This is a genomic window from Pseudomonas sp. ADAK21 (assembly GCF_012935735.1).
In the GTDB taxonomy this organism is placed as follows: domain Bacteria; phylum Pseudomonadota; class Gammaproteobacteria; order Pseudomonadales; family Pseudomonadaceae; genus Aquipseudomonas; species Aquipseudomonas proteolytica.
The window spans coordinates 576,134-632,134 of the sequence record NZ_CP052857.1 but is presented as its reverse complement, the minus strand read 5'-3'; the positions used below and the strand labels follow the sequence as shown (position 1 = coordinate 632,134).

Annotated in this window: 55 protein-coding genes (2 of these 55 only partly in view); 34 read left to right on the top strand and 21 right to left on the bottom strand. The window is 60.6% G+C overall.

Translation table 11 applies throughout. From position 1 onward, the window contains the following. The 15 genes from HKK57_RS02925 to HKK57_RS02855 all read left to right on the top strand — a co-directional run. On the top strand, window positions 1–37 hold the end of the coding sequence (locus HKK57_RS02925) for a fimbrial protein (protein ID WP_169389767.1). 518 nt of this gene lie to the left of the window's left edge; only the last 37 of its 555 coding nucleotides appear in the window; its start codon lies beyond the left edge, outside the window; it ends in the stop codon at window positions 35–37. 44 nt (window positions 38–81) lie between these two features. Further along, window positions 82–2,568, top strand: coding sequence for an outer membrane usher protein (locus HKK57_RS02920; RefSeq protein WP_201975835.1), 2,487 nt, complete (start codon window positions 82–84; stop codon window positions 2,566–2,568). Between the two features lie 22 nt (window positions 2,569–2,590). Next, entirely contained in the window at window positions 2,591–3,346 is a 756-nt protein-coding gene (locus HKK57_RS02915) for a fimbria/pilus periplasmic chaperone (protein ID WP_169389766.1), read from the top strand. 95 nt (window positions 3,347–3,441) lie between these two features. Next, window positions 3,442–3,960, top strand: a complete 519-nt coding sequence (locus HKK57_RS02910) for a fimbrial protein (protein ID WP_169389765.1) — start codon at window positions 3,442–3,444, stop codon at window positions 3,958–3,960. Continuing rightward, window positions 3,953–4,459, top strand: a complete 507-nt coding sequence (locus tag HKK57_RS02905) for a fimbrial protein (protein WP_169389764.1) — start codon at window positions 3,953–3,955, stop codon at window positions 4,457–4,459. The genes HKK57_RS02910 and HKK57_RS02905 overlap by 8 nt, the downstream gene beginning before the upstream one ends. After that, a complete protein-coding gene (locus tag HKK57_RS02900) occupies window positions 4,456–4,953 on the top strand; it encodes a fimbrial protein (RefSeq protein ID WP_050493014.1) in 498 nt (165 codons plus the stop codon). Before HKK57_RS02905 ends, HKK57_RS02900 begins: the two co-directional genes overlap by 4 nt. Before the next feature lie 8 nt (window positions 4,954–4,961). Beyond that, entirely contained in the window at window positions 4,962–5,495 is a 534-nt protein-coding gene (locus HKK57_RS02895; protein WP_169389763.1) for a fimbrial protein, read from the top strand. A 109-nt stretch (window positions 5,496–5,604) separates the two neighbouring features. Next, window positions 5,605–6,402 (top strand): MrpH family fimbial adhesin, encoded by a 798-nt coding sequence (locus HKK57_RS02890; RefSeq protein ID WP_169389762.1) that lies wholly within the window; start codon window positions 5,605–5,607, stop codon window positions 6,400–6,402. 630 nt (window positions 6,403–7,032) lie between these two features. Further along, window positions 7,033–8,286 (top strand): OprD family porin, encoded by a 1,254-nt coding sequence (locus tag HKK57_RS02885; RefSeq protein ID WP_169389761.1) that lies wholly within the window; start codon window positions 7,033–7,035, stop codon window positions 8,284–8,286. A 57-nt stretch (window positions 8,287–8,343) separates the two neighbouring features. Continuing rightward, on the top strand, window positions 8,344–9,708 hold the full coding sequence (locus HKK57_RS02880; protein WP_169389760.1) for a spinster family MFS transporter: 1,365 nt from the start codon (window positions 8,344–8,346) through the stop codon (window positions 9,706–9,708). Between the two features lie 174 nt (window positions 9,709–9,882). Further along, entirely contained in the window at window positions 9,883–11,988 is a 2,106-nt protein-coding gene (locus HKK57_RS02875; RefSeq protein ID WP_169389759.1) for a 3-hydroxyacyl-CoA dehydrogenase NAD-binding domain-containing protein, read from the top strand. Window positions 11,989–12,028: 40 nt separating this feature from the next. Next, a complete protein-coding gene (locus tag HKK57_RS02870; protein WP_169389758.1) occupies window positions 12,029–13,225 on the top strand; it encodes an acyl-CoA dehydrogenase family protein in 1,197 nt (398 codons plus the stop codon). 12 nt (window positions 13,226–13,237) lie between these two features. Continuing rightward, the gene (locus HKK57_RS02865; RefSeq protein WP_169389757.1) at window positions 13,238–14,377 is read left to right on the top strand and encodes an acyl-CoA dehydrogenase family protein; all 1,140 of its coding nucleotides are present in this window, start codon (window positions 13,238–13,240) and stop codon (window positions 14,375–14,377) included. A gap of 31 nt (window positions 14,378–14,408) precedes the next feature. Beyond that, window positions 14,409–15,173, top strand: coding sequence for an electron transfer flavoprotein subunit beta/FixA family protein (locus HKK57_RS02860; protein WP_169389756.1), 765 nt, complete (start codon window positions 14,409–14,411; stop codon window positions 15,171–15,173). A 16-nt stretch (window positions 15,174–15,189) separates the two neighbouring features. Next, window positions 15,190–16,119, top strand: coding sequence for an electron transfer flavoprotein subunit alpha/FixB family protein (locus HKK57_RS02855; RefSeq protein WP_133714165.1), 930 nt, complete (start codon window positions 15,190–15,192; stop codon window positions 16,117–16,119). A 49-nt stretch (window positions 16,120–16,168) separates the two neighbouring features. Here HKK57_RS02855 and HKK57_RS02850 read toward each other — a convergent pair whose 3' ends face one another. The 3 genes from HKK57_RS02850 to HKK57_RS02840 form a co-directional block, all read right to left on the bottom strand. Next, entirely contained in the window at window positions 16,169–16,957 is a 789-nt protein-coding gene (locus HKK57_RS02850) for an IclR family transcriptional regulator (RefSeq protein WP_029299054.1), read from the bottom strand. A gap of 139 nt (window positions 16,958–17,096) precedes the next feature. After that, the gene (locus HKK57_RS02845) at window positions 17,097–18,428 is read right to left on the bottom strand and encodes a hypothetical protein (RefSeq protein ID WP_237150408.1); all 1,332 of its coding nucleotides are present in this window, start codon (window positions 18,426–18,428) and stop codon (window positions 17,097–17,099) included. Further along, window positions 18,425–18,853 (bottom strand): PaaI family thioesterase, encoded by a 429-nt coding sequence (locus tag HKK57_RS02840; protein ID WP_169389755.1) that lies wholly within the window; start codon window positions 18,851–18,853, stop codon window positions 18,425–18,427. Before HKK57_RS02840 ends, HKK57_RS02845 begins: the two co-directional genes overlap by 4 nt. Before the next feature lie 161 nt (window positions 18,854–19,014). Here HKK57_RS02840 and HKK57_RS02835 point away from each other — a divergent pair, with 161 nt between their 5' ends. Together HKK57_RS02835 and HKK57_RS02830 are read left to right on the top strand one after the other, a co-directional pair. Further along, window positions 19,015–20,547 carry a 3-hydroxyacyl-CoA dehydrogenase gene (locus HKK57_RS02835; protein WP_169389754.1) on the top strand — a complete coding sequence of 511 codons (1,533 nt, stop codon included), beginning with the start codon at window positions 19,015–19,017 and terminating at the stop codon, window positions 20,545–20,547. A gap of 2 nt (window positions 20,548–20,549) precedes the next feature. Then, entirely contained in the window at window positions 20,550–21,752 is a 1,203-nt protein-coding gene (locus tag HKK57_RS02830) for a 3-oxoadipyl-CoA thiolase (RefSeq protein WP_154906403.1), read from the top strand. 274 nt (window positions 21,753–22,026) lie between these two features. Here HKK57_RS02830 and HKK57_RS02825 read toward each other — a convergent pair whose 3' ends face one another. The 3 genes from HKK57_RS02825 to HKK57_RS02815 form a co-directional block, all read right to left on the bottom strand. After that, window positions 22,027–23,211, bottom strand: a complete 1,185-nt coding sequence (locus HKK57_RS02825; RefSeq protein WP_169389753.1) for an acetyl-CoA C-acyltransferase — start codon at window positions 23,209–23,211, stop codon at window positions 22,027–22,029. Between the two features lie 3 nt (window positions 23,212–23,214). Continuing rightward, window positions 23,215–24,900 (bottom strand): long-chain-fatty-acid--CoA ligase, encoded by a 1,686-nt coding sequence (locus HKK57_RS02820; RefSeq protein WP_169389752.1) that lies wholly within the window; start codon window positions 24,898–24,900, stop codon window positions 23,215–23,217. 129 nt (window positions 24,901–25,029) lie between these two features. Beyond that, window positions 25,030–25,830 (bottom strand): oxepin-CoA hydrolase, alternative type, encoded by an 801-nt coding sequence (locus tag HKK57_RS02815; RefSeq protein WP_169389751.1) that lies wholly within the window; start codon window positions 25,828–25,830, stop codon window positions 25,030–25,032. 117 nt (window positions 25,831–25,947) lie between these two features. Here HKK57_RS02815 and HKK57_RS02810 point away from each other — a divergent pair, with 117 nt between their 5' ends. Next, window positions 25,948–26,877, top strand: a complete 930-nt coding sequence (locus HKK57_RS02810) for a LysR family transcriptional regulator (RefSeq protein WP_070996410.1) — start codon at window positions 25,948–25,950, stop codon at window positions 26,875–26,877. Next, window positions 26,853–27,383 (top strand): PadR family transcriptional regulator, encoded by a 531-nt coding sequence (locus tag HKK57_RS02805; protein ID WP_029299045.1) that lies wholly within the window; start codon window positions 26,853–26,855, stop codon window positions 27,381–27,383. Before HKK57_RS02810 ends, HKK57_RS02805 begins: the two co-directional genes overlap by 25 nt. A 935-nt stretch (window positions 27,384–28,318) precedes the next feature. On the opposite strand, the gene HKK57_RS02800 is transcribed toward HKK57_RS02805, so the two are convergent. Then, complete coding sequence (locus HKK57_RS02800; RefSeq protein WP_092234328.1) at window positions 28,319–29,293, bottom strand: NAD(P)H-dependent flavin oxidoreductase; 975 nt, start codon at window positions 29,291–29,293, stop codon at window positions 28,319–28,321. Between the two features lie 167 nt (window positions 29,294–29,460). On the opposite strand from HKK57_RS02800, the gene HKK57_RS02795 reads away from it, so the two are divergent. Continuing rightward, window positions 29,461–29,607 (top strand): hypothetical protein, encoded by a 147-nt coding sequence (locus HKK57_RS02795; protein WP_166647833.1) that lies wholly within the window; start codon window positions 29,461–29,463, stop codon window positions 29,605–29,607. Between the two features lie 28 nt (window positions 29,608–29,635). Here HKK57_RS02795 and HKK57_RS02790 read toward each other — a convergent pair whose 3' ends face one another. After that, window positions 29,636–30,028, bottom strand: coding sequence for a VOC family protein (locus HKK57_RS02790; RefSeq protein ID WP_029292314.1), 393 nt, complete (start codon window positions 30,026–30,028; stop codon window positions 29,636–29,638). Between the two features lie 33 nt (window positions 30,029–30,061). Beyond that, complete coding sequence (locus tag HKK57_RS02785) at window positions 30,062–30,253, bottom strand: hypothetical protein (RefSeq protein WP_169389750.1); 192 nt, start codon at window positions 30,251–30,253, stop codon at window positions 30,062–30,064. Window positions 30,254–30,382: 129 nt separating this feature from the next. On the opposite strand from HKK57_RS02785, the gene HKK57_RS02780 reads away from it, so the two are divergent. Continuing rightward, window positions 30,383–31,285, top strand: a complete 903-nt coding sequence (locus HKK57_RS02780; protein ID WP_029292316.1) for a LysR substrate-binding domain-containing protein — start codon at window positions 30,383–30,385, stop codon at window positions 31,283–31,285. 17 nt (window positions 31,286–31,302) lie between these two features. On the opposite strand, the gene HKK57_RS02775 is transcribed toward HKK57_RS02780, so the two are convergent. From HKK57_RS02775 to HKK57_RS02760, 4 genes are all read right to left on the bottom strand, one after another. Next, window positions 31,303–32,259 (bottom strand): LysR family transcriptional regulator, encoded by a 957-nt coding sequence (locus tag HKK57_RS02775; RefSeq protein ID WP_169389749.1) that lies wholly within the window; start codon window positions 32,257–32,259, stop codon window positions 31,303–31,305. 137 nt (window positions 32,260–32,396) lie between these two features. Then, entirely contained in the window at window positions 32,397–33,584 is a 1,188-nt protein-coding gene (locus HKK57_RS02770) for a cyanate transporter (RefSeq protein ID WP_029292318.1), read from the bottom strand. A gap of 851 nt (window positions 33,585–34,435) precedes the next feature. Further along, entirely contained in the window at window positions 34,436–35,050 is a 615-nt protein-coding gene (locus tag HKK57_RS02765) for an NAD(P)-dependent oxidoreductase (protein ID WP_169389748.1), read from the bottom strand. Between the two features lie 34 nt (window positions 35,051–35,084). After that, window positions 35,085–35,951 (bottom strand): MBL fold metallo-hydrolase, encoded by an 867-nt coding sequence (locus HKK57_RS02760; protein WP_029292320.1) that lies wholly within the window; start codon window positions 35,949–35,951, stop codon window positions 35,085–35,087. Between the two features lie 113 nt (window positions 35,952–36,064). Between HKK57_RS02760 and HKK57_RS02755 the strand changes: the two genes are divergently transcribed. Then, window positions 36,065–36,970: a LysR family transcriptional regulator gene (locus tag HKK57_RS02755; protein WP_029292321.1), complete on the top strand. Its 906-nt coding sequence runs from the start codon at window positions 36,065–36,067 to the stop codon at window positions 36,968–36,970. 99 nt (window positions 36,971–37,069) lie between these two features. Further along, window positions 37,070–37,243: a hypothetical protein gene (locus HKK57_RS02750; RefSeq protein WP_169389747.1), complete on the top strand. Its 174-nt coding sequence runs from the start codon at window positions 37,070–37,072 to the stop codon at window positions 37,241–37,243. Here the strand turns inward: HKK57_RS02750 and HKK57_RS02745 are convergent. Continuing rightward, window positions 37,217–38,131: a helix-turn-helix domain-containing protein gene (locus HKK57_RS02745; RefSeq protein WP_070995095.1), complete on the bottom strand. Its 915-nt coding sequence runs from the start codon at window positions 38,129–38,131 to the stop codon at window positions 37,217–37,219. The two genes, HKK57_RS02750 and HKK57_RS02745, sit on opposite strands and share 27 nt — an antisense overlap. Window positions 38,132–38,310: 179 nt before the next feature. Between HKK57_RS02745 and pobA the strand changes: the two genes are divergently transcribed. Continuing rightward, entirely contained in the window at window positions 38,311–39,504 is a 1,194-nt protein-coding gene (pobA, locus tag HKK57_RS02740; RefSeq protein ID WP_169389746.1) for a 4-hydroxybenzoate 3-monooxygenase, read from the top strand. A gap of 53 nt (window positions 39,505–39,557) precedes the next feature. Continuing rightward, a complete protein-coding gene (locus HKK57_RS02735; RefSeq protein WP_029292324.1) occupies window positions 39,558–41,075 on the top strand; it encodes an MDR family MFS transporter in 1,518 nt (505 codons plus the stop codon). Window positions 41,076–41,167: 92 nt separating this feature from the next. Here HKK57_RS02735 and HKK57_RS02730 read toward each other — a convergent pair whose 3' ends face one another. Next, the gene (locus HKK57_RS02730) at window positions 41,168–42,010 is read right to left on the bottom strand and encodes a cache domain-containing protein (RefSeq protein ID WP_029292325.1); all 843 of its coding nucleotides are present in this window, start codon (window positions 42,008–42,010) and stop codon (window positions 41,168–41,170) included. Between the two features lie 417 nt (window positions 42,011–42,427). On the opposite strand from HKK57_RS02730, the gene HKK57_RS02725 reads away from it, so the two are divergent. The 6 genes from HKK57_RS02725 to HKK57_RS02700 all read left to right on the top strand — a co-directional run bounded on the left by HKK57_RS02725 (window position 42,428) and on the right by HKK57_RS02700 (window position 50,683). Then, window positions 42,428–43,801: a glutamine synthetase family protein gene (locus tag HKK57_RS02725; RefSeq protein ID WP_029292326.1), complete on the top strand. Its 1,374-nt coding sequence runs from the start codon at window positions 42,428–42,430 to the stop codon at window positions 43,799–43,801. 90 nt (window positions 43,802–43,891) lie between these two features. Next, complete coding sequence (locus HKK57_RS02720) at window positions 43,892–44,548, top strand: class I SAM-dependent methyltransferase (RefSeq protein WP_029292327.1); 657 nt, start codon at window positions 43,892–43,894, stop codon at window positions 44,546–44,548. 122 nt (window positions 44,549–44,670) lie between these two features. Next, window positions 44,671–45,804, top strand: coding sequence for a ribonuclease D (gene rnd, locus HKK57_RS02715; RefSeq protein ID WP_070995099.1), 1,134 nt, complete (start codon window positions 44,671–44,673; stop codon window positions 45,802–45,804). Next, window positions 45,801–46,094, top strand: a complete 294-nt coding sequence (locus HKK57_RS02710) for a YcgL domain-containing protein (protein ID WP_029292329.1) — start codon at window positions 45,801–45,803, stop codon at window positions 46,092–46,094. Before rnd ends, HKK57_RS02710 begins: the two co-directional genes overlap by 4 nt. Window positions 46,095–46,207: 113 nt before the next feature. Then, window positions 46,208–47,140, top strand: coding sequence for a D-2-hydroxyacid dehydrogenase (locus HKK57_RS02705; RefSeq protein WP_070995100.1), 933 nt, complete (start codon window positions 46,208–46,210; stop codon window positions 47,138–47,140). 135 nt (window positions 47,141–47,275) lie between these two features. Continuing rightward, window positions 47,276–50,683: an OspG family effector kinase gene (locus HKK57_RS02700; RefSeq protein ID WP_169389745.1), complete on the top strand. Its 3,408-nt coding sequence runs from the start codon at window positions 47,276–47,278 to the stop codon at window positions 50,681–50,683. A gap of 45 nt (window positions 50,684–50,728) precedes the next feature. On the opposite strand, the gene HKK57_RS02695 is transcribed toward HKK57_RS02700, so the two are convergent. Beyond that, a complete protein-coding gene (locus HKK57_RS02695; protein ID WP_169389744.1) occupies window positions 50,729–51,322 on the bottom strand; it encodes a nitroreductase family protein in 594 nt (197 codons plus the stop codon). Window positions 51,323–51,475: 153 nt separating this feature from the next. Here HKK57_RS02695 and HKK57_RS02690 point away from each other — a divergent pair, with 153 nt between their 5' ends. Together HKK57_RS02690 and HKK57_RS02685 are read left to right on the top strand one after the other, a co-directional pair. After that, entirely contained in the window at window positions 51,476–51,925 is a 450-nt protein-coding gene (locus tag HKK57_RS02690; RefSeq protein ID WP_029292333.1) for a YcgN family cysteine cluster protein, read from the top strand. A gap of 12 nt (window positions 51,926–51,937) precedes the next feature. Further along, entirely contained in the window at window positions 51,938–53,170 is a 1,233-nt protein-coding gene (locus HKK57_RS02685) for a hypothetical protein (protein WP_169389743.1), read from the top strand. 49 nt (window positions 53,171–53,219) lie between these two features. Here HKK57_RS02685 and HKK57_RS02680 read toward each other — a convergent pair whose 3' ends face one another. The 4 genes from HKK57_RS02680 to HKK57_RS02665 form a co-directional block, all read right to left on the bottom strand. Beyond that, on the bottom strand, window positions 53,220–53,561 hold the full coding sequence (locus HKK57_RS02680) for a YgaP family membrane protein (protein WP_029292335.1): 342 nt from the start codon (window positions 53,559–53,561) through the stop codon (window positions 53,220–53,222). Between the two features lie 69 nt (window positions 53,562–53,630). Continuing rightward, the gene (locus HKK57_RS02675) at window positions 53,631–54,098 is read right to left on the bottom strand and encodes an RNA methyltransferase (protein ID WP_003210674.1); all 468 of its coding nucleotides are present in this window, start codon (window positions 54,096–54,098) and stop codon (window positions 53,631–53,633) included. A gap of 182 nt (window positions 54,099–54,280) precedes the next feature. Beyond that, entirely contained in the window at window positions 54,281–54,655 is a 375-nt protein-coding gene (locus HKK57_RS02670; protein WP_003210675.1) for a YajD family HNH nuclease, read from the bottom strand. Between the two features lie 71 nt (window positions 54,656–54,726). Next, a complete protein-coding gene (locus tag HKK57_RS02665) occupies window positions 54,727–55,413 on the bottom strand; it encodes a spermidine synthase (protein WP_070995103.1) in 687 nt (228 codons plus the stop codon). 81 nt (window positions 55,414–55,494) lie between these two features. Here HKK57_RS02665 and HKK57_RS02660 point away from each other — a divergent pair, with 81 nt between their 5' ends. Further along, a complete protein-coding gene (locus HKK57_RS02660; RefSeq protein WP_029292337.1) occupies window positions 55,495–55,785 on the top strand; it encodes a hypothetical protein in 291 nt (96 codons plus the stop codon). Here HKK57_RS02660 and HKK57_RS02655 read toward each other — a convergent pair. Next, a protein-coding gene (locus HKK57_RS02655) for a S9 family peptidase (RefSeq protein WP_133714182.1) crosses the window boundary here: on the bottom strand, window positions 55,782–56,001 show its end. The gene runs 1,835 nt beyond the window's last position; the window shows 220 of its 2,055 coding nt (coding positions 1,836–2,055); its start codon lies beyond the right edge, outside the window — the gene reads right to left on this strand; the stop codon is at window positions 55,782–55,784. The two genes, HKK57_RS02660 and HKK57_RS02655, sit on opposite strands and share 4 nt — an antisense overlap.

The window sequence follows — 56,001 nt, the reverse complement described above, 5'->3', positions numbered from 1 at the left end:
CCGCTCCACTATTAAGTTAAGTATTCAGCACTTTTGAAGTGTTTGAGTTACTAAAACTTTATCGATCAAGGATTGTATTGCGTGGATCATCGCAAGGTACTGACTGTCGCCGCGTTGTGTTGCATAGCGACGTGGGCCAGTGCAGCCCAAGAGTTTGAATTCAATACCGATGTATTGGACCTTAAAGATCGTCAGAATCTTGATCTTGGGGTGTTTGCTTCGGCGAACTTTATCATGCCCGGAGAATACACACTGATGGTTCATCTCAACCGCGATACGCTCACTGAATTCCCCATAGTTTTTGTTACCTCGGATGAAGATCCGAAGAGCAGCCTTGCCTGTATTTCCCCTGCTCTGGTCAGTGAGTTAGGTTTGAAAGAGCAGACGCTTAAAAACTTGAACTGGTGGCGCGACGGCGCGTGCTTGGAACTCAGTAGTATTCCGGGCATGCAGGCCCGCGGCAACCTCGGTACTTCAGGGCTTTACCTTAGCGTCCCGCAGGACCAGTTAGAATACACCGCGCCGAACTGGGATCCGCCTTCGCGCTGGGACGATGGTATTACCGGCGCGTTGTTTGACTACAACTTCAACGGTCAAACTACCAACCGTAAAGGCAGTCGCAACGACAGCCTCAATGGCAACGGCACGGTGGGTTTCAATCAGGGTGCCTGGCGCTTTCGCGGCGACTGGCAATCGCAAATGCGCCACGGCGCTGATCAGGTGTCGCAGCAAAAATTCGCCTGGAGTCGCTTTTACGCATTGCGCGCACTGCCGTCGTTGCGCTCAAGCTTAATCGTTGGCGAAGACTATCTGGACTCCAACCTGTTCGGCAGCTTTCGCTATACCGGCGCTAATTTGAGCAGCAACGACAGCATGCTGCCGCCCAACCTGCGAGGGTATGCCCCCGAGGTCGCGGGTGTCGCTCGAACCAACGCGCGCGTAGTGATCAGCCAGCAAGGCAGGGTGCTTTACAACACCCAGGTGCCGCCGGGCCCGTTTCGTATCCAGGACCTTAACGATGCGGTCAGTGGGCAGTTGGATGTGCGCGTCGAAGAGCAGGACGGCAGCACCCAGGATTTCAAGATAGATACCGCCAGCATCCCCTACCTGACGCGCCCCGGTTCCGTGCGCTACAAACTGGCAAGCGGAAAACCCTCCGACTGGGAACATCAGATGGATGGTCCCACTTTCGCGACCGGTGAGTTTTCCTGGGGGGTGAGTAACGGTTGGTCGCTGTATGGCGGAGGTCTCGGCGCCCAGGACTACGGTTCTCTGGCAGTGGGCGTGGGCCGTGACTTGATGAGCTTTGGCGCGCTGTCGGTGGATGTCACTCAATCGTATGCCACTGTGCCGGGCAGCAACAGCAACTTGACCGGCAAGTCCTACCGTATCAGCTACTCCAAGCGCTTTGATGAGTACGACAGCCAAGTGACCTTTGCCGGTTATCGCTTCTCCGAAGAAAACTATCTGAGCATGAACGAGTTCATTGAAGCTCGACGTGGCGATCAGCCGCTGAATCGCAGCAAAAACATGTACACCACGACCTTGAGCAAGCAGTTTCGCGATGCCGAACTCAGTGTCTATTTCAACTACAACCACCAGACTTACTGGGACAGCCGAGCGAGCGACCGCTTTAGCCTATCCATGTCGCGCTACTTCGATCTAGGAAGTTTCAGAAACCTCAGTGCGTCTCTGACCGCCTACCAGAACAAGTCCAATTTCACCTCCGATAGCGGTGCGTACCTGTCGGTCAGTATTCCTTGGGGTGGCAAGGGTACGGTGAGCTACAACGCCTCAGTCAGCGGTGGTGACAACACGCACACCATGAGCTACTACGACAGCCTCGACGAGCGAAATCAATACATGCTCACCGCTGGCAAATCATCGAGTGGTGAAACTGCCAGTGGTTACTTCTCCCATGATGGTGATCAGGCCCAAGTGGTTGCCAGCGGAAGCTACCAGACAGACGAATACACCTCGGCTGGTTTGTCTGTGCAGGGCGGCGCCACCATCACTGGCCAAGGTGCAGCCCTCCACCGCAACAGCCTCATGGGGGGTACTCGGCTGCTGGTCGATACCAATGGCGTGGCCGGTGTGCCAGTGCGCGGTAACGGTGGCGTGACCCGCACCAACCGGTTTGGCAAGGCCGTGATTACGAACGTCAACAGCTATTACCGCAACCAGACCAGTATCGATCTGGACAACCTGCCAGAAGATGTTGAAACGACCCAATCCGTGATTCAGGCCACGTTGACCGAAGGCGCCATTGGTTATCGCCGCTTCGATGTGATCGCCGGCAGCAAGGCCATGGTCACCATTTTGATGGCCGGCCGTGACGCCCCGCCATTTGGCGCGACCGCAAAAAACAGCAGTGGCCAGGACACTGGGATCGTCGGTGAGGAAGGATTGACCTACCTGAGCGGCATGCAGCCGGGCGAAACCATGACGCTGAACTGGGGGGGCAGTGACCACTGTAGCTTCACCCTGCCAGACAAAGTCGCGTCACTCAAAACACAACTGGAACTGCTGTGTCAGCCCATTGGCGACGCAGATAACGCCGCCACTTAATTCATTGCTACAGGAACCAACCATGCTCCTCTTCAAACGCTACACCCTTGTGCTCCTCACCCTGGCGGGGATGTGCACCGCCCTGATCAGTCAGGCCGCTGTGTCACTGGACCGCACCCGCGTGATTTTTATCGGAGGTGAAAAGTCCGTGAGCTTGAGCATCAGCAACCAGAACACGCAATTGCCTTACCTGGCGCAGGGCTGGATCGAAAACGAACAGGGCGAGAAAATCACCAGCCCCATGGTGGTACTGCCACCGGTCCAGCGCCTGGAGCCTGGTGCCAGCAGCCAGATAAAGATTCAGGGCCTGCCCGAATTAAGCCTGCTTTCCCAAGACCAGGAGTCACTGTTCTACTTCAATCTGCGCGAGATTCCGCCGCGCAGCGACAAGGCGAACACTTTGCAAATCGCTTTGCAGACCCGGGTGAAGCTGTTTTATCGCCCCGTGGCGATAGCCGCGAAAAAAGGCCTGAGTGAAGCACCCTGGCAGGAGCAGTTGACCCTGACCCGTCTGGGCAACAGCTATCAGATCAACAACCCTACACCTTATTTCATCACCGTGATCGAAGCCGCGCCAGACCTAAAGGCTGGCAGCCCGGCTGAATTCAAGCCCCTGATGATCCCGCCCAAGTCCCAGCAAGACCTAGGTGTTGGCACCAAGGTGCTGGGTGAAAAGCCGGTGCTGACCTATGTCAATGATTACGGCGGCCGCCCGCAATTGCAGTTCAACTGTGTGGTGGGTAGTTGTACTGCCAGTCCTGTCGCCGACAAAAAATGACCTTGAGCCATGTCCTCTTCACGTGAGTCGAAACCATGATCCCTGGACCCTGCGGGTGCCTGGCGGCCTTACTCTGCTGCGCAAGTGTTTCAATCGTGTCCCACGCTGCTGGCAACGATGTGCAGACGGCCGAGTTTCAGGTGATCGGCAGCTTGCTTGAAAGCGCATGTTATCTGGACACCAACTCCAGCCATCAGACATTGGATCTGGGCGAATTAAGTACCGCGAACCTGGCAAAAACAGGTGATCAAGACCGGCCCGTGACCCTGCAACTGAAACTGCTGGGCTGCGTACGCAGCGAAGGAGGGCGGCGTGACGATCGGCTCGGCACACTACTCTGGAGTGCCAGTGAGCCCGTGGCCACGTTGACCTTCAGCGCCGTGTCCGATCCCGATACCCCGGAGCTGATCAAGGTCGTTGGCGCCGGCGGCCTGGGCCTACGTGTGCAGGATGTACAAGGTCGCAATCTATACCTTGGTCAGACCGCCCCCCTGTGGTTTGTCACGCCGGGTGACAGTCAACTGACTTATTACATCCGCCCTGAGCGCACAGCTGCAACGCTGCGCCCGGGAGCCTTTCGCGCCAGTCTTAATGTGAGCCTGGCTTATGACTAAGGACGGCACGATGGTGGGCTTGCGAGCTGCACTAATGGTGATGGCGCTGGGGTGTGTTTCAACAGTGAACGCTGCATCCACAGTCACTGTGAACATCAGTGGGACTGTTCTTGGGAGCCCTCCCTGCGTGATCAACAACGACAGACTTATCAGCATATTTTTTGGTGATGTGCAAACCGCCGATATCGACGGCCGTTACAAAAACATCACCATTCCATACTCCCTTGATTGTTCCCGCGCAGTGACCAACCAAGTTCGTATGCAGGTGAAAGGCAATGGCACTTGGTTTCTACCCGGTTTGTTGGCAGTGCCAGGTAATACAGAGCTAGGTATCAGCATTAAAAAAGACGGCGCTGCGCTTGCCATGAATACCTGGGCCAACTTCGATGGCAGTAAACAACCGGTGCTGCAAGCTGTTTTGATCAAGAGAGCACAGAATAGCGAGATCAAGAATGGCACCTTCTCGGCCAGTGCAACGCTGTTGGTGGAGTATCAATGAACGCCCTACATCGAGTTTTGACAGGTCTCGCGGTGTCGGCATTGTCTCTAGTGTGCGTGGCCGCCGACAACATGCAGTTCACGGGCACTCTGCTGGCACGTCCCCTCTGTACGGTCAGCGACAAGGGTGGGCGTATCGATGTGCGCTTTGGCAACCTCTCCATCAGCCGCATCGATGGCGAGCAATACCGCAAGGCAATCCCCTACCAAATCAGTTGCCCGGGCGCTGACACAACCGTGACCTGGCGCATACGCCTGACACTCAAGGGCAGTCATCCTGAATTCGAGCCTAAGGCGTTGCAGTCCTCCGTGCCGAATCTGGGCATTAAGGTATTGCTCGGGGGGACTGAACTTGTTCCCGATCTGCCTCGCTATGTTCAGATCTTCCCGAGCGCAGTCCCCCTACTGGAGGCCGTACCCGTCAAGCAGATCGGCAGCGATTTGCCGAGCATCGACTTCATGGCTTCGGCGCTGTTGCTGGCCGAATTCTACTAGGAGTATGTATGGGCAAGCGGACCGTCAACCTAAGCCTCTGGATTGCTGCCAGCCTGTGGGTACCTGTGGCTGCAGCAGTTGAAGACAACCTGTACTTCTCTGGCGCCCTGATGAATGAGTCTTGTGTGCTTGCAGCGGAAGATGCAGTCGTCGAACTGGACTTCAAAAGCGTCATCAACAAGGACCTTTACCTTAATGGCCGTACCCGCAGTCGCCCCCTAACGTTGCGTCTGCAAAATTGTCAATTAGTCACCGGTAAAAGCAAGGTCAACATTACCTTCAGTGGTAACGCAAGCATCGACCCGCCGGGGCTGTTGGTGGTGCAAGGTTCCGACGTTCAGGGCCTATTGGTTGGGTTGGAAACCACCAATGGAAAATTCTTGTCATTAAACAAGACTCATGCCATGGGTGAACTTGTGAAAGGCGATAACTTGATAAGTTTCAATGCTTATTTGCAAGGTGAGTCTGCGGCGTTGGAAGGTAGAACTATGGGTGTGGGTATATTTAATGTTTCTCTAGGGTTTGTAATTGGTTATGAGTAGTTTGCGCTAGTTTTTGAGTGAGGATTGCAGTTGGTTGTGGTTTTTTCTTTTGGTGTTTCGCTTTTTTGTTGTGGCGATACTGAAGCAGTCATGTAAAAGGGTTATCTATATGAAACTGTTGTTGGTGCTGTTGTTTTGTATCGCAAGTCAAGCGTACGCGCGTCCTGTTATAGTCATAAAGGAGACCGTGGCGGAGGGTCCTAATTTAAGAGTTTTTTTTTCGGTTACTGGTTGGTCGATTTCAGACGTTGGCGGGACGATATGCAGTTATGAGTCCGGTGCTTGTATAGTGAATGAAATTGTTTGGTATAACCATCATGCAGCATTTAGTCATGGTTCTTGGTGGCGCTTTGATCCTCCTAAACCGCCTTTTGGTTTATCAATGGGGCAGGTTCTTTCGCGACTTAATAGTCAGGGGGTCTATATCCCTTATGATACATCGATTGTAGCTCAAGGTGGATATGATCCTGCAGGTATATGCATAACCTTAGAGATTGTATCTTCAGATACGGGGGAGTCTGCGGATCTCGGGGACTGCGCGCCTATAAAGCTACCCTCGGTGAAATGTGATATCACTGGTAGTACTACGATCGATCACAAAATATTGTCCGATAATGCACTTAATGGTGCGCAGGCTTTTACTCGGCTCAACCTTAAATGTTTGGGGAGTGCCAGCGTTATTGTCAATGCGAGCCGTACTAACTCTTGGGGTGTCAGACTCAGAAGCGATGACAGTCTTTATTCCGAGATAAAAATCAACAATCAAGATGCCACCAGCGGTATCACTGTGCCGGTTACCAACAATGCGAGCACACCACTCACGATAACTTCAACTTTGAAAACCAGAGGATCAGTCGCCCCTGGCCCTTTTAACGGTTCTACCGTGATAACAGTTGCCCCTAATTAAATATTCTTGAACCATTTCATTAAACTTTCCCTAAAAACCGGCCAACACCCCATTAAATTGATGTCGTCACTATGCCCCTGAACTCCCTTAGTGGGCAGTAGTTCAAGGAGTTGTATGGCCGCTTAGCCGTTGCACAGGTGTGGCGAGCAGTTGCTGAGCAATGTGGCTCTCCACGCGTTGCGAAATTAGCGAAGATCGTCGCGGCTTATCCGGCAGAAAAGCATATTTTGGCGTGCCTGGAAGGCCGTTCACCAGAAGCCCAAGCCCCGCAGATTAATTTCTGCGGGGCTTTTTCGTTTCCGTCTCCCTCTCTTCCAACGCCTGCCTCCCCAGTTTTGCCACCCTGTTCTGACGATTTCTCCCCAGCGTTTTGCCTAGCGAAACACTTCCAACAATCGCGCCCCGGTTTTCATTCAGGTAAACCCATAAAAAACAATCACATACACATTTTGTGATTTTGTTTTCCCGTCAGCCCTTTACTTAAAATTGGTGAAATGCTTATATTTTGTTGTTAATTCAAAATACAGTTCCGCACAGCGAAATTGATTGAATTGTCAAAGCTGTAGCGTTCCTTCGCCCTTGGCGAGGGGCGAGGGACTTCACACATAACAACAAAAATAGGGCTGCATCATGGAGCGCCATTCCTGCGTCATTGCTACGTGTCTCCTGGTTTCCATTGTGCCTGCGTCGGCGTATGCGGACTTTTTCGCAGACAGTAAGGCCAGCGTCGAGCTGCGTAATTTTTACATCAATCGCGACTACAGCCAGGCCAGCACCACCCAGTCCAAGCAGGAAGAGTGGGCCCAGGGCTTTTTGCTGCGTTACGCATCTGGGTTTACCGCGGGCCCTGTTGGTTTTGGGCTGGATGCGATCGGTTTGGTTGGCGTGAAGCTCGACTCCAGCCAGGACCGTGCCGGTTCCGGTTTGTTGCCTCGTCAGCGAGATGGCCGGGCGGTGGATGAAAGGGGCTCCCTGGGCCTGACGGCCAAGGTGCGGGCGTCCAAGAGTTTGCTCAGGATCGGGACCTTGCATCCGCGCCTGCCGGTGGTGCAGTTCAACGACACCCGCTTGTTGCCGCAGACGTTCGAAGGCGTGCATCTGAATTCCCAGGAGTTCGCCAACACCACCCTTGATGCGGGGCAGATCCGCCAGGTGACCCAGCGCGATTCCACGAACCGCGAAGACCTGACCCCTTCAGTGGCCAACGCCAAGGGCATTCGTGTCAGCAAAGGCGCCAGCACTGATGAGTTCAACTTCGCAGGCGTCGGTTACAAGTGGAGTAACCAGTTAAGTGGCAGCTACTTCTACGGTGAACTCGACCGTTTTTACCGCCAGCACAATTTCAGCCTGTTGCATGTGCTGCCCCTTGGGGAAGGGCAGTCGCTCAAGAGTGACTTGCGTTATGCCAGGTCCTACAACGAAGGCCAGAGCAATATCGATAACACTGCCGTGTCAGCGATGCTCATCTACAGTCTGGGCGGCCACGCGTTTGGTCTGGCCTATCAGAAGATGAGTGGCGACACTGGCTACGCCTATATCCATGGCGCCGATGCGTTCTTGCCCAACTTTATTTCCAACAACGATTTTGCCAACCGGGATGAGATGTCCTGGCAGGCTCGCTACGACTTCAATTTTGCTGCTGTGGGTATTCCGGGCCTGACCTTCATGACCCGTTACGTCTATGGCAGCGATATTGAGTTGGGCGCTGGCAAGCCGACGGGCTCTGAGTGGGAGCGCGATACGGACATTGCCTACGTGTTCCAGGACGGTTCGTTGAAAAACCTGGGGGTGAAATGGCGTAACTCGTCTTTGCGCATGAATCACTTTGGCAGTGATCTGGACGATAACCGCCTGATCATCAGTTACACCCTGCCACTCCTGTAGTCGAGTCGGTGACAGCCCGCCAGGCGGGTCTATAACAACAATGAGGTCGTAGCGGCTATGAAGAACGCACTTTATCCATCACGTATACGCGCCTGGTTCACCGTCAGCATACTGATGCTGGCCTACGTTTTATCCTTCGTGGACCGGCAGATTCTCAACCTGCTGGTGGGCCCGATCCGTCACGACATGGATATCAGCGACACGCAGATGAGCCTGTTGATGGGGCTGTCGTTTGCGATTTTCTACACCCTCTGTGGCATCCCGCTGGGGCGGATTGCCGACAGCAAGAGCCGGCGTAACCTGCTGATGTGCGGGATCCTGGTGTGGAGCGGCATGACGGCCGCTTGCGGGATGGTCAAAGGTTACTGGCAGTTCCTTTTTTGCCGGATTGGCGTGGCGGCAGGCGAAGCCTCCTTGGCGCCCTGTGCTTACTCGATGATCTCCGACAGTTTCACCCCTGAGCGTCGCGGTACGGCGTTCAGCGTGTATTCGACGGCGATTTACCTAGGTTCGGGCGTTGCCCTGTTGTTGGGCGGGGTGGCGGTGCACTTTGCTACCAGCCAGGGTGATATGACATTGCCGCTGATTGGCACGGTGCGCCCGTGGCAAATGGTGTTCCTGATTCTCGGCGCGGTTGGCGTGGTCTTCTCTCTGTGCCTGCTGCTGTTGCGCGAGCCGGTGCGCCATGGCGTGGGGGCGGGCCTGGAGCTGCCGTTTTCGGAGTTCGTCGATTACCTGCGTAAAAACCGCCGCACCATGCTTTGCCATAACCTGGGCTTTGCTTGCCTGACGTTTACGGCCTACGGCAGCAGTGCCTGGATCCCGACATTTTTTGTGCGCTCGTTCGACATGAGCGTACCTGAGGTCGGGGTGATCTACGGCAGTATGCTGGCGATCTGCGGCTCCCTTGGCTTGTTGGTGGGCGGCCGGTTGTGCGACTGGCTGATCAAGCGCGGTCACCGCGATGCTCCCCTGCGTATCGCAATCCTGGCTGCTGTGCTGACCTTGCCATCGAACCTGGGCTATCTGGTGGATGACAAGAACCTGGCCCTGGTGATGATGGCCCTTCACGTGTTTACCGTGAGCATGCCCTTTGGCGTCGGTCCTTTGGCCGTGCAAGAAGTGGTGCCCAGCCCGATGCGTGGGCAGGCCTCGGCGCTTTATCAGTTTGCCGTGACCCTGATCGGCCTGGGAATTGGCCCGACGGCCGTGGCCTTGGGCACCGATTATGTGTTCGGCAGCGACTCGGCGCTGCGCTACTCGCTCGCAGTGGTGACGGGGGTTTCGCTGGTGCTGGCCGTGGTGATTCTGATGAGCGGCCTGCGGTCGTATCGCGAGAGCCTGGAGCGTCTCAAAAGCTGGGCGCCCAAGGATCCCACGCTGGTGCTCCCTGGGCGGCAGGTGCCAGCGGCTGACGCTTGAGTCAGCAATTTCTCGCGCTCTATCAAGCTGGCACCCCCCGTGGGGTGTCGGCTTTTTTTTCGTCGGAAATCTTTCCAGAAACCGTTTGCCAAAACATGGCTCTTTGATAAAATCGATTCACATGTTCCGCAATGCGGAACATGGTTTCAATAAAAACAAGATATCGAGGTTCAGATGAATTCCAGCGTGAGCTACGAGCGCCAAGGCGAGATTGCACTGATCACCCTGAACAACCCGCCGGTCAACGCCCTCGGTCAAGCCGAGCGTGAAGGTCTGTTGCGCGCCTTGCACCAGGGCCAGATCGACACGCAGGCCAAGGTGTTGGTGTTGCTGTGCGCTGGCCGCACTTTCATTGCCGGGGCTGATATCAAGGAATTCGGCAAGCCACCTCAGGCGCCGAGTCTGCCGGAAGTGGTCAACGCCTATGAACAAAGCGACAAACCCTGTGTCGCGGTGATTCACGGCACGGCCCTGGGCGGAGGCCTGGAAATGGCCCTGGGTTGCCATTATCGAATCGCCCGCCGCGATGCCAAGGTCGGCCTGCCGGAGGTCAAGCTCGGGTTGCTGCCGGGCGCGGGCGGCACCCAGCGCTTGCCCCGTCTGGCCGGTGTGGCCAAGGCCCTGGAGATGATTGTCTCCGGCCAGCCCATCAACGCCACTCACGCCCGGGAACATCACATTGTCGATGAACTGTTCGACGGTGACCCTCGCACCGCCGCCATCGCCTTTGCCCAACGCATGCTGGATAACGGCCTGGGTGTGCGGCGCACCGGTGAACAAACCGCCGCCCTCAAGGGCGCGGACAACGCCGCGTTGATTGCCGCCAAACGCGTGGAGGTCAGCCAGCGTTTACCGGGGTTCTTTTCCCCTCCACGCTGCGTCGCGGCGGTCGAGGCGGCGACCTTGCTGCCACTGGCCGAAGGCTTGCAACGCGAGCGCGCACTGTTCCAGGAGTGCCTGGCCTCTGAGCAGCGTGCGGCGCTGGTACACGCCTTTTTTGCCGAGCGCCAATGTGCCCAGATCGACGACCTGCCCAAGGACACGCCCGTGCGTAACGTTGAACGTGTCGGGGTGATCGGTGGCGGCACCATGGGCGTGGGCATCGCCTTGAGTTTTGTCAGCGCCGGCATTGCCGTGCTGCTCTTGGAAGTCGATGAGCCGGCTCTGCAGCGGGCATTGCAGCGTGCCCGCGAGACCTGCGAAGCCAGTGTCGCCCGTGGCAGCTTGAGCCCTGCCGTGATGGAGCAGCGTTTGGCGCTGCTGCATGGCGGGGTGGACTACAGCGAGCTGGCCACTGCCGACCTGGTCATCGAGGCGGTGTTTGAAAGCCTGGAGGTCAAGCGCCAGGTGTTTGAACGCCTGGATCTGGTCTGCAAACCCGGCGCGATCCTCGCCAGCAATACTTCGTCACTGGACCTGGACGTCATCGCCGGCTTCACTTCGCGGCCTCAGGATGTGGTGGGCCTGCACTTTTTCAGCCCGGCCAACGTCATGCGCCTGCTGGAAGTCGTATGCGGGCGGCACACCGCTTTCGACGTGTTGGCCACCGTTATGCAATTGAGCAAAAAGCTCAACAAGATTGCCGTGGTGGTAGGCGTCTGTGACGGGTTCGTCGGTAACCGCATGATCTTCCAGTATGGCCGCGAGGCCGAGTTCCTGTTGGAGGAGGGCGCCACTCCCGAGCAAGTCGACGGGGCCTTGCGCACCTTCGGCATGGCCATGGGCCCCAATGCCATGCGGGACCTGTCGGGGCTGGATATCGGCTGGAGCATCCGCCAGCGCCAGCGCGCCACGCTGCTCGCGAACTATCCGTTGCCCGGCGTCCTCGACGCGTTGTACGCGGCCGGCATGCTCGGCCAGAAGACCGGCAAGGGCTTCTACTGTTACGCCCCCGGCTCCCGCCGTCCCGAGCCCAACCCTGACCTGTTGCCGTTGCTGCAAGCCGTCTCCCGCGACAAAGGCATCGAGCGCCGCGCCCTGAGTGATGAATACATCGTCGAGCGCTGCCTGTTCGCCTTGATCAACGAGGGCGCAAAAATCCTTCAGGAAGGCATCGCCCGACGTAGCAGCGACATCGATGTCATCTACCTCAATGGCTATGGTTTTGCCGCCTGGCGAGGCGGCCCGATGTTCTATGCCGACAGCCTTGGCCTGGACAAGGTACTGGCCCGTATTCGCGAGTTCCACCAACGCTTCGGCGCCTGGTGGGAACCCGCGCCGCTGCTGGAAAAACTGGCGGCAGAAGGGCGGCGCTTTGCTGACTGGAAACTGGATTCATAACGGCCTGCTTCACGGTCTATCAATGGCTTGGAGAAACAACATGGATATTCATTTTACCGCTGAAGAACTGGCGTTTCGTGATGAAGTCAGGGCCTTCTTGAAAAACAAACTGCCCCAGGACCTGGCCGACAAGGTGCGCCTGGGCAAGCCCTTGTCCAAGGATGACCACCTGCGCTGGCAGGCAATCCAGAACACGCAGGGATGGTACGCCACCCATTGGCCAGTGGCCTTTGGCGGCACCGGCTGGGGTGCTGTGCAAAAGCATATCTTTGATGAGGAATGCGCGCTGGTGGGCGCTCCGCGCAGCATTCCGTTCGGGGTCAACATGGTGGCGCCGGTGCTGATCAAGTTCGGCACGCCGCAGCAACAAGACCACTACCTGCCACGCATCCTCAACGGTGCCGATTGGTGGTGCCAGGGCTACTCCGAGCCAGGCGCCGGCTCTGACCTGGCCTCGCTGAAAACCCGCGCGGTGCGCGAGGGCGACTATTACATCGTCAATGGCCAGAAGACCTGGACCACCCTGGGCCAGCACGCCAACATGATTTTCTGCCTGGTGCGCACCGACCCACAGGCGCAGAAGCAGCGGGGTATTTCCTTTCTGCTGATCGATATGACCAGCCCGGGTATCAGCGTGCGGCCGATCATCACCCTGGATGGCGAACACGAGGTCAACGAGGTGTTCTTCGACAACGTCAAGGTGCCCGTAGCGAACCTGGTAGGCGAAGAAAACCAAGGCTGGACATGCGCCAAATACCTGCTCACCTACGAGCGCACCGGCCTTGCAGGAATCGGTGCATCGAAAGCGGCGTTGGCCCACCTCAAGCGCATTGCCCGCAAGCAGATGAGCGAAGGTCGGCCGATATTCGACGACCCGCTGTTTCGCGCCCAGGTCGCAGAGCTGGAAATGCAACTCATGGCTGCCGAAATGAGCACGCTGCGCACCCTGGCTGCGGCCAAGGACGGCGGGGTGCCGGGGGCAGAAAGTTCGATCCTCAAGGTCAAGGGCACTGAAGTCCGCCAGGCCATCAGCCACTTGCTGCGCAAGGTGATCGGGCCGTACGCGTTGCCGTTTCTGGAAGAAGAGTTGGGCCTGGATTACCCGGGCGAACCCCTGCACGCCGACTACAGCGTGGCGTTGGCCAGCCAGTATTTCAACCTGCGCAAGCTGTCGATCTTCGGCGGTTCCAACGAAATCCAGAAAAACATCGTCGCCAAGATGATTCTCGAACTGTAAGGGGCTCTGACCATGGACTTCAAACTGACCGAAGAGCAGCAAATGCTGCAAGACACAGCGACACGCCTGGTACGCGACGCCTACAGCTTCGAGGCGCGTGAACACTATGCCCAGAGCGACGCGGGCTTCAGCCTGGCCTTCTGGCAGCAGTTGGGTGAGTTGGGGCTGACGGCAGTGCCGTTTCCCGAGGACTTGGGCGGTTTTGGCGGGGGCGGCGTCGACACGATGCTGTTGATGACCGAATTCGGCCGAGGCTTGTGCCTGGAACCCTATGTGGAATCGGTGATTTATGCGGGCGGCTTGCTGATGCAGCTCGGCAGTCCGGCCCAGCAAAACCTGTTGCAACAAGTGGCCAGCGGTCAATTGCTGTTGGCCACGGCCTTTGAAGAACCACAGAGTCACTACCACCTGAACGATGTGCAGACCCGTGCCGAACAGACGGCCGAGGGCTGGACACTGACCGGCAGGAAAGCGGTGGTGATAGGTGGGCACCAGGCCGGCTTGATTCTGGTCAGCGCGCGGATCAGCGGTGACAGTCGCGATGAGCACGGCCTCGGCCTGTTCCTGGTCGATCCGCAGGCCGCTGGCGTCGAGCGCCGCACCTATCCCACGGTGGATGGCCGCAAAGCCTGCGATCTTTACCTGGACAAGGTGACCGTCTCCGCCGATCAGGTTTTGGGTGAGCCGGGCCAGGCACTGGCAGCGTTGCGTTATCAGCAAGGGCGCGCCATTGCCGCACAGTGCGCCGATGCCCTGGGCAGCATGCAGGAAGCCTGTCGCCTGACCCTCGACTACCTGAAGACGCGCCAGCAGTTTGGTGTGGCAATTGGGCAGTTCCAGGTGCTGCAGCACCGTATGGTCGACATGCGCACCGAACTGGAACAGGCCACCAGCATGGCCATCCTGGCCGCGTGCTACTGCGATGAAGCGCACAGCCTTGAACGCACTCGGACCCTGGCCGCCGCCAAGTTCATCGTCACCCGCGCCGCGCGCAGCATTGCCGAACAGGCGATCCAGCTACACGGCGGGATTGGCATGACTTGGGAATATTCCCTGGCGCACCACGCCAAACGCTTGGTGATGCTCAGCCATCAGTTCGGTGATGACGACCATCACCTCAAGGCCTATGCCGCGTTGCTCGATGCCGCATGAACCGCCCATTTTTCACTCTGAGGGAGTCCCTATGAAAGTCCTCGTCGCAGTCAAACGAGTGGTCGATTACAACGTGAAAGTTCGCGTCAAGGCGGACAATTCCGGCGTCGATCTGGCTAACGTCAAAATGTCGATGAACCCTTTCTGCGAAATCGCCGTGGAAGAGGCCGTACGCCTGAAAGAACTCTCTATAAAAGAAGGGCGCGTTGCGACTGAAATCGTCGTCGTTTCCGTAGGGCCATCCACTGCTCAAGAGCAGCTGCGTACTGCTCTGGCGCTGGGTGCTGATCGCGCCGTACTCGTCGAATCCGCTGAAGAACTGACCTCGCTGGCCGTTGCCAAGCTGCTCAAGGCCGTTGTCGACAAGGAACAGCCGCAACTGGTGATCCTTGGCAAACAGGCCATCGACAGCGACAACAACCAGACTGGCCAGATGCTGGCTGCGCTGACCGGTTACGGCCAGGGCACCTTCGCTTCCAAAGTCGAAGTCAGCGGCGACAGCGTTGCCGTGACCCGCGAAATCGACGGCGGCGCGCAGACGGTTTCCTTGAAACTGCCGGCCATCGTCACCACCGACCTGCGTTTGAACGAGCCGCGTTATGCGTCCCTGCCAAACATCATGAAAGCCAAGAAGAAGCCTCTCGAAGTGCTGACTCCGGATGCTTTGGGCGTTTCCACTGCCTCCACCAACAAGACCGTCAAAGTCCAAGCGCCAGCTGCACGCAGCGCGGGTATCAAGGTCAAGTCGGTGGCTGAACTGGTCGAGAAACTGAAAAACGAAGCGAAGGTGCTTTGAATTGGAGAGCCTGATCATGACTATCTTGGTAATCGCCGAACACGACAACAAGGTGCTGGCCCCGGCCACCCTGAACACCGTTGCTGCTGCCGCCAAAATCGGTGGCGACATCCACGTACTGGTCGCTGGTCAAGGCGCTGGCGCCGTGGCTGAAGCCGCAGCAAAAGTCGCGGGCGTGAGCAAAGTACTGCTGGCCGATAACGCTGCCTACGCGCACCAACTGCCGGAAAACGTTGCCCCTCTGATTGCAGAGCTAGGAACTGGCTACAGCCACATCCTGGCTGCTGCCACCTCCAACGGCAAAAACATCCTGCCACGCGTTGCTGCGCAGTTGGACGTTGACCAGATCTCCGAGATCGTTTCGGTCGAAAGTGCCGACACCTTCAAGCGCCCGATCTACGCCGGTAACGCCATTGCCACCGTGCAATCGACTGCTGGCGTCAAAGTCATCACCGTGCGTGCTACCGGTTTCGACCCAGTTGCCGCCGAAGGTGGTTCGGCTGCCGTTGAGGCTGTTTCCGCTGCTCACGATGCTGGCACTTCCAGCTTTGTTGGCGAAGAACTGGCCAAGTCGGACCGTCCTGAGCTGACCGCTGCCAAGATCGTCGTTTCCGGCGGGCGTGGCATGCAGAACGGTGACAACTTCAAGCACCTGTACGCCCTGGCCGACAAGCTGGGCGCGGCAGTCGGCGCTTCGCGCGCGGCGGTCGACGCAGGCTTCGTACCCAACGATATGCAGGTCGGCCAGACCGGCAAGATCGTGGCGCCACAGCTGTACATCGCCGTCGGCATCTCCGGCGCGATCCAGCACTTGGCCGGTATGAAGGATTCCAAAGTGATCGTTGCGATCAACAAGGACGAAGAAGCACCGATCTTCCAGGTGGCTGATTACGGCCTGGTGGCGGACTTGTTCGAGGCGGTTCCCGAGTTGAGCGCTAGCCTGTAGATGGCTCATGCAGGCGCGATCAGTTGCGCGCCTGCATGAGCAATGGCGATCAGGCGCCCAGGCTTTCGATGTCCCTGGCCAACATCACCAGTTGATGTGCCAGGGAGCTTTGCAGGGTGTCGGTAGGCAGCTGGAACTTCGGCGCGCCACAGGTCAGGGCCATGATGCTGCCGTCGGCCAGGCGCAGCGGAACACCTGCGGCGTTGACGTTGCGGTCCCACTCGCCGAGGGACAGGCAAAAACCGAACTCTTCATACTCGCGGAACGATTCATTCAACGAGATCTCCAGGGCCGGCCATTCGTCACCGGCTTTCTTGGCTATTTCGCCGATCAGATGCGCCCGCTCGTTTTCCGGCGTGGCGGCCAGGTAGGCGCGACCTGCGGCAGTGGTGCTCAACGGCAGGCGCACACCGGCTTCCATACGCAGGCTGGCGACGTCGGGTGGGCGGCAGCTTTCCACGTAGATCATCGACAGGCGATCGCGGCAGGTGAGGCCAACGGTGGTGTTGGTGCGCCGTGCGAACTCGTCCATCAGCGGCTTGCCCAGCTGGCGTACCCGCAGGTTGTTGACGTAGGCGTAACCCAGGGCCAGCACCCCCGAGTCCAGTTGGTACTTTTCCACGTCCTGGTTGTAGCTCAGGTAGCCAAGCTGCGTCAGGGTGTAGGTCAGGCGCGAAACCGTGGGCTTGGGCAAGCCGGTAATCCGCGCAATGTCCTGGTTGCCACGGGTGACGTTGCCGTGGGTGAACGCGCGCAGCACTTCGAGACCGCGACTCAGGGCTTCGACGAATTTCCGGTCCTTGGGTTCGTTCTCGGGCGTTTCGATTTCTTCAGTCATGGAGGCTCGTGTGGGCAGCGGACAGGCAGTGGAAGAGGTTAGTCGATAATGCCCGGCAGTGTGGGCAGTAACCGTCGCGATTTCAATGCAACGACTTATATAGTCGCGCAAAGTGGCAGCATAGCGGAATCCTGTTCCGCTAGTGGAACCATTGCACGACCCACGACAGGGCCAGCAACACCGGAATGGCGATCAGCGCGAAACGGCCATTCCAGGTGAGGACAATCGTCCACGCCGAGGTGCCAGCCGTGCGCGCCAGGATCAGCACCGCAGGCCCAAAGGGCGAGAGCAGCATCGCCAGGGAAAACGCGCAGACCAGGCTGACGGCAGGCCCCAGTGGGTTGACGCCGGCCACCTGCAATTGGGCCAGCAAGCCGGCACAAATGCTCAGAGTGATAATCGGCGCAATACCGACCAGGGCGAGCCCCACCACGCCCAGCAACGCCATGCATTGCACCCAGAAAACCTGAGAGGAGCCACCGAGCAACGGCACCACCTGCTCCAGGGAAACCAGTTGATTGAACAGCGCACCGAACAGTGCCGAACAGCCAAATATAAAAATCTCATTACGCATGCCCGCCAGATGCTCGGCCAATTCGTCGTAGGCCTTGCGCGGGCTTTCGAGGAACAGCCAGCCGCTGACCAGTAGCGGCACCACCATCAGCGATGCCTGGGTGATGTTCAGCCAACTCAGGCTGGCCAGCGCCACAATTGCACCGATGCCCACGGCGGTGCCGAGCGCCAGCGGGTTGAGAGACGCGGCGGGGATTTCGGGTGATTCGTCGACCAGGGTCTGCAAGTGGCGGTTTTCCGTGCGTGCGCCAATGAGCATGAGCAGCACCGTGGCGATCACCCCGTAAGGCAGCAGGTCGGCCCAGGCCAGGCTCGGCACTTCACGGGTGATGATCGCCACGACAATACTGGTCGGCGCAACCAACGGCACCAGGGCAAAACCGCGAATGGCAGCGGTCAGCACGCCGCGCTGGCCATCACGCCGGCCCGGATGATCCGGCGCAAACGGCTGCAGGTAGCTGTGCAGGGTCGAGCACATCAGGTTGAGCATGCCGAAACTGAGGATTGACCCCAGTCCCAATGCGGCCAGCAGATAGCGCGGATAGAGCAGCGAATGTGGTCCACGCAACAGAAAACCATGCACCTCCCGCAGTGCCGGCAGGCGCTTGACCAGGCAGCCCATCAGCCCCAATCCACCAATGAACGCTGCGTAATAGGCGCCAGCGCTGCTCATGCGCTGGACGGCGGGCAGATCCAGCGGGGCCTTGACCAGCCAGATCGCGAGCAACACCAGCGTTGCCAGGCCCAGGCGCCGAGGGTAGGGCATGAGCGACTGCCAGTGGCGGATAAAAAACAATCCGAACAGCAGCGCCGCGATCAGGCTGAACGCACTGGTACGCGTGCCCAGGGCAACCAGTTCGCAGAGCAGGGCCAGTGGCAGCAGGCGTGTCAGCTTCACGCGGGCGGGCGGCGCAGGCGGCTACGCTTGAACACACCTTCGGCGCTGGCCAACAGGTGGTCCTCGGCATCGAGCACATCACACGCGGCCATGTAGATTTTCGGCCCGCCGCCCCGGACCCGGGCGATGACCCGAACCCGACTGCCTGCGGGGGCGGGAGCCATGTAGTTGATGTTCAGTGACAGGGTCAGGGACAAGCGCCACAGGTCCGGGTCGATGTTCCAGGTGCCGCACATGCCCAGCGCCGCGTCGGCCATGGCGGCAATCACACCGCCGTGCAGGTTGCCGGCCTGGTTGAGATGCTCGGGGCGCACCTGCAGCGCGATGACGGTTTGCGCCTGGCCGTATTCAACCAGATCAAGGCCCAGGTACGCGGCGAATCCACTGAACAGGCCTTGCAGGTCGGCGGGTGGTGAGACGGTCATGGTGTGTTCTCTTTTTGTTATGGGGTGAACGGCGGCACTTGCTATGCACGGTATGTTCCGCAAAGAGCCTTTTTTAGATTGAAGTTGAGCCTGACAATAATTAGTATTCTAGTCAATACGGAATTAGGTTCTGCACAGCGAAACATAAAATCGGAGAAACCATGTTTTCACGTATCGGTGTGATTGGCAGCGGCGCCATGGGCCGTGGCATTGTTCAGGTGTTTGCAACCTCAGGCTGTGAGGTGCTGCTGTATGACGTGCGCCCTGAAGCGGTCGAACAGGCGCTGAGCTTTAACAAGGACCTGTTGGAGCGCCAGGTGGCCAAGGGCAAGCTCAGCCCCGAGCAGTTGGCGCAGACGCTGGCGCGCATGCAGCCTGCTGCCAGCCTGGAAGCCTTGGCCGGTTGCGATCTGTTGATCGAAGCCATCGTCGAGAACCTGGAGGCCAAGCAAGGGCTGTTTCGCCAGTTGGAAGCCATCGTTGCGCCGAGCGCGGTATTGGCTACCAACACGTCGTCGCTGTCCGTCACGCAGATCGCCAGCGGATGCCAACACCCCGAGCGGGTTGCCGGTTTTCACTTCTTCAACCCCGTACCGCTGATGAAGATCGTCGAGGTAGTGCGCGGTGAACGTACCCAGGTGCAGGTGGTGGAGCGCCTGTGTGCGCTGGCCGAGGCGGCTGGTCACTTTGCGGCTCAGACCCCAGATACGCCGGGCTTTCTGGTCAACCATGCCGGTCGTGCCTATGGCACTGAAGCGTTGCGTATCCTTGGCGAGAACATTGCCGATTTCGAGCAGATCGACCGCATCTTGCGCGATGGCCCGGGGTTTCGCATGGGGCCGTTCGAGCTTTTTGACCTCACCGGCCTGGACATCTCCCATGGCGTGATGGAGTCGATCTACGCGCAGTTTTATGGTGATCCGCGTTATACCCCGTCTTACCTGGCGGCCCAGCGGGTGGCCGCAGGTTTGCTGGGGCGCAAGAGTGATGGGCATGGTTTTTACCGCTATGTCGATGGCCAGCAACTGCGTTCGCCGCAGCCCCAACGCGCGCATGTGTCGGTTGACCGCAGCTTCTGGCTCGACAGCCAGGATGCGCAGGTGAGGGGTGAAGTGTCAGCCTTGCTCGGCGCCGGTGGGGCGATGCTCGAAGAGGCCGCTCAACCCTCGGCCAATGCGATCTGCCTGATCACCCCGCTGGGGGAAGATGCCAGCAGCGTGATCGCGCGCCAGGGGTTGCCCGCCGAGCGCACCCTGGCCCTGGACACCTTCTGCGACTTCTCCAAACGCCTGGTGCTGATGCGCCAGCCTGCGCTGGACCCGGCATTCGAAGCCCAGGCGGTTCAGGCCTTGGGCAGCAACGGGGTACCGGTGGAAGTGATCAATGACTCACCCGGTTTCATCATCCAGCGGGTAGTTGCAAGCGTGGCCAACCTGGGAGCGGAAATCGTCCAGCGCGGCATCGCCACCCCGGCCACCCTCGATCGCGCGGTGATGCTGGCGCTGGGTTATCCGCGCGGCCCACTGGCCTTCGCCGAGTTCTATGGCGCCGACAAAATCCTCGCGGTGCTGCGTGGCATTCAAGGCTGCTATGAGGAGCCGCGCTACCGTCCCAGCCCCTGGCTGCGTCGCCGGGTCCAGTTGGGCCTGAGCCTGCAAACTCCCGATCAACCCTCTGCCGTGCAGGAGCAATAACCATGTCTGCTTATATCTATGATGGCCTGCGTACACCTTTTGGCCGCAGCGCCGGCGCCTTGGCCAGCGTGCGCCCCGATGACTTGCTGGGTGAGGTCATCCGCGCCCTGGTAGCGCGTAGCCCGTTCGCTGCCGAGGACTACGAAGACGTCGTGGCGGGCTGTGCCTGCCAGGCCGGTGAAGATGCGCGCAACGTCGCCCGCAATGCGGCATTGCTCGCGGGTTTGCCATTGACCACCGGTGGCTTGACGGTCAACCGCTTGTGCGGCTCGGGGCTGGCGGCGGTGCTGGATGTGAATCGGATGATCCGGTGCGATGAAGGCCAGCTGTTTATCGCCGGCGGCACCGAGAGCATGAGCCGTGCGCCGTTTGTTGTCGGCAAGAGCGAGGCGGCCTTCTCCCGGGCGTTCCAGGTTTTTGACAGCAGTATCGGTGCACGTTTTCCCAACCCGCGGATCGAGGCCGAATTCGGCGCCGACAGCATGCCGCAGACCGCCGATAACATTGCGCACGATCTGGCTATCAGCCGTGGCGACAGTGATGCGTTCGCGGCGCGCAGCCAGGCGTTGTATGCCAAGGCGCTGGCCGAGGGTTTTTACGAGGAGGAACTGCTGCAGGTCCTGGTGCCCCAGGGGCGCAAGTTGCCGCCCAAGGCGGTGGTCGCCGATGAGCACCCACGGCCGAGCACCGATGAGCCAGCGCTCGCCCGTCTGGGTGCGCTGTTCGAGGGCGGCGTGGTCACGGCAGGTAATGCCTCGGGGATCAACGATGGCGCGGCGGCGCTGATTATGGGCAACCGCGCTATCGGTGAGCGTCACGGGCTCAAGCCACGGGCACGGATCGTGGCCGGTGCGGTCGCGGGGGTCGCACCACGGGTGATGGGCCTGGGGCCGGTACCGGCGATTCGCAAAGTCTTGGCGCGTGCCGGGCTGAGCCTGGCGGATATGGACGTGATTGAAATCAACGAAGCCTTCGCCACCCAGGTACTGGGGTGCGCCAAGGAGTTGGGCCTGGCCTTCGACGACCCACGCTTGAATGCCCAGGGCGGTGCCATCGCCATCGGCCACCCGCTGGGCGCCTCTGGTGCCCGCTTGGCCCTGACCGCCTTGCGCAGCCTGGAGCGCCAACAAGGGCGCTACGCATTGGTGAGCCTATGCATCGGGATTGGCCAGGGCATTGCCTGCGTGATCGAACGGCTTGACTGAAACCACCGCATGCAAATGTGGACTTGTTGTGGCGAGCGGGCTTGTCGGAACGCCGCTTGCCACAGGGTGAGTCGTCAGTTTTTGAAAGTTGTGTAGCCCAGGCAAGCCAGCTCCCCCATGTGATGGGTGGCCAAAGACTCTGCGCCTGGCACAGATCCCCTGTGGGAGCGGGCTTGCCCGCGAAGGCGGCGGGTCAGAAAAATAGATTCTGACTGACCCACCGCTTTCGCGAGCAAGCTCCCACACAGATGCAGCTCCGCACGCGGGTTCTGCGTCAGACCACCTCGAACAACCCGGCAGCGCCTTGCCCGCCGCCGATGCACATGGTCACCACCACATATCGGGCGCCGCGCCGTTTGCCTTCGATCAGGGCATGGCCGGTCAGGCGTGAGCCGGTGACGCCATAAGGGTGGCCGATGGAGATGGAGCCGCCGTTGACATTCATCTTCTCCAAGGGAATGCCAAGCTTTTCCCGGCAGTAGATCACCTGCGAAGCGAAGGCTTCGTTGAGCTCCCACAGGTCGATATCGTCGATCTTCAGCCCGTTGCGCTTGAGCAGGCGCGGGATGGCATAGACCGGGCCAATGCCCATTTCGTCCGGCTCGCAGCCGGCCACGGCAAAACCCCGGAAAATCCCCAGCGGCTCGAGGTTATTGCGTTCGGCGTAGAGGCTGTCCATGACCAGGCACACCGATGCCCCATCGGACAATTGGCTGGCATTGCCCGCCGTGATGAATTGCCCGGCTCCGCGCACCGGCTCCAACAGGGCCAGGTTTTGCAGGGTGGTGGAGGGCCGGTTGCATTCGTCTTGGGTGAGGGTGACGGGCTGCTCGCTGACCTCGCCGCTGTGTTTGTCCTTGACCAGCATGTGCGTGGTGAAAGGAACAATCTCGGCATCAAACAAACCGGCGGCCTGGGCCGCGGCGGTGCGCTGCTGGCTGAGCAGGGCGTATTCGTCCTGGGCCTCGCGGCTGATGTTGTAGCGATGGGCAACGATGTCGGCGGTTTCAATCATCGACAGGTAAAGCTCGGGTTTGTGCTCCAGCAGCCAGGGGTTCTGACTGCGATAGGTATTGAGCTTGTCGTTTTGCAGCAGGCTGATGGATTCCACGCCGCCGGCGATCATCGCCGGGACTTTTTCCGACACGATACGTTGTGCCGCGAGGGCGATGGCTTGCAGCCCCGAGCTGCAAAAACGGTTGATCGACAAACCCGCGGTGGTGGTAGGCAACCCGCCACGGATGGCCGCCAGGCGTGCCATGTTCTTGCCCTGGGCACCTTCCTGGAACGTCGCGCCGAGGATCAAATCCTCAATCAGCCCTGGATCAATTCCGGCACGGGCAACGGCCTGTTGGATCACATGCCCGGCCAGGTCGATGCTGTGGGTGTTGTTCAGGGCGCCCCGGTAGGATTTGCCCAGGGCGGTACGCGCGGTGGAGACAATAACGGCGTCAGACATCAATCAGCTTCCTGTGCCAGTAACGGAGGGGGTGTGGGCGGCCCATTCTTCATCCTGCAATTGGCGCCAGAGCAGTTTGCCGGCACCGGATTGCGGCAGGTGCTCGCGAAACTCAATGGTGACGGGGACTTTGTAGGCCGACATGTTGGCCTTGCACCACTCGATGATGTCGCTGGCCGTGGTGTCCTGTTGTCCGGGGTGCAGGGTCACCAGGGCTTTGACCGCTTCCCCTCGGCGTGCGTCGGGGGAGGAGATGACGCAGCATTGCTTGATCGCCGGATGGCGGTACATCAGGCTTTCGACTTCCGAAGGCCAGACCTTGTAGCCGGAGGCGTTGATCATGCGTTTGATGCGGTCGACCATGAAGAAGTAGCCGTCTTCATCGTAGTAGCCGAGGTCGCCGGTGCGTAGGAAGCGTTTACCTTCCAGTTCGATAAAGGCTTTTTCGGTGTCCTGCGGGAGTCGCCAGTAGCCTTTGAACACCTGCGGGCCCCGGCAGACAATTTCGCCCACTTCGTGGGGCGCCAGCTCCAGGCCGGTGGTGCTGTCGATCACGCGCGAGTCGACGTCGAACGCCGGAATGCCCAGGCATTGGGATTTGCTGCGCGCCTTGGGGTTCATATGGGTCGCGGCCATGGTTTCGGTCATGCCGTAACCTTCGATGTAGTCCAGGCCCAGCAACTGCTTGAGCTTGTCCTTGACCGGGCCGGGCATCGCCGCGCCGCCGCCGCCAATGTAGTTGAGGCTCGACAGGTCATAGCAGTCGAGCCCGTCCTGGGTCAGGAAATCCACGGCCATGGTGACGATATTGGACCAGTTGCTGACGCGATATCGCTGCATCAACTGTGCGGCGACTTCACGGTTCCAGCGGGTCATGACCACCACACAGGCGCCACTGAAAATCGGCCCGTTCATCGACGATTGCATACCGGCGACATGGAACAGCGGCAGGGTGGTCAGCACCACGTCTTCGCAATTGCGGTTGGTCCAGGCTTGGCGGTGCACCGTTGTCGCCATCACCGACCCATGGGTATGCAGGCAGCCCTTGGGTACGCCGGTGGTGCCTGAGCTATAAGGCATCACGCAGTGATCGTCGGCGTCACTCAGGTGGGGGCCGGGGCGTTGCCCGCAATCGAGGGCGGCCTGCCAGCGTGTCACACCCGGCAACGTTGCCGTTTCAACCGGGGCCAGCAACTCGGGCGGCAGGGGTAGGTCGGTGGGTGTACGCAGGTACTCGGAGTAGGCCGTGGTCAATACGTGGCGCAGCTTGAAGCGGCCGAGCAGCGGCGTGACAAACGGCGCGAGATCCTGGGCGCAGACGACGATCTCGCCGTCAGTATCGTGCAGGTAGTGTTCCAGCTCGCTGGCGCGGCTCATGGGGTTGAGCGGTACCACCATGGCATCGGCGCGCAGCGCGGCGTAGTAGGTGATGATGAACTGCGGCGAGTTCTGCATGAACAACAGGACTCGGTCGCCGCGCTTGACCCCCTGGGATTGGAAATACCCGGCCAGCCGCTCGACCTCATCAAGCAACTGGGCGTAGGTAATGAGGGTGTCGTAGTAGATGATCGCGGTCTTTTGCGGATAACGCCGGGCAGAGATTTCCAGGTTACAGAACAGGCTGGTATCCGGCAGTGTCAGGTGGTGGGGCGCACCCTCCGGCCAATGGGGCAGGTGACGGTTGAACATTCTAAAACCCTATTGTTATGAGTCTGGGTTAATCGATATGCGGGCGGTATGGCGGTGCCATCTCGCTGGAGATTTGCACGCAATGCGGTTGCATGTCAAATATATGGAATCGTGTTTCGCTATGCGGAACTATTGATCGGTTATTCGTAAGCCGTTGAAGTCTGCGGGGCGTTTTTCAAAGAATGCGGCAATCCCTTCGGCAGCTTCATCGTCCCCCATGGACACCACCATATGGTTGGCCTCCAGCTCCAGCTGTTGTTCCAGGGTCGTGCGGCTGGCCTGGCGGCACAGGGTCTTGATGCGTGCCATTGCTCGCTGTGGGCCAGCGGCAATCCGGGTTGCCAGGGTGATGGCTGTCGGGAGCGCGTCACCGGGTTCGGTCAGCGCATTGACCGCGCCCAAGGCATGCAAGCGTTCACCGCTGATACGCTCACCTGTCAGGCACAGTTGCGTCAGTACCTGGCGCGAAACAAACTCGGCGAGGAACGCCGTGGCACCACCATCGGGCGTGAGGCCAACCTTGACGTAGGCCACCGAAAACGCCGCGTTACGCGCCACGACCAGCATGTCGCAAGCCAACGCAATCGATAGGCCGGCGCCGGCGGCGGCGCCTTCGACGGCGGCAATCACCGGCTTGCTGCAATTTTGGAGCGCGCGGATCAGGTCATGCAGGCCTTCAAGATTGCCCCGGCGCTCCGCCGGCGTCATGGCCCGACGCAATGCCAGCCGATGCAGATCGCCGCCGGCGCAGAAATGGCCGCCAACCCCGGTCAGCACCACGGCGCCAATCGAGGGGTCTGCCTCGGCCTGGGCCAGGGCCTGGGGCAATGCGGCATAGAACTCGGGCGTGAGTGCATTACGTGCGGCGGGGTTGTTATTGGACAGCACGAGGACAGCACCTTCACGCCCCACAAGAATCGGTTCACCCATGGTTTCACCTGTTGTGCTCAGTGGCTGGTTATTCCAAGGATTATCGGAAGGCAAAGCTTCATTGACAATCACAGCCCTGATTGACAGGCTGTTCAAAATTCTTTGACAGTGATCCCCATGGACCTCAAGTCGCTTACCTTGCTGGTCGAAATCATCGATGCAGGCAACCTCAGCGAGGCCGCACGGCGACTTAAAGTCAGCCGGGCCAATATCAGCTACCACCTCAGCCGCCTGGAGCAGTCGATCGGTTTGCAACTGGTGCGGCGCACGACGCGCCGCATTGAGCCAACCGAGATCGGCCTGCGTCTGTATGAGCACGGGCGGGCCATTCGCAATGAACTGCTGGCGGCGCAAGAGTCGGTCTCATCGCTGGGCCAGAGCTTGCAGGGCAGGGTGCGGGTGAGTGTGCCCAGCGGTTACGGGCAGTGGGTGATGGCCGATTGGCTGCTGGACTTCAAGCGGCTGTACCCGGGGATCGTGCTGGATGTGATGTTCGAAAATCGCGTCGAAGACCTGATGCGCGATGAAGTGGATATCGCAGTACGGGTCATGTCCGAGCCGCCGCAAAACCTGGTAGCTCGGGACATGGGCGTGTTGCGCTACGTGGCTTGCGTCTCGGCGGCCTATGCCCGGGAACATGGCGTGCCCGGACAACTGAGCGACTTGCGCACCGCGCCGCTGATTACCGCGGCGGTGGTCGGCCGACAATTGCGCGTTGCTGCGTACCTGGACGATGAGCGCCATGAGGTACTGCTGGAGCCCACCCTGATTTCAGAGAACTTTCTGTTCCTGCGCCAAGCCGTATTGGCCGGGCTGGGTGTAGGGCTGGTGCCGGACTACCTGGTGCAGGACGACGTACGCCAGGGCACGCTGGTTACCGCACTGGACGCCTGGCGTCTGAGCATCTTCGGCACCAACATGTATATGCTCTACATGCCCGACCACCACCACACTCGCGCGACATCGACGTTCATCGACTTCATGCTCGCCCGCTCCAGAACCACGGAGATAGACTGCGCCCCATGTCCATCCAACACGCACTCCTGACCTCACTCTTGGAAAAACCCTCGACGGGGTATGAGCTGGCCAACCGGTTTGATCGCTCCATTGGTTACTTCTGGCAGGCCACCCATCAGCAGATCTATCGTGAGCTGGGGCGCATGGTCACAGCCGGCTGGCTCATGGCGCAGGACTGTCCCGAGGCCGACAAGCGGCGCAAAAAAATCTACCAGGTGCTACCTGCGGGGCGCGAAGAGTTGCAGCGTTGGGCGAGCGAGCCGCAAGAGTCGGGGGACCAGAGCCAGGCACTGCTGATCAAGCTACGTGCCGAGGCGGTCATCGGGCCGTTGGGCCTGCGTGAGGAAGTGCTGCGCCTGTTCAAGCAACACCAGGCCATGCTTGAGACATATCGGCAGATTGAACAGCGCGACTTTTCGTCTGCGTCGTTGACCCACGCACAGCGCCTGCAATACGTGGTGCTGCGGCGCGGAATCATGCTCGAAGAAAGCTGGCTGGCCTGGGCGGAGGAGTTATTGCCATTGATTGAGGCGTGAGGCCAGGCAGGGTTCGACTCCGCCCCACCGCCAATCCCTGTAGGAGCTGTCGAGCCCCAGCGAGGCTGCGATAGCGGCAACACAGGCACCAAAGATGTCGCCTGACCCACCGCCATCGCAGCCTCGCCGGGGCTCGACAGCTCCCAAACTTGATCTCCACCCAGACTGAAATCCCCGCCCCAGCGCCAATCCCTGTGGGAGCTGTCGAGCCCCAGCGAGGCTGCGATGACGGCAACACAGGCACCAAAGATGTCGCCTGACCCACCGCCATCGCAGCCTCGCCGGGGCTCGACAGCTCCCACCCTTGATCTCCACCCAGACTGAAATCCCCGACCCAGCGCCAATCCCTGTAGGAGCTGTCGAGCCCCAGCGAGGCTGCGATAGCGGCAACACAAGCAACAAAGATGTCGCCTGACCCACCGCCATCGCAGCCTCGCCGGGGCTCGACAGCTCCCACCCTTGATCTCCACCCAGACTGAAATCCCCGACCCAGCGCCAATCCCTGTGGGAGCTGTCGAGCTTCAGCGAGGCTGCGATAGCGGCAACACAGGCACCGAAGATGTCACCTGACCCACCGCCATCGCAGCCTCGCCAGGGCTCGACAGCTCCCACCCTTGATCTCCACCCAGACTGAAATCCCCGCCCCAGCGCCAATCCCCTGTGGGAGCTGTCGAGCCCCAGCGAGGCTGCGATAGCGGCAACACAAGCAACAAAGATGTCACCTGACCCACCGCCATCGCAGCCTCGCCGGGGCTCGACAGCTCCCACCCTTGATCTCCACCCAGACTGAAATCCCCGACCCAGCGCCAATCCCTGTAGGAGCTGTCGAGCCCCAGCGAGGCTGCGATGACGGCAACACAGGCACCAAAGATGTCGCCTGACCCACCGCCATCGCAGCCTCGCCGGGGCTCGACAGCTCCCACTTTTGTTCTTCGTTAATGAGTCGCGCTGAGGTCCAGGCGTTTACGTGAGGCTTGATACTCGCCCTTGAGCCGCTCGATCAAACCGCCCGCCGGCAGTACCGACTTGACCGCGCCTACACCTTGGCCTGCGCCCCAGATATCTTTCCATGCCTTGGCCTTGGCCCCCTCACCGGTGCCGAAATTCATTGCCGAAGGGTCGGACACCGGTAGTTCATCCGGGTCCAGGCCGCTGTTGGCGATGCTTTGGCGCAGGTAATTGCCATGCACGCCGGTAAACAGGTTGGAGTACACAATGTCATCGGCCGAGCTCTCGACAATCATTTGCTTGTAGGCCGCCTGGGCATGGGCTTCTTCAGTGGCGATAAATGCCGAGCCTATGTAGGCCAGGTCCGCACCTGCTGCCTGCGCGGCGAGAATTCCATTGCCGTGGGAAATGGCCCCCGAAAGCAGCAGCGGGCCGTCGAACCATTCACGGATTTCCTGAATAAGCGCAAAGGGCGAAATCTTCCCCGCATGGCCACCGGCACCCGCAGCCACGGCGATCAGGCCGTCGGCGCCTTTGTCGATGGCTTTTTTGGCGAAGGTATTGTTGATCACGTCGTGCAGCACGATGCCGCCGTAGGCGTGCACCGCGTCATTCACATCCACCCGCGCACCCAGGGACGTGATGATGATCGGGACTTTGTACTTGGCGCACAGGGCCAGGTCGTGTTCGAGGCGATCATTGGACTTGTGCACGATCTGGTTGACCGCAAATGGCGCAGAAGGCTTGTCCGGATGCAGGGCATCGTACGCGGCCAACTCGGTCGTGATCTGTTTGAGCCACTCCTCCAGCACCGGTGCCGGCCGTGCATTCAGCGCCGGGAACGAACCCACCACGCCCGCCTTGCACTGGGCGATTACCAGCTGCGGGCTGGAAATAATAAACAGCGGCGAACACACCACTGGAATCGAAAGACGGCCTTGCAACACAGCGGGGAGAGTCATGGCGGCTCCAATCGGATCGGGGGTCGGGTACCCGGCGAGGAGAAATTAGCAGGGTGAATTTTAATATGCAACCAGTTGCATAGTTGCAGCGGTCGCTGCCCGCAAGAAATGCGTTTGCTGTTCTATGCTGCTTAAGCGGGACTCAATCTTAAGGACGGGAGGACGGTATGAACAATGAACCCAAGCCGCACGACGAGACGCAGCAGGAGCGCGCCCGGCAGCGTCGCGAGGAAGAGAAGCCACAGACCTGGAAGCACCCGGATGATGGTACGGAACTGTCCGAGCGCGATCAGGAGCGTCCGCTGAAACCCTGACGGCAACAGCCGGCTTGCCAGGTGCGTGTCAGCCTTGGATCGGCGTACACAGTTCCACTAGCGTCCCATCCGGGCAACGCACATACGACACCACCTGGCCCCAGGGCTTGCTGCTTGGCGCCGTCAGCTCGCTTGCACCGGCGCTTAGCGCCTTGGCGTGGGCGGCCGGCACGTCATTGGTGACAAACCCCAACTCCATGCCCAGTGGTTGTTTCGAGCTGTGGGCTGCCACGTGCCCGCCGGGAAAATTCATCTCCCCCAGCTCATGGGCCGCAAAGGACAAGGTGGTGCCACCCGTATCCAGCTCGCCATAGGTGCCTGATTCATGCAGGAAACGTCGGTTGAAGCCGAAGGCGTTTTCAAAAAATTGCAGGGACGCGGCGACGTCGGGCACATAGACGATGGTGTAGGCGAATTTCATGGTTAAGCGCTCCATGCTTGAGTGAGATGGCGATTAAAGAATGCCTGCCGATACCAGCAAGGTCGTAGGAAACCCCGACGCGAGCACCAGGTACGCAACGATAGCGGCCAGGCACAACCCTACAAATACCCGCAACAGTGTTCTGGCGGTAGGGTGGGCGATGAACTTGATGGACCAGATGCACATCCCGGCCATCAGAACAGCCAGGACAAGAATGACCAGCACGGTGATGTTCTCGGTTGCCGTGGAAGCTGATTTATAGTCCCAAACCCTTGGCTTGGATAGTCTGCACATAGACGCAGGGCCCGCTGTGTTCCTAAACTGCCGGCTGTCTTGGGCTGTGGTGCGCGTGCCATGAATCGCAATGAATTACGCAAGGCCGATATCAATCTGATGGTGGTGTTTGAAACGCTGATGCTCGAGCGCAACGTGACACGCGCGGCAGAGAAGCTGTTTCTCGGCCAGCCGACGATCAGCGCCGCCCTCAACCGCCTGCGCACGTTGTTCAACGACCCGCTGTTTATCCGCGTCGGCCATCGCATGGAACCCACGGCGCGGGCCGAGGAACTTATCCTGCATCTGTCGCCGGCCCTGGATTCGCTGTCGGCGGCGTTGAGTCTTACCCATGATTTCGACCCGTCTGTCAGCACCATGACCTTTCGCATCGGCCTGTCCGATGACGTCGAGTTCGGCCTGTTGCCACCGCTGCTGCGTGCCCTGCGCACCGAAGCGCCGCAGGTGGTATTTGTGGTGCAGCATGTGGATTACTGGCGCATCCCGGATTTGCTGGCAGCGGGCGATATTACCGTGGGCATCACCCAGACCCGCGGCCTGCCGGCCAATGCCAAGCGCAAGTTGTTGCGCCATATCCGCCCCAGCGTGCTACGCGCCGATCCCTCGGACCAGCCGCTGACCCTCGATGAATATTGCTCACGGCCCCATGTGCTGGTGTCCCACACCGCCAATGTCGCGGGTTTTGCCGATGAGTGGCTGGCAGAGATCGGTCGCAAGCGGCACGTAGTGTTATCCGTGCCGCAATACAGCTCCTTGCCGGCGTTGTTGGCCGGCACCGATATGATCGCCAGCCTGCCGGACTATGCGGCCCAGGCCATGGCGGCGGCGGGCAACCTGTTTTGCGAGCCGTTCCCGTTCGATACGCCGACCCTGGACCTGTCTATGGTCTGGCTCAGCCACGTTGACAGCGACCCCGCCGAGCGCTGGATGCGCTCACGGCTGGAAGCCTTTATGAAGGGCTGAGAACGTTGGATTGCACGCTATGCATGGGCTTCTTTCAGCGCTTCCAGCTTGAGGCTTGCTGCGGCTCTGGCCACCTGTTCCCGAAACCACAGGTTGGCGCTTTCCTGCTCGCTGGCGTCGTTCCATTGCATATCCAGGGTAAACCCCGGCAGGCCGCTGGGTGCCTCGCAGTGGCCAAACTGCGGCTCCACGGCCAGCAACTGCTGCACACGTCGGGGCAGGGTGACGATGAAGTCGGTGCCGGCAATCATCTTCAGCGCCGCGCTGTAGCTGTTGGCGCGGGCGATGACCTGGCGCTTGTGGGCCTGGCGGGCCAGCCAGCCGTCGATCATGTTGGTGTCCGAGGTCCAGGGCGTGGGGAATACATGGCGCCGTGCCACAAAGGACTGCAGGCTGAACGCCGGCTCGCGCGGGGCGGCGCGTTTGTCGAAGACGCAGACCAGGTCGTCCTCCAGCAGCATCTCGGTCCTGAGGTCCTTGTGCTCGCGATGAAAGTGCGGGCCGAAGCAGATCACCAGGTCCAGGCGCCCGTCGCGCAGCGCTTCGATGGGAATCTCGGTTTCCAGCTTCTGCACGTTGACGATCACCGGCAGGTCGGCATGATCGAAGTCTTTCAACAATCTGGGCAGGATCAGTTGTTCGAAGTACTCGGGCGCACAAAGGTTGAAGGTGACGGTTTTTTGCTTGGGGTCGAACGTCTGCGCACCCGCATGGCAGAGGTTGATGCTTTCGAGGATTTTCTGCACATGGCCATACATGGTGCTGGCCTTGTAGGTCGGGCGCATGCCGGCACGGGTATTGATAAACAAGTCGTCCTCGAAGCTGGTGCGCAGCTTCTTCAGGCTGTAACTGACGGTGGACTGGCTGACAAACAGGGTTTCGGACACATCGGTGACGCTGCTTTGCTCATACACCGCGATGAACACCATCAGGTCCTGCATATCGAGCTTTCTAAGCAAGTTGCTGTTTAGCATTCGTTCCGTCCGTGAGTCTGTTGCGCGACCGCAGCGCAAACAAGACAAAATGTTAACGGAACGCTCGTACCAATAGAAAGGTCTGTCGGACCTTTCTATGTTCATTGTGGGACAGATACTGTTTGGAACACGACGCCCTAGCGGATATGCCGTGCATAGTGGCGTGGGTCGAAGCGCAGGACGATCAGTAACATCACCACCACCACGGCGGTGAGCGACCACCAGGCCCACTCGAAACTGCCCAGTTGGTCGCGGATCATCCCGGCAATCAGCGGCGATACGCCAGCAATCAGGTAGCCGATGCCCTGCACGAATGCCGTCAGGCCACCGGCGCGGCGTGGGTTGTCCAGATGGTCGAGCGACAGGATCAGGCTCATGGGGAACAGCCCGCCAATGCCCAGGCCCAGCAGGCACGGCCACAGTAATGTGAGGTGCTGCGGCGAGAGGATCAGGCCACAGAAGCCCGCGATGATCAGCACCAGCAACACGGCAACTACGCCGCGCTTGTCCTGCAGCCGGTTGGCGATGGCCGGGGTGATCAGCCCGGACACCACTTCCATGGCTGTCAGGAAGCCCAGTAGCAGCCCGGCGTTTTGTTCGCTCCAGCCCTGCTCGACGTAGTACGGCGCCAGCCATGCCAGTACGCAGGTGTAGGAAGCGGTACCGAGGCCGAAGAAAATCGCCAGCAACCACGCACGGCGATTACCGAAAAATGACTCCTGGGGGCCGGCGCCGGCTGGGGGCAGGGGTGGCAACGCTGCGCGCTGGGCGTACCAGAACAGCAGCGCCAATACCGCAAGCACCGCCCAGATTGCCAGGCCGATGCGCCAACTGCCGGTTTGCACCTGGATGAACGGCGAGAACGATGCCGCCAATGCTGCACCACCCATGATCGCGGTGACGTACAGGCCCATGAACAGCGAAACATTGTCACGAAAGTGCGACTTGATCAGCGCGGGCATCAACGCCTGGATCAACGCAATGCCCACGCCGGCGGCAATGGCGCTGAGGATCAATTCGGCCGCAGAGTCGAGAAACAACCGCGACAGCGTGGCCAGGCCAATCACCACCAGCGACAGCACGATACTGCGATGCTCACCCAACCGTTTGCCCAGGCCAATGCCAAAGAACATCGCCAAGCCCATTGCCATCACTGGCAGCATGGTCAACAACGAGGCGGTGCTGAAACTCAGGGGTACATCGGCGCGGATCGACGATAACAAAGGCCCGACCGCCGCCATGGACGGGCGCAGGTTCAGGGCCACCAGCACAACGCTGAGCATCAGCCAGAGGGCGGTGGTGGGTTTAGCGTGGACGTTTTCCATGGGCGGGCCTTGAGCGGACAAGGTCGCTATTAGGCGGCCACCCAGGGCGGGGGGCAAATGAGAAAGTCGCAGGGGCTATTGAAAAAACAGGCGCTGCTTTGTCGATTGCACACCTGACCTGTGGCGAGCGGGCTTGCCCCGCGTTGGGGCGCGTAGCGCCCCCAATCAGGTATTGCGCAGAGACTGGTTGTGGGGCTGCTGCGCAGCCCCGCGCGGGCATGAGTATCTACACAACTCTCTGATACTTCTGGGCTCTGGGTTTTGGGCTGATGTAGGGGGCATATCCATTGCTGCGGTAACGGCGGCCATGGGTTCCGCCCTTACGGCGGCTCACTTTTGAACAGCGCAAAAGTAAGCAAAACGCTCTTGCCCCACCACTCGGTGCCTCGCCTAGGCTCGGCATGCCCGCAGTCAGGCATTGCTCCGTGGGCCCGCCGCGATCGGCCATCCATGGCCGTGTCGCGGCTACCCCGGCATCCTGCCGGGGTGCCCACTGCGCAATACCTGCCTGCGGCCATCGTGGTTTAACGGGGCGCCTTAGATCAAAAGCCAGATCAAAAGCAGAGCAATAGCAACGCCAGAACGCGGAGCTGCATTCCCCTGTGGGAGCTGGCTTGCCTGCGATAGCGGTCGATCAGCCGATAAATATATTGACTGATCGACCGCTATCGCAGGCAAGCCAGCTCCCACAGGTATACGCGTAAGCCTCACCGATCAGGTCGGCTGTCAGGGCGGAACCCATAGCCGCCGTGACCGCAGCAACGGATATGTACACAACCCAAAGAACCATCAAAGAGTTGTGTAGATACTCATGCCGCGCGGGGCAAGCCCGCTCGCCACAGAGCGTGTGTTTAGTAGCCTACGGTGAAACGCTGGCGCGAATGCTTGGGTGTTTCCACTTCATCGATCAACGCAATGGCGAAGTCGGCAAAGCTGATCCAGCTACGGCCTTCGCTGCTCACCAGCAGGTCGTCCTGGCCCAGGCGGAACGTGCCGGTGCGCTCAGTCTCGACAAACTCTGCCGAGGGCGAAAGAAAGGTCCAGTCCAGCGTCTTTTCCTGGCGCAAGGTGTCGAGGAACACCGCACCCGCACTGGCCTCGGCCTTGTATTCGGCAGGGAAACCTTCGCTGTCGATGACCCGCCCGCCGCCCGGCAACAGCAGCGAACCCGCACCGCCCACTACCAGCAAACGTTTTACGCCGGCCTGTTTTACCGGGCCGAGCACCGCGGCCGCGGGCAGGGTGGCGAAGTGCGCGGCGCTGATCACCACGTCGCTGCCGCTGATGGCCTGTTGCAGAGCTGCCGCGTCCAGGGCGTCGACCTGTTTGACGGTCAGGCCGGGACGCGCCGCGATAGCGCCAGTGTTACGGGCAATGGCAGTGACCGTGTGGCCGCGACGCAGGGCTTCTTCCAGCAGTTGGCTACCGGCACGGCCGGTGGCACCAATGATTGCAATCTTGCTCATGACGTTCTCCAGGGTGGGTAAGGGTTGGATCAATTCACCACTTCATTTCGCCCTTGGCGACTTTGGCGCTCAGTTCCAGGGAGCTTTCATCGGCCAGGTGCGGGTAGCGTTTTTTCATCGCCGCGATCAGTGCGGTGGAGTCCTTGGCCTTGGCGGTCTCTACGTCGAACGCCTTGATGTAGTCGGCAGTGAAGGCGACAGATTTGGCCGAAGGTGTGCCCAGGTAGTGACCGGGTACCACGGTGACCGGTTTGAGTTTTTCGATACGTTGCAGGGTGCCCAGCCAATCGGCGTGGGATTTCGCGCCCTGGGTGTCGGCCATCCACAGGTGGATGTTTTGCGAGACCACCACGCCGCCGACCACGGCCTTGATCGATGGGATCCAGACAAAGCTGCGATCCGGCTGCGGGCCGTCCAGGCCGATCACTTCCAGTGCTTGCCCTTCAAGCGTCAGGCTATGGCCTTCGAGGACTTGGGGAATAATGGTTTTGGCCGGCTTGTCGTCGCCCATTTTCGGACCCCAGTATTCGATCTTTCCGGCAACGGTGGCCTTGATATGGTCGACCACGGGCTGCGGGGCGAGGATCTTGGCCTGGGGGAAGGCGCTGGCTAGGGTGTCGAGGCCGAAGTAGTAGTCTGGGTCGCCATGGCTGATATAGATGGTGGTCAGTTGTTTGCCGCTGGCGCGGATTTTCTGCACCAGTTGTTCGGCCTGGCCTTTGCCAAACTGCGCGTCCACCAGGATCGCGTCTTTCTCGCCGCTGACCAGCACCGAACTGACAGGGAAGATCGCCGATTCGCCCGGGTTGTAGACATCGAGGGTGAGGTCGGCGGCGACGGCGTGGGCGGCAAAGCCGAGAACGGTAGTGGCCAATACAAAGCGCTTGAGGGTGGTGAGCATGTTCAGGTCCAGGTCAGGGGTGCCTTGGCAGGCGATGGACAGAGCTTAGTTGCACTGAACGCAGCAAAAAATGCGATGCTGGAACATAGTTTGTTTCTGAAATCGGGCAAATCATGGATCGTCTTCAAGCAATGCGGGTGTTTGTCACCGTGGTCGACCTGGGCAGCCAATCTGCCGCCGCCGATCACCTGGACCTGTCGCGCCCTGTGGTGTCGCGTTATCTGGCGGAGCTGGAGGACTGGGTCGGCGCACGCTTGATGCACCGCACCACCCGCAAGCTCAGCCTGACCGCCGCCGGCAGCGAAACCCTGCCACGATGCCGGCAGATGCTGGAATTGTCCTGCGACATGCAGGCCGCCGTCAGCGAACCGGACGACGCCCCCCGTGGCCTGGTGCGCCTGAGTGTCAGCACCTCGTTTGGCCAGGCGCAGTTGGCCGAGGCGATGGCCGATTACGTCAAGCGTTACCCGTTGGTCAGCATTGACCTGCAGATGCTCGATCGCACGGTGAACCTGGTGGATGAGCGCATTGACCTGGCGATCCGCACCAGCAATGACCTGGATCCCAACCTGATCGCCCGTCAACTGACGGTATGCCGCTCGGTGATCTGCGCTTCGCCGGCGTATCTGCAGGAACACCCGCAACCCCAGCGGGTAGAGGAACTGGCGGGGCATAACTGCCTGACCCATTCTTACTTCGGCAAAAGCCTGTGGCATTTCGAGGAGGATGGCGAACCGGTGTCGGTGCCGGTGCACGGCAATATCAGCGCCAATGAGGCCAGCACCTTGCTACGGCTGACCCTGGCCGGCGCGGGGGTGGCGATGTTGCCGACCTATCAGGCCGGCGATTACATCCGCAGCGGGCAACTGATCCGCCTGCTGCCCCATGCCGAGCCCCGGCGGATGAACATGTACGCGGTCTACGCCTCGCGCAAGCACATGCCGCAGGCCTTGCGCAGCCTTCTGGATTTCCTGGTATTGCGCTTCCCGCCCGAGCCGCAATGGGATGCGGGGCTGTAGGGCCGATAAGGCGCCTGAATACCCGTCAATACTGGCAACTCGCCCTGGCTGACCTATGCTTAAGACAGCACCTTCTTGATCTGTCCGGAGGTCACCGCCATGACGATCAAAACCAGAAAGTACCTGATGATCTTTGCCCTGTGCGCCTTCGCCACAGCCCTGTACGGCACCGCCGCCTACCGCGCCGAACAGGCCCGCCAGCAACCGAGCATGGCCGCGAGTTGCAACCATGGGCAATGCACCTACTCAGCGACGTTGAGCGCTCTGCGCTGACACGCCATCGTTAGGCGCCGCGTTCAGCTGTTCGCGAAATGCCTTGGGTGAAAACCCCACGCGTCGTCGGAACAGGCGTGAAAAGTTGGTCGGATCTGAAAACCCCAAAACCTCAGACATTTCGTTGATGGTCATGCTGGTGTAGGTCAGCAGGCGCTTGGCCTCCAGCAACTGACGGTCATGCATGATCTGCAAGGCCGGCTGCCCGCCCAATTCGCGGCAGGTGCCGTTGAGGTGCGACACAGAGATCCCCAGCTTGTGCGCCAGGTCTTCGATTTTCGGGTGTTCGCGGTAGTGCTGCTCCACCAACTGGGTGAACCGCCGGAAGTATTCACGGCCCCGTGGGGCCCGTGGATGGCGGCGCTGGATGGCCTGGCGGCTGATCCACACCAATAGCACGCTGACCAGGGCGTGCATCATCATGTCCCGGGCCGGGAAGTCGTCGCTGTATTCGTTCTGCAACCGCGTAAACAGGCTATTGAGATAGTCACTGTCCTGGCCCGCCGGGTAGCTGCCCAGGGCGCTCAAGCCGTCCACCGCCGAACCCAATTGGCCTTGCAGGTGCGCCACCAGTGGCGCGGCCAGTGTCACCACAAATCCTTCGACATCCTCGGAAAACCGGAACCCATGCACACACAGCGGCGGCAGCACCTGCAGGGTCGACTGCGTCAGTGTCGTGCGCTGGCCCTCGATCTCCAGTTGCGCCTGGCCCTTGTACACGTAGAGCAATTGGCACAGGTCCGCATGCCGGTGGGGTTGGATCTCCCACTGGTACTCACGGCTGCGCCGGGAGATGGTTTCACAGTGCAGCAAGTCTGGCGTCGGCCACTGTTGGCTTTCCCCGTAGAGTTTGAACACTGGAATCGCGGGGCTGGCATTTTTGGTCATGTTTTTATCCGATACTCAGGACAGTGGTTCGGTAATCGCCCCGATTGGCGAAAAGCGCAGGCTTTGGCTCAGTTTTCACCTTCTTGTGGCGGTCACTCAAGGGAAAAATGCCAGTACCAAAACCACTGACAACGCTTTCACCGGTTACGTTCGGGGGAAGCAGGCGGGTCATAAAAATAATGAAAACGCTAAAAACCCAAATCGCCATCATCGGCGCCGGTCCTTCGGGGCTGCTGCTCAGCCAGTTGCTGCACAACGCCGGGATTGAAACCCTGATTCTTGAGCGGCAGACCCCGGACTATGTACTGGGGCGGATTCGCGCCGGGGTGCTGGAGCAGGGCATGGTCGAGCTGTTGCGCCAGGCGGGCGTCGGCCAGCGGATGGACGCCGAAGGCCTGGTGCATGAAGGCTTCGAGCTGGCTCTGAATGGGCGTTTGCAACACATCGACCTGAAATCCCTGACCGGCGGCAAGACCGTGATGATCTACGGCCAGACCGAAGTCACCCGCGACCTGATGGCCGCCCGCGAGCAGGCCGGCGCCATCACTTTCTATGAAGCACGCAACGTACAACCCCACGACCTCAAGGGCGAGCGGCCCTGGCTGACCTTCGAGCATCAAGGCCAGCAGGTACGCGTGGATTGTGACTACATCGCCGGTTGCGATGGCTTCCACGGCGTGGCGCGCCAGTCGATCCCCAGCGACGTGCTCAAGACCTTCGAGCGGGTTTACCCCTTCGGCTGGCTGGGCATTCTTGCCGACACCCCGCCGGTCCACGACGAATTGGTATACGCCAAGCACCCGCGCGGCTTTGCCCTGTGCAGCATGCGTTCGTCCAGCCGCAGCCGCTATTACCTGCAAGTGCCGGCCCAGGAGTCGATTGACGCGTGGTCCGACCAGCGCTTCTGGGATGAACTCAAGGCGCGCTTACCCACGGATCTGGCGGCGCAATTGGTCACCGGGCCGTCGATCGAAAAGAGCATCGCCCCGCTGCGCAGTTTCGTGGTGGAGCCCATGCAGTACGGGCGCCTGTTCCTGCTGGGAGACGCCGCCCACATCGTGCCGCCCACCGGGGCCAAGGGCCTGAACCTGGCGGCCAGTGATGTCAGCACCCTGTTTACGATCCTGTGCAAGGTGTACCGGGAAGGGCGCGTGGAGCTGCTGGAAAAATACTCACAGATCTGCCTGCGCCGTATCTGGAAGGCCGAGCGGTTTTCGTGGTGGATGACCTCGATGCTGCACCAGTTTCCCGAGGCGGATGGCTTCAGCCAACGCATCGCCCAGAGTGAGCTGGAGTACTTTGTCGAGTCTGAGGCCGGGCGTAAAACCATTGCAGAAAATTACGTCGGACTTCCCTACGAAGCTATCCAATAGCTGGCTATCGAGTAACATGACGGGCATTGCCGCGGGCCTCTTTTTCCGTGGCCTTGCCTGCAGGTTCTGCCGTGACTCAACCCACACCTTCTGTACGCAGTGTCCTCGCCGCGCTGATGTTGGCGATTTTCCTCGGCGCCCTGGACCAGACCATCGTGGCGGTGTCGATGCCGGCCATTTCCGCCCAGTTCAACGACGTCAACCTGCTGGCCTGGGTCATCTCCGGCTACATGGTGGCGATGACGGTGGCGGTGCCGATCTACGGCAAGCTCGGCGACCTGTACGGGCGCCGGCCCATGATGCTGATCGGCATGGGCCTGTTCACCGTCGCCTCGCTGTTTTGTGGCATGGCGCAAAGCATGGAACAACTGGTGCTGGCGCGTATCCTCCAGGGCATTGGTGCGGGCGGGATGATTTCCGTGAGCCAGGCGATCATCGGCGACATCATCCCACCCCGCGAGCGCGGGCGTTACCAGGGTTACTTCAGCAGCATGTACGCCGTCGCCAGCGTGGCCGGGCCGGTGCTGGGCGGCTATATGACCGAGTACCTGTCGTGGCGCTGGGTGTTTTTGATCAACCTGCCATTGGGCGCGGGCGCCTGGTGGGTGGCCCATCGCACCCTGGTGGGGCTGCCGGTGCCACAGCGCAAGCCGATCATCGATTACCTTGGCACGCTGCTGATGATCGTTGGCCTGACGGCGTTGTTGCTGGGCATCACCGAAATCGGCCAGGGCCATCATTGGCGCGATGATCAAGTGCTGGGCCTGCTGGCGTGTGCCCTGGTGGCGTTGACGCTGTTTGTCTGGCACGAGCGCCGGGCGCGGGAGCCGTTGTTGCCCATGCACTTGTTCGCCAACCGCAGCGCGGTGCTGTGCTGGTGCACGATTTTCTTCACCAGTTTCCAGGCCATCTCGCTGATCGTACTGATGCCCCTGCGCTACCAGAGCGTCACGGGCGCCGGCGCCGACAGCGCCGCCCTGCACCTGCTGCCGCTGGCGATGGGCTTGCCCATGGGCGCGTTCTTCGCCGGGCGCATGACCTCGGTGACGGGGCGCTACAAACCCATGATCCTGGCCGGGGCAGTGCTCACGCCGATTGCGATCCTCGGCATGGCCTTCAGCGCACCCCAGTCCCTGGTCTTGAGCAGCCTGTTCATGGTGCTCAGTGGCATTGCCTCAGGCATGCAGTTCCCGACATCCCTGGTGGGCACGCAAAACTCGGTGGCCCAACACGACATTGGCGTCGCCACCAGCACCACCAACCTGTTCCGCTCCCTGGGTGGCGCGGTCGGCGTGGCATGCATGTCGGCCTTGCTGCTGGCGTTGTTACAGGATTCGAGTATTGCCCATCTGGCCGGTGGCTCGATGATGGCTGAAGGCAGTTCCGGCAACGTCCTGCTCGATGGCCTCAATGCCGCGCCCGGCCCGGCGCAGGATGCCTTGCGTGGGGAGTTGCTGAGTACGTTCCGGCATTTATTGATGATCAGTGCGGCAGTGTCGCTGCTGGGGCTGGCGGCGGCGATTGCCATGCCCAACCACCTGTTGCGTGGGCGTGAGGACAAGGCGCGATAAACGCTTCGACCCAGGACGCTCAATTAAGCGCGAACCCCGCCCGTGGCGAGGGGACTACACCCTCGCCACGGGGATTCTTTAGCGCGGGCGCTTTATGGGCTGTAGTAACCCACCGCCACCAGGAAATGCCCACTTTTACGCAGGTAGGCATGCTTGTCTTCCACCTTGCCGGTCACCGGGTTTTTCCAGCGGTACTCATATTCGCCCTGACCCTGCTCCTTCATCAGTGCCAGGATCGGCTCACCCACGGGCTTGCCGTCCGGGTCCTTGACCTTGGCAAAGTCGGTGTTGATCAGGCGCAGGTTGGTGCCATGGGCCACGTAGCGCCCGGTATCCAGGTCGACCACGAACACATACAGGTCGTCCTGCAGGAAGCCACCTTGCAGCGCGTTGATTGCCTTCAAGGTGCCCGCTTCGTTTTTCTCCAGGTCCTTGACCGCCTTGTCCCGCAGGGCCTTGGCCTGTTCGGGCGTGGCGCGGGGCAGGTAATAGCCGACGGCGAGGATGCGCTGGCCGATGCGCTGGTAGAACACATGCTTGCGTTCAACCTTGCCATCGTTCCAGTTCTGCCAGCGGTATTCGGCCTGCTGGATGCCATTGCCTTCCGGGATTTTCAGCGCCTCCTTGAAGGACTGGCGCAGGTCCGGGCCGAGCACTTCGGACACGTCGCGCCCGATCAACGCCGATGACGGGCCGCCACTGGCCAGCAGCACGCCCTTGGTATCGACCACGAACACATAACGGTCCTTGTCGACAAACTCGCCCTGGCGACTGAAGGCGGCGAAGGCCTTGTCACCGTTGTCGTGGTAGTAGGCCAGAGCCTTCTCCAGCAGCGCCTTGGCGGCCTGGGCGTCCTGTTCCTGGGCGGTAGCGGCGTGGGCCTGGCTGGCACACAACAGCAACAGCAGCCAGGTGGCGCGGAGCATTCCCTTCATTGACCCGTCCCTCGTTCTTGTGAATGTCCCAACAGCGTAGACGGCTGTGAGCTATGCATGAATATTCAGCAAACGATGTAAGTCGCTTCTGAATGTTTAGTGAGGTCGCATCCAAACTCCATCAAGGGTGAATTTAACGACTTATTGCACCGTGTGACGCTGGTGGTCATCTCTTCACTGTGATCACTGCATGGACGGCTCCCCCGACGCTCACCCCGAGGCCTCGCCTGGCGCCATCGCGCCCTGCTGCCCGGTATGTCGGTTGGGTGCTGATGCACTGCCCTCTGAACTGGCCTTTTGGGCGCTGTGGCACTGCCGCCACGCCCGCCCGCCAGACACCACGCCCTTACGCTGATTGCCCCCATCCAGGGCGTGCCGTCGTGCGCGCCTGCCTGACGCAAACGTAAGAGAGCTGCCATGAGTACCGTCTTTGCCAACCTGCACGAAGCCCAGTCCTTTCTTGACCACAACCCCGATATCGAGATGTTCGAACTGTTCATCCTCGACAGCAACGGCGTGCCCCGGGGCAAGTTGCTGCACCGTGATGAACTGCTGGCGGTCTATGCAAGCGGTCGGCCGCTGCCCAGCACCATCCTGGGCCTGACCCTCAATGGCGATGACGTAGAAAACTCCGGTCTGGTGTGGGAGGTGGGCGATATCGATTGCCGTGCCTACCCGATCAGCGGCAGTTTGCAACGCATGCCGTGGCGCTTGATTCCCACGGCTGCGGTACAAGTCAGCATGCACCCCGAGGAAGGCCTGCCGGCGACGGTTGCCGATCCCCGGCACTTGCTGGCCAAGGTCATCGATGGGCTCAAGGCCGACGGTTATTACCCGGTGATGGCGGCGGAACTGGAGTTCTACCTGCTCGACCAGAAACCCGACAGCAATGGCCGCCCGCAACCGGCGCGGGATGTGGATGGCGCTCGCCCGCGCTCGACCCAGGTCTATGGCCTGCGCGAACTGGAGCAGATCGAGCCGTTTCTGGCCGACCTGTACAGTGCCTGCAAACTGCAAGGCATCCCCGCGCGCACGGCAATTTCCGAATACGCCCCAGGCCAGGTGGAGATCACCCTCGAGCATCGCAGCGATGCGTTGCAGGCGATGGACGAGGCGGTGCGTTACAAGCGCCTGGTCAAGGGCGTGGCCCACAAACACGGGATGACTGCCTGTTTCATGGCCAAGCCGTTCGACGACCTGGCTGGCACAGGCATGCACATGCATGTCAGCCTGGCGGATGCCGACGGCAACAACCTGTTTGCCAGCGAGGCGCCCGACGGCACGCCATTGTTGCGCCAGGCGGTCGGCGGGATGCTCAGTACCTTGCTCGATTGCTTGCTGCTGTTTTGTCCCAACGCCAACTCCTACCGCCGCTTCCAGAGCAACAGCTACGCGCCGCTGGCCGCCACCTGGGGCGTCGACAACCGCACGGTGAGCCTGCGTGTGCCAGGCGGGCCGGCGTATTCGCGGCATATCGAACACCGCATCTGCGGCGCCGATGCCAACCCTTACCTGGCCGCGGCAGCCATTCTCGCGGGGATTCACCGAGGCATTCGCGAGCAGCGCGATCCGGGCGCGCCGGTGACGGGCAATGGTTATGCCCAGGCCAAGGAGTTGCTGCCCACCGATTGGCTGACCACCTTGCGCGCATTGGAAGGTTCGGCCTGGGCGCGTGAGGCGTTCGGCCAGGAGTTCCTCGGTGTGTACCTGGCGGTCAAGCGGGCCGAGTATCGGCAGTTCATGGGCGAAGTGGGTGAGCAGGACTGGCGTTGGTACTTGCACCAGGCGTGACGATGGCCTTTCGACCTTTTTTTCACGCAGGGGTGGCTAAGCTCAAGTTCCAGTGTCCGTAGAGACCGGTTCATCTACATGAGTCCCGTGATGTCACCACCCCCCCTATCGTCCATCGAGGCTGAATTCGCCGCGCGCTGTGATCGTGACCACGCTCGGGTCTGTGGTGACACGCGACCGCCTGGTTTGCTGCGGCGCTTGTGGTTATGGCGCGATGAGCGCCTGGTGCGCCAGGCCCTGAAGGTGGCGGGGGAGCCCGGCCTGGTGCTGGACCTGGCCTGCGGGGCGGGGCGTTTCTGGCCGGTGCTGGCTGAACACAGCAACCGCGTGATTCTGGCCTCGGACGCCTCCCAAGTCATGCTCGATCATGCACAGAGCCACCATGGCGCGGCATTTCTGCGGCGGATCAAGACGTTCCAGGGCTCGGCCTTTTCCATCGGCCTGTCGGCCAACGCGGTGGACTGCATTTTTTGCCTGGAATTGTTTCGCCACGTCCCCACGGCTGACGCGCGGCTGGCGTTGTTGCGCGAGTTTCACCGGGTCAGCCGCGACACGGTGATTGTCTCGGTAGACAGCGACAGCCGCCATCGTCAACGCCACCCGGCAGGCGCGGGGCAACCTTTGCTGGCCCATCGCAGCGAGGTGGAAGCAGAGTTCCGCCAGGCGGGCTTCACGGTGCTGAACCAGCAAGAGTTCATGCCCGGCTCGGCCTTGTGGCGGGTTTATGTGCTGCGTAAAAGAGGATAAGCCGTACACGTCGGACTATTCTTCGTCTCCTGTCAGAGTTTTCATGATGGCTGGCACACTGCGGGTGCTCGAAAGACCCTCAGGCGATATATACTGCGCGCCATTCTTCAAGGGAGAGCCGTGTGGCCATCGATATTCACTGGATCTGCGACAACGATAGCCTCGGCCAGCATTGCGCCGAATGGCAGCAGTTGCCATTCGTCGCCCTCGACACCGAATTCATGCGGGTCGACACCTTCTATCCCATCGCCGGGTTGATCCAGATCGGGGATGGTGTACGCGCTTATCTGATCGATCCCCTGACCATCGATAACTGGCAGCCCTTGGCCGCGCTGCTGGAAAATCCAGCGGTGATCAAGGTGGTGCACGCCTGCAGCGAAGACCTGGAAGTATTGCTGCGCCTGACCGGCAGCCTGCCGGTGCCATTGTTCGACACGCAATTGGCGGCGGCCTACCTGAACCTCGGCTTCTCCATGGGCTACTCGCGCCTGGTGCAAGCGGTGCTGGATATCGAGTTGCCCAAGGGCGAGACGCGTTCGGACTGGCTGCAGCGGCCACTGTCCGAGACCCAGGTCAGTTACGCCGCCGAAGACGCGGTGCATCTGGCGCAGGTCTATACGCTCCTGCGTCCGCGGTTGTCCGACGATAAGTACGCCTGGGTCCTGGAAGATGGCGCCGAACTGGTGGCCAACCTGCGCCGGGAAATCGACCCCTACGAGGTCTACCGCGACGCCAAGCTGGCTTGGAAACTGTCCCGGGCCCAGCTCGCCGTGTTGCGCGAACTGTGCGCCTGGCGCGAGCAGCAGGCCCGTGCCCGCGACCTGCCACGCAACCGCATCATCCGCGAACACTCACTATGGCCCCTGGCCAAGTCGCAGCCGGATAACCTCGCTGCCCTGGGCAAAATCGAAGACATGCACCCGCGTACCGTGCGCCAGGACGGCGAGTTCCTGCTGGGCCTGATCAAGCGTGCCGCCAGTGTGCCGATGGACCAATGGCCACCGGCCGTACCCGAGCCGTTGCCGGTGGATGCCGCGGTGCTGATCAAGCAACTGCGCGCCCTGGGCCAGACCTTCGCCGAACGCCTGGACATGGCCCCGGAACTGATGCTGCGCAAGAAAACCCTTGAGGCGCTGGTCAAGAGCGGCTACCCCGATGGGCCTTACCAATTGCCTGACTCGCTGCGTGGCTGGCGCCGCGAGTTGATGGGCCAGGCGCTGCTGGACAGCCTGGCCACTGCCGGAGAACAGCCTTGAAACATATTTGCTCCATCTACCGCAGCCCGAAACGCGCCGGCATGTACCTCTACGTGCTCAAGAGCGATGCCCTCGAGCGCGTGCCCGAAGGCCTGCTGACGGTGTTCGGCAAGCCGGTACACGCGTTCAACCTGGTACTGACGCCGGAACGCAAGTTGCAGCAGGAGGATATCGTGGCGGTCCTGGCCAACCTCGAAAAGCAGGGCTACCACCTGCAGATGCCGCCGCCGGATGACGAGTACATCGAACACCTGCCCGAAGAGTTGCTGCGCCGTAACGACCCGATGTGATCGACCAGTGTCCCGTTCGGGACACGTTTGAATCGAATGACCTGGCGAGCCCCGAGCCCTGCAGTCAGTTTGCTGGCGGTGGTCGCCTGCACTGTTTTTGAAAGGTTTGAACCATGCGCGTTCTGATAGCAGAACAGGACCACCCGCTGTACGCCCGATTGCTGCGCGAAGCGGCGCCGGATATTGAAGTCCTGACCAGTGGCGACTCGGCCCAATTGTCGAGCCTGGCTGCCGATTGCCCGGTGTGGCTGGGCCAGCCAGACCTGCTGGCAACCCTGCTGCGCCAGGGCCATCACCCGCAGTGGCTGCAATCGACCTGGGCCGGCATCACGCCGCTGCTGGCCGATGGCCTGCCTCGGGATTATCGGCTGACCCGTGCCGTCGGCATTTTTGGCCAGGTGATGGCCGAGTACGTGCTCACCTATATGCTCGGTCACGAGCGTGAAGTGCTGGCGCGCCTGGTGAGCCAGGTCGAGCGCAAGTGGGACAACCGCATGGGCCAGAGCCTGGCGGGGCGCAAGGTGCTGATCGTCGGCACCGGCGATATCGGCCAGAGCGTGGCGCAGTTCCTGCTGCCCTTTGGCGTGGAGTTGTACGGCATCGCCAGCGAAGCCCGGGAGCAGGCACCGTTTATCGAGGTGGTCGGGCCGGATCAACTGGGCCGCCTGGTGGGCGAGGTGGACTATGTGGTCAACCTGCTGCCCAACACGCCCAACACCCACGACCTGTACGACGCAGCGCTGTTCAAGCAGTTCAAGCCGACCGGGTTGTTTATCAACGTCGGGCGTGGCGTGGCGGTGGTGGATGCCGACCTGGTCGAGGCCTTGAAGGAAGGTCACCTGGCCGGTGCGGTGATCGACGTTTGCCGCCAGGAGCCACTGCCCCAGCGCCATCCGTTCTGGACCGCCTGGGGTTTGCTGCTGACGGGCCACAGCTCCGCGCCGACCTGCCCGCGCAGGATGGTGGCGCTGTTTGTGGAAAACCTGCGGGCGTACCAGGCCAAGGATTCGCTGCGGGGCGAGGTGAGTTTCGAGCGGGGATATTGAAAAACCCCACACAGTGCGTGGCACCCATCTGATTTTATCGCTGGCGGCAAAAGTGGGAGGCTCTCTGACCTTAAGAAGGGAGGCCTCTCCATGCTCGTTTTGCGCGTTGTTCCCCCGCCACTATCCCCGCTTCTCATGCCTGCGGCTGATCGCGCCGTTGACGCTTCCCGCCCGCTGCAGCCGCAACCTGATCCGATCACTGTTGATGCAGGCGCCCAGGTCATCCCGGCCCGAACCAAGCAGCCGGCGGGTCTGCGGGCCGCGCTGGCAGACCAGGCAAACCTCAAGCTCCTGGCGCGCAAGCTCCACGAGGTCGCGACCCGATTGGGCGTAGACGCTGCGCCTCAGGCAGTGCTGGCGGCGCTGGAGAGTACGCCGATGGGCATCGACCCCGAGTCGTCCCATGCGCTGCAGACCGGTCGCAGCATCACCTTGGCAGCCTTTATCAAGCATCTGGGTTTATTCCTGCCCTCCAGTCATTTTCATCTCACCAGCCTGGCCCAGGCGCTGGATGAAAAAGCCCTGGAGCACCCTCTTGGCGATTTTGGCGGTGGGTTGTCCTGGCCGGTGCCCATGAGCCCAACCGAGCAGCACAAACTTGGCGTGTTGACCCAGAGTTATCTGGGTGAGCAGCCACAAGGCAGGCAAGGCAAGGGGGTGTTGGGTTTCCTGCACGCTGGCCAGCCAGTCGCCGCGCCTGTGCTGGGCAACCCCGCCAAGGCTCTGGAGTCGCTGGTCAGTTCCAGCGAGGGGCAGCGGCTGGGGAAGTACCTGCAGCAACAAATGGGCGGGATAGCCACTGATCGCAGTGCCGGCGACTATTTGCTGGCCGCCATGGCTGTACAGATGGAGCCCGAGTCCATCGGCGCTCCCCAGCGCAACAAGGTGGCGGGTTTCGACCTGGCCAGCGAGAAGCACTGGGGCCAACCCGCTTCAACGGTGGTAGCGGGGTTGAGCGAGCACCTGAGCGCTGGAGGCAAGACCAGCCCGGAAATGGCCGGGGTGGGCGCCTATCTGTTGCTGGCCAAAGCGGCTCCCGAATTTCTTATCAAAGACATCCCCGCCAGCGTGACCTATGGCAGTTCGGCCTGGGCCAGCCTGGCGATTGCGGCGGCGACCATCGAGGCCCAGTCGCCGGGCAAAGTACCGAACATGACCTTTGTGCAGGTCATGCAGCAGGCCGAGCGCGCAAGCCTGGCTGATCCGGATATCACCCAGCGTGCACAGCAGGCTGCGCTGGTGGACTGGGGGGTGGTCAATGGCCTGCTGGTGCGCAAGGCGGACGAACGCTACACCGACCAAGAACTGGACACCCTCCAGAACACCTTCAATACCCGCCAGCAGCAAATGATCAGTGCCAGCCGGTCATTGGACCAGGCCCTCCCTGGTCGAAAGGCACTGGCGCTGGCTGAGCTCAAGCAACGGTTTGGCGATCTCGGTGGGCTTTTTGAAGAAAGGTTGATCAGCACCACAAGTTCCCCGCGAGGAGCGCCGGGAACGCCGGCCACCCGATTGGTCGGCCTCCATTCGTTGCTGGATATCGCCATGATGGACCTGCCTTCTCCAGCCTTGTTCTATTCGGCGGACAGCCGCATCCCCCTGGCCGAGTTGAATGCCAACTACCGGTTTGGCACAACCGAGTCGTTCAACCAGCAGTTCAATGATGTCATCCAGAGTAAAAAGGCGGCGGTCACCACAGCCGTCAAACACTTGATCGCGCAGCTTCCCCTGGAGGACCGAAAGAACTTTGAATATGGAAAGATCGCCTTCTATCAACGTTCATCCCATACGCTCGGGCTGGGGTTCTCCGATAAAACCCATCATCCCAAGGGGGTGGAGCTGCTGGTAAAAACCGAACGCGAGGGAAAGACCGCGGCGTACGAAATAAACTTTGCCCAAGGCACTATTCGATCAACTGAGCCCTGGCAAGCCGAGGAGCGTCGTTCCAGAAATGCCAACCTGGTCTACGAGACCAAGGCGTTCACACCTGCCGCCAGCCAAGCCCAGCAACAAGAACAAACAACACCCGTGGGTAACCCGTTACTTGATAGTTTTGCGACGGCACGCACTCAATACATTGCGCAGGCATTTGTCGAACACCTTGATCTTGATGATCCCGCGATAAAGGAACACGCGAGAGGGCACACCACGCTGGACGCACAGCGGGGCAGGGCCAAGGTTGTTGAAACGTTTTTATTGAACCTGGTTCCGCTGCGTTCGGCGATTGTCAATTTCCAACAGGGCAACTATGGCGAGGGCGCCTTTGACCTGGCGCTGGATATCTTTGGCTTCCTGACTGCCGGCGCGGGCGTCGCTGGAAAGCTTGGCAAGTTAGGCAGCGCAGCCATATCCGGGACGGCCAAGGCCTTGCAGGGAGCGAAGATCATTGGTGCGGCCACGATTGGCGCCTTGAACCCGCTTGGCGGGTTGGGTGACTTGAGCGTCGGCGGTGCCAGGCTGGTCGGCAAAGGGCTCGCCAAGGGTGTCGGCGGGGTCAATAGGCTCAGGGGCACTTCCGGCAGCTATGACCTGTTGAAGGCTGTCAGCAACGACTATGGCGTAGCCGCCACCGGCAGGTTCAAGGTGGCAGGGCGCAGTGTCGAAGCAGGGGCCGTCCTGCATAACGGCAAATGGTATGCCTTTGATGCCGACAGGCTACGTGCCTATGGTGGGCCTCTGCAGGACTTTGTGGCCCAGACCAGGGCCGTGGACGGCACGCTTGCCATGGGACGTGTCGCGCCGGGCAGCGACTTGGGCAACAGGATGCTCGTCGAGTACAGCGTTGCGCCCTCGAAAATAGCCGGGCTGTCGCGTAACAGCCAGGGGGTCTATGTTGCGGCTGACGGCCACTTGTCCCATATCCGCCATACCGACAGTGCCGGTGAGACGGCTGTGTATGAGGTTAGGCAAGTCACCCGTACCGAAGAGGGCGTGGTGCAGGCACGGATCTATCACCGTAGCCGGCAGACGCCGCTATTGGTCCAGCATGTACAAGGTGATCAATGGCAGCGCCTGAATCTGTTGGGCGCTGCTCCGATGCCGGTGGCAGCCGATCTGGGCGCTGTGATCGGGCAAGGTGGCGAGGGCATTATCTACGCGAGCCTTGATGGCAAAAGTGTCTACAAGGATCTGGGGCCTACATCAATCAAGCCATCGGATAAGTACATCAATACGGAAGTGGTCTCGCTGAATAAATATTACGGCGAGGGTTTTGCCAGGGTAATCATCGAGGATGGGCGTAAATATATAAAAATGGGGCGGATCGAAGGTGTGGATCTGAGCAAGTTCGAGCGCAATGGCCTGCCACCCGAGGCGCGTTCATTGCTGGATGATGTATTGGCGCAAATGGAAGCCAAGGATATCTATCACAGTGACCTGCAATTAAAGAACTTTATGTACTCTGCCAAAGACCAGAAAGTTTACCCGGTGGATATGGATTCCCAGGGTTTGGAGTTTATGGTGCCGGTGGTCATGGACTCATATAACAGGCATAAAGAGGCGCTGCGCGTGGCCTATAGTGGCCTTGTCGCTAAACCTTCTTGATGGGGGGCTGGACACCCCGCCGTTTGTCAGCGGCGGGGGACAGGCTTAAAGGTTGAAGTCCCCGGCAGCCACCAACTCGCTCAATGGCCGGCGCGGGCTTGGAGCTTCACGGGCTTGGAGGTATTGCGCCAGGGTCGACTTGTCTCCCAGCTTGCCCACGGCGACCGCCGCATGCAGCGCATACCCCTCGGGGATTTTCAGTTCCTTGCGGGTCAGTTCCTGATCGAAACCGGCCATGCCATGGGTGTGCCAGCCGCTGATGCTGGCTTGCAGCGCCAGGTGGCCCCAGGCCGAGCCGGTATCAAAGGTGTGCCACAGGGCAGGGGTTTCTTCGCTGGCGCCCGGCACCGCAAAATCGGTTTTCGAGACCACGATCACCAGCACCGAGGCATGTTGCGCCCAGCCACGGTTGAATTCGTTCAGCAGGCCAAGGAAGCGCTGCCAGTCCGGCGTATCGCGACGGGCATAGAGAAAGCGCCAAGGCTGCGAGTTGTAGGCCGAAGGCGCCCAGCGCGCGGCCTCGAAGAAGCTCAGCAAGGTTTCCTCCGGGATGCTTTCCCCGGTAAACGCACGCGGCGACCAACGTTCGGTGAACTGCGGGTGGATCGGATAATCGGCAACGCGTGCTTCAGTGCTCATAAGCGCATCCTGATGGAAAAACCGGCCTTCAAAGCTACTGCGCCACCGCGTACCTGACAAGTCTTGCCCTACCGGTAGTCGTAAGCGCTTGGCCCCAGGGGGCTTGGGCACTAGACTGGCGGCCTTTTAACATACCGAAACTGATGTAGAGCCATGGCCGCCAAAGTCGAACCTTTCTGGATACGCAAAACCCTTGAGCACCTCGACCAGGAGGAATGGGAGTCGCTGTGCGACGGCTGTGGCTTGTGCTGCCTGCAAAAGCTCGAAGATGAAGACGACAACAGCGTCTACTACACGCGTATCGCCTGCAAACTGCTGGACCTGAAAACCTGCCAGTGCACCGACTACCCTAACCGCCGCGACTCGGTCCCCGATTGCATCCAGCTCACGCCGGGCCAAGCCGATCAGTTCAAATGGCTGCCGCCGACCTGCGGCTATCGCCTGGTGAGTGAGCGCAAGGACCTGCCGCTCTGGCACCACCTGGTCTGTGGTGATCGCGACGCCGTGCACCACGAACGCATTTCCCAGTCCGGACGCATGCTCAGCGAAGGCAGCGTGCCCGAGGATGATTGGGAGGATTACCTGATTTTCCGCGCAGGCTGAAAAGGAGAGCGTATGACGGTCCAAGCCAAGCTGGCAGTGAGCCTGCTGTTGTTGGGGTTGAGCGCGTCGGCGTGGCCGGCGAAAAAGGTCGACCTCGACTATCACGTCAAACTCTTGCCCCAGAGCGATCAGGCCGAAGTCCGTTTAAGCCTGTCCCAGGGCTCGGCGGTGCGCAGCCTGGACTTCGACTTGGGGCGCGACGGTGACTACAGCGATTTCAAGGCCGACGGCCAGTGGCAGGTCAGGCCTGACGCGGGGGCCAGTCGTGGCCTGTGGCAGCCGGGCGCCGACAAGGCCAGCCTGACCTACCGCGTGCGCTTGAGCCATGCGCGCAAGGCCGGTATCTACGAATCACGCATGACCCCCAGTTGGGCGCTGTTTCGCGGCGAGGACCTGGTGCCGGCGGCCCGTCTGGACCAGCAGGATGGCGTGGAACTGGTGTCGCGGCTGACCTTCGAGCTGCCGGCTGGGTGGAAAAGCGTCGAGACGCCCTGGCCGCGGATCGGCAAGCACAAATTCCGTATCGACAATGTGTCCCGTCTGTTCGACCGGCCCACTGGCTGGATGCTCGCCGGCAGCCTGGGCAGCCGCCGTGTGCGCCTGGGCGAAACCGAAATCACCGTGGCCTCGCCCAAGGGCCAGGCCATGCGGCGTATGGATGTGCTGACGTTGCTGACGTTCGTCTGGCCTCAGGTGCAAGCGGCGTTTCCCAGGCACCCGGCCAAGTTGCTGGTAGTGGGCGCCAGCGACCCAATGCGCCGTGGCGCGTTTGCCGCACGCGATTCGGTATACCTCAATAGCCGCACGCCGCTGGTCAGCGAGAACGGCAGCAGCCCGCTGATTCGCGAAGTGGTGCAAGCCATCGGACGGTTCAACGACCACCAGGGCAGTGACTGGATCAGTGAGGGGCTTTCGGAGTACTACGCCATCGAGCTGCTGCGGCGCGCGGGTGGTATCAGCGATGAGCGTTATGTGGCGATCCAGGCGCGCCTGAGCAAGGATGGCAAGGGCGTGACGACCTTGCGTGGCGAGCACGTCAGCGGTGCCACGGTGGCGCGGGCGGTGGTGGTTTTGCAAGAGCTGGATCGCGAAATTCGCCTGAAAACCCACAACAAGCGCTCACTGGATGACCTGACCCAAGCGCTGATGCGCCTGGACAGTATCAGCACCAAGGAGTTTGTGCAGTTGGCTGAAAGCGTGATCGGCGAATCGTCCGTGGTGCTCGACAGCAAGCTGCTGCACTGACCGGGCCCGTGTAGGAGCTGGCAAGCCAGCTCCTACATTTTGATTGGTGTCAGCCGGTGGTTTTTTCGGCAGCCACTTCAGCCCTGGTCTTGAGGTTCTTCAATTCCTCGCCGGCCCGCTCGATCTTGGTCCGCACACTATTGATATCCTGACGGCTTTTTTCCAGCAGCGACTTGGCCGAGCTATGGCCGCTGATCCCACGCGCCAATGCCACGCCGCCAATCGCCACCTGGATCAGCCCGAAAAAACCGCCCCGGCGAATGCCCTTGCCCATCATCACCACGCCACCGGCCAGGGAGCCAATGCGCTCCCAGCCCTGGACGTTCTGGGTCGGCTGGGTCTGGAACGGCGTCGATTCAATCACAGGTTTGAGGGTTCTGCTGTCGCTCATGGTCTGTCTCCAACAAAGGGCCATTGATATGCAACTGACTGTCGGCAGTTCAAGGATGTTCCCAAAAACTCAGTACTTGGGTCCCGAACGGGTGTTATTGCCCTTGGCCAAGCGGTCGTAGAGCACCACATTGACGGTGGCAGCCAGGTTCATGCAGCCGGTGGTCGGGATGTAGATCACGTCTTCGCACCAGTCGCGGATCTCTTTGTCGAGGGAGCCGTCTTCGGGGCCGAAGATATACAGCGCCCGATCAGGATGGGTGTATTCCGGCAGCGGCCGGGCGCCCTCTACCAGTTCCACGGCGACCGGGATGCAGCCCAGGGGCAGGATTTTCTTCAGGTCGTCGATGCCGATCAGCGGGATATCGTGGTGGACCTTCTTGGTGTCGGTAATAAAGTCACGGGCCCGCTCATAACGTTTACCGGTGTAGAACACCGAAGCCACCCCATAGCAGCCGGCGGCACGCATGACCGAGCCAACGTTTTCGGGGGATTTGGGGTTGTACAGACCGATGCAGCTGTAGCGTTTATTGCCCACGGGAGAGGGTGCCTTCGAGAAAAACCGCGATTATACGGGGATTGCTCGAACAGCGGTCGGTATAGAAATGGCGGGTCTGGGGGATTGTCATCGCGGGCAAGCCCGGCTCCCACATTTGAAATGCATTCACCTGTGGGAGCCGGGCTTGCCCGCGATAGCGTCGTTGCGTTCAGCGCCGAGTGTCAGTCGTCCTTTTTCATCAACCCCGCCAACGCCGCAAAGGGGTTGTGCGTAGCCTTGGCGATGGTCGGGCTGCTGGTGGAGCCTTCGCCGAAGTACTGTTGGTCGGTATAGCGGGAGTGTTCGTTGTCGTGGCAGTACAAGCACAACAACTCCCAGTTGGAACCGTCCTGGGGGTTGTCGTCATGGTTGTGGTTGCGGTGGTGCACGGTCAGTTCGCTGAGGCGCTTGCCAGCGAATTCACGGGCGCAACGGCCACACACGTGGGGGTACATTTTCAGGGCTTTGTCGCGGTAGCCCATTTCCCGGTCGCGCTGGGCATCGGCGAGGATGCGGTCCAGCTTGGCGGTGTGGGAGGGCGGGTTGGTCGAGCTCATCATGGCTCCTGTTCATTTATTGGATAGATCACGGATGACGTTGATTCTAGCTGCTCGCCTGGCAATTTGCCTCAGCCCTTGAGCTTCTCGGCAATCCAGATGGTATGCCGGGTGCCCTTGTTGCCATGGGCGAAGACTTGCACTTCCTCGGCCTTGAAGCCGGCCTTGCGCAGTTTGTCGCTGAACTGCTTGTCGGCGCTGGCCGACCACACGGCCAGCACGCCCTTGGGGCGTAGGGCCTTGGCGCAGGCGCTGAGGCCACCGGCGGAGTACAGCCAGCTGTTGGCTTTTTGCGTCAGGCCTTCGGGGCCGTTGTCGACGTCGAGCATGATTGCATCAAAGCCCTGGGGCTCGGCCTGCAGGACCTTGGCCACGTCTTCCAGGCGGATCACGGTGCGCGGGTCCTGCAACGGGTTGCCGGATTTTTCTCCAAGAGGGCCGCGATTCCATTCCACTACGCCCGGCACCAATTCTGCCACGACCACTTGCGCCGTCTTGCCCAGGTGCTTGAGCGCCGAGGCCAGGGTGAACCCCATGCCCAGGCCGCCAATCAATACCCGCGAGCCGGGGCGCCCGGCAACTTTGCGACAGGGGATTTCTGCCAGGGCGTCTTCGGAACCGTGCATGCGCGTGTTCATCAATTGCCCGCCGTCACCACCCTGGATCTTGATCACAAAATCCTCGCCGTACTCGAACAGGCACAGGGCGCCGCCGTTGTCGGGGATGGGGGTGGTGTCGAGCAGCACGAAACGTTTCATGGAAATCTCATTGGGAAGGGCATTCTTGCGCGGTTGGGAGTAGCCTTGGGACTGGTTAACAGTCAGGCCATGGAGCCATCGATGAAGTGCAGCATTCTAGCGGTCATTGTAGGGAGTGTGCTCACATTGGGTGCCGCACATGCCCAGCAGTTGCAACCCGTGCCGAACACACCGGCGACCACCACGGGTGCACCGGGTACTGCAACGCCAACCCCCTATCCGCAAGTCACCCCGCCGATGGCACCCAAGCCACAAGGGGCCGGGGCGCCGTTGTTGCCGCCGATTGAAATGCCCAAGCCGCCCAAGGACCAGACCTTGCCCGGCCTGCAGCAAAGCGACAGCAAGCCGAAGGCGCCGGCAGCGGGTTCTTAAACCAACCCCAGGGCCTTGAACACAAAGGCGTATTCCAGGGCTACGTCACGCAGGCCCTGGTAGCGCCCGCTCATGCCGCCATGGCCGGCGCCCAGTTCGGTCTTGAGCAGCAGCAGGTTGTCGTCGGTCTTGGTGGCGCGCAACTTGGCCACCCATTTGGCGGCTTCCCAGTACTGCACTCGGCTGTCGTTATAGCCGGCGATCACCAGCATCGCC

What these genes read in the sequence shown, in the direction of transcription:
- HKK57_RS02875 (WP_169389759.1), top strand. Translation starts at nt 9,883, where the DNA reads ATGAATTCCAGCGTGAGCTACGAGCGCCAAGGCGAGATTGCACTGATC.
- HKK57_RS02700 (WP_169389745.1), top strand. Translation starts at nt 47,276, where the DNA reads ATGCCTGCGGCTGATCGCGCCGTTGACGCTTCCCGCCCGCTGCAGCCG.
- HKK57_RS02805 (WP_029299045.1), top strand. Translation starts at nt 26,853, where the DNA reads ATGTCCATCCAACACGCACTCCTGACCTCACTCTTGGAAAAACCCTCG.
- HKK57_RS02810 (WP_070996410.1), top strand. Translation starts at nt 25,948, where the DNA reads ATGGACCTCAAGTCGCTTACCTTGCTGGTCGAAATCATCGATGCAGGC.
- HKK57_RS02765 (WP_169389748.1), bottom strand. Translation starts at nt 35,050, where the DNA reads ATGAGCAAGATTGCAATCATTGGTGCCACCGGCCGTGCCGGTAGCCAA.
- HKK57_RS02720 (WP_029292327.1), top strand. Translation starts at nt 43,892, where the DNA reads ATGTCACCACCCCCCCTATCGTCCATCGAGGCTGAATTCGCCGCGCGC.
- HKK57_RS02825 (WP_169389753.1), bottom strand. Translation starts at nt 23,211, where the DNA reads ATGTCTGACGCCGTTATTGTCTCCACCGCGCGTACCGCCCTGGGCAAA.
- pobA (WP_169389746.1), top strand. Translation starts at nt 38,311, where the DNA reads ATGAAAACGCTAAAAACCCAAATCGCCATCATCGGCGCCGGTCCTTCG.
- HKK57_RS02760 (WP_029292320.1), bottom strand. Translation starts at nt 35,951, where the DNA reads ATGCTCACCACCCTCAAGCGCTTTGTATTGGCCACTACCGTTCTCGGC.
- HKK57_RS02840 (WP_169389755.1), bottom strand. Translation starts at nt 18,853, where the DNA reads ATGACCGTCTCACCACCCGCCGACCTGCAAGGCCTGTTCAGTGGATTC.
- HKK57_RS02820 (WP_169389752.1), bottom strand. Translation starts at nt 24,900, where the DNA reads ATGTTCAACCGTCACCTGCCCCATTGGCCGGAGGGTGCGCCCCACCAC.
- HKK57_RS02895 (WP_169389763.1), top strand. Translation starts at nt 4,962, where the DNA reads ATGGGCAAGCGGACCGTCAACCTAAGCCTCTGGATTGCTGCCAGCCTG.
- HKK57_RS02850 (WP_029299054.1), bottom strand. Translation starts at nt 16,957, where the DNA reads ATGACTGAAGAAATCGAAACGCCCGAGAACGAACCCAAGGACCGGAAA.
- HKK57_RS02860 (WP_169389756.1), top strand. Translation starts at nt 14,409, where the DNA reads ATGAAAGTCCTCGTCGCAGTCAAACGAGTGGTCGATTACAACGTGAAA.
- HKK57_RS02905 (WP_169389764.1), top strand. Translation starts at nt 3,953, where the DNA reads ATGACTAAGGACGGCACGATGGTGGGCTTGCGAGCTGCACTAATGGTG.
- HKK57_RS02750 (WP_169389747.1), top strand. Translation starts at nt 37,070, where the DNA reads ATGACGATCAAAACCAGAAAGTACCTGATGATCTTTGCCCTGTGCGCC.
- HKK57_RS02745 (WP_070995095.1), bottom strand. Translation starts at nt 38,131, where the DNA reads ATGACCAAAAATGCCAGCCCCGCGATTCCAGTGTTCAAACTCTACGGG.
- HKK57_RS02900 (WP_050493014.1), top strand. Translation starts at nt 4,456, where the DNA reads ATGAACGCCCTACATCGAGTTTTGACAGGTCTCGCGGTGTCGGCATTG.
- HKK57_RS02690 (WP_029292333.1), top strand. Translation starts at nt 51,476, where the DNA reads ATGGCCGCCAAAGTCGAACCTTTCTGGATACGCAAAACCCTTGAGCAC.
- HKK57_RS02795 (WP_166647833.1), top strand. Translation starts at nt 29,461, where the DNA reads ATGAACAATGAACCCAAGCCGCACGACGAGACGCAGCAGGAGCGCGCC.
- HKK57_RS02670 (WP_003210675.1), bottom strand. Translation starts at nt 54,655, where the DNA reads ATGAGCTCGACCAACCCGCCCTCCCACACCGCCAAGCTGGACCGCATC.
- HKK57_RS02800 (WP_092234328.1), bottom strand. Translation starts at nt 29,293, where the DNA reads ATGACTCTCCCCGCTGTGTTGCAAGGCCGTCTTTCGATTCCAGTGGTG.
- HKK57_RS02680 (WP_029292335.1), bottom strand. Translation starts at nt 53,561, where the DNA reads ATGAGCGACAGCAGAACCCTCAAACCTGTGATTGAATCGACGCCGTTC.
- HKK57_RS02790 (WP_029292314.1), bottom strand. Translation starts at nt 30,028, where the DNA reads ATGAAATTCGCCTACACCATCGTCTATGTGCCCGACGTCGCCGCGTCC.
- HKK57_RS02890 (WP_169389762.1), top strand. Translation starts at nt 5,605, where the DNA reads ATGAAACTGTTGTTGGTGCTGTTGTTTTGTATCGCAAGTCAAGCGTAC.
- HKK57_RS02705 (WP_070995100.1), top strand. Translation starts at nt 46,208, where the DNA reads ATGCGCGTTCTGATAGCAGAACAGGACCACCCGCTGTACGCCCGATTG.
- HKK57_RS02780 (WP_029292316.1), top strand. Translation starts at nt 30,383, where the DNA reads ATGAATCGCAATGAATTACGCAAGGCCGATATCAATCTGATGGTGGTG.
- HKK57_RS02815 (WP_169389751.1), bottom strand. Translation starts at nt 25,830, where the DNA reads ATGGGTGAACCGATTCTTGTGGGGCGTGAAGGTGCTGTCCTCGTGCTG.
- HKK57_RS02865 (WP_169389757.1), top strand. Translation starts at nt 13,238, where the DNA reads ATGGACTTCAAACTGACCGAAGAGCAGCAAATGCTGCAAGACACAGCG.
- HKK57_RS02915 (WP_169389766.1), top strand. Translation starts at nt 2,591, where the DNA reads ATGCTCCTCTTCAAACGCTACACCCTTGTGCTCCTCACCCTGGCGGGG.
- HKK57_RS02855 (WP_133714165.1), top strand. Translation starts at nt 15,190, where the DNA reads ATGACTATCTTGGTAATCGCCGAACACGACAACAAGGTGCTGGCCCCG.
- HKK57_RS02880 (WP_169389760.1), top strand. Translation starts at nt 8,344, where the DNA reads ATGAAGAACGCACTTTATCCATCACGTATACGCGCCTGGTTCACCGTC.
- HKK57_RS02695 (WP_169389744.1), bottom strand. Translation starts at nt 51,322, where the DNA reads ATGAGCACTGAAGCACGCGTTGCCGATTATCCGATCCACCCGCAGTTC.
- HKK57_RS02685 (WP_169389743.1), top strand. Translation starts at nt 51,938, where the DNA reads ATGACGGTCCAAGCCAAGCTGGCAGTGAGCCTGCTGTTGTTGGGGTTG.
- HKK57_RS02660 (WP_029292337.1), top strand. Translation starts at nt 55,495, where the DNA reads ATGAAGTGCAGCATTCTAGCGGTCATTGTAGGGAGTGTGCTCACATTG.
- HKK57_RS02830 (WP_154906403.1), top strand. Translation starts at nt 20,550, where the DNA reads ATGTCTGCTTATATCTATGATGGCCTGCGTACACCTTTTGGCCGCAGC.
- HKK57_RS02770 (WP_029292318.1), bottom strand. Translation starts at nt 33,584, where the DNA reads ATGGAAAACGTCCACGCTAAACCCACCACCGCCCTCTGGCTGATGCTC.
- HKK57_RS02725 (WP_029292326.1), top strand. Translation starts at nt 42,428, where the DNA reads ATGAGTACCGTCTTTGCCAACCTGCACGAAGCCCAGTCCTTTCTTGAC.
- HKK57_RS02835 (WP_169389754.1), top strand. Translation starts at nt 19,015, where the DNA reads ATGTTTTCACGTATCGGTGTGATTGGCAGCGGCGCCATGGGCCGTGGC.
- HKK57_RS02775 (WP_169389749.1), bottom strand. Translation starts at nt 32,259, where the DNA reads ATGCTAAACAGCAACTTGCTTAGAAAGCTCGATATGCAGGACCTGATG.
- HKK57_RS02730 (WP_029292325.1), bottom strand. Translation starts at nt 42,010, where the DNA reads ATGAAGGGAATGCTCCGCGCCACCTGGCTGCTGTTGCTGTTGTGTGCC.
- HKK57_RS02755 (WP_029292321.1), top strand. Translation starts at nt 36,065, where the DNA reads ATGGATCGTCTTCAAGCAATGCGGGTGTTTGTCACCGTGGTCGACCTG.
- HKK57_RS02885 (WP_169389761.1), top strand. Translation starts at nt 7,033, where the DNA reads ATGGAGCGCCATTCCTGCGTCATTGCTACGTGTCTCCTGGTTTCCATT.
- HKK57_RS02870 (WP_169389758.1), top strand. Translation starts at nt 12,029, where the DNA reads ATGGATATTCATTTTACCGCTGAAGAACTGGCGTTTCGTGATGAAGTC.
- HKK57_RS02665 (WP_070995103.1), bottom strand. Translation starts at nt 55,413, where the DNA reads ATGAAACGTTTCGTGCTGCTCGACACCACCCCCATCCCCGACAACGGC.